The organism is Cyanobium sp. Maggiore-St4-Cus (assembly GCF_024345615.1).
GTDB classification, from domain to species: domain Bacteria; phylum Cyanobacteriota; class Cyanobacteriia; order PCC-6307; family Cyanobiaceae; genus Cyanobium_A; species Cyanobium_A usitatum.
In genome coordinates, this window is sequence record NZ_JAGQBL010000006.1 from 108,887 (window position 1) to 160,723 (window position 51,837).

General features: G+C 65.0%; 65 protein-coding genes, 1 tRNA gene and 1 pseudogene (2 of these 67 only partly in view). 29 read left to right on the forward strand and 38 right to left on the reverse strand.

All coding sequences use genetic code 11. The features are described 5' to 3' along the window. From KBY99_RS07440 to KBY99_RS07470, 7 genes are all read left to right on the forward strand, one after another. A protein-coding gene (locus tag KBY99_RS07440) for a BamA/TamA family outer membrane protein (RefSeq protein WP_254998309.1) crosses the window boundary here: on the forward strand, positions 1-587 show its 3' end. 1,573 nt of this gene lie to the left of the window's left edge; the window shows 587 of its 2,160 coding nt (coding positions 1,574-2,160); its start codon lies beyond the left edge, outside the window; its stop codon occupies positions 585-587. Beyond that, a complete protein-coding gene (gene lpxC / locus KBY99_RS07445; protein WP_254998310.1) occupies positions 587-1,459 on the forward strand; it encodes a UDP-3-O-acyl-N-acetylglucosamine deacetylase in 873 nt (290 codons plus the stop codon). Before KBY99_RS07440 ends, lpxC begins: the two co-directional genes overlap by 1 nt. Continuing rightward, positions 1,459-1,962 (forward strand): 3-hydroxyacyl-ACP dehydratase FabZ, encoded by a 504-nt coding sequence (gene fabZ / locus KBY99_RS07450; protein WP_396093869.1) that lies wholly within the window; start codon positions 1,459-1,461, stop codon positions 1,960-1,962. Before lpxC ends, fabZ begins: the two co-directional genes overlap by 1 nt. Continuing rightward, positions 1,962-2,768, forward strand: a complete 807-nt coding sequence (gene lpxA / locus KBY99_RS07455) for an acyl-ACP--UDP-N-acetylglucosamine O-acyltransferase (RefSeq protein WP_254998312.1) — start codon at positions 1,962-1,964, stop codon at positions 2,766-2,768. Before fabZ ends, lpxA begins: the two co-directional genes overlap by 1 nt. Then, entirely contained in the window at positions 2,768-3,961 is a 1,194-nt protein-coding gene (gene lpxB / locus KBY99_RS07460; protein ID WP_254998313.1) for a lipid-A-disaccharide synthase, read from the forward strand. The genes lpxA and lpxB overlap by 1 nt, the downstream gene beginning before the upstream one ends. Then, positions 3,958-4,632 carry a peptide-methionine (S)-S-oxide reductase MsrA gene (msrA, locus tag KBY99_RS07465; RefSeq protein ID WP_254998314.1) on the forward strand — a complete coding sequence of 225 codons (675 nt, stop codon included), beginning with the start codon at positions 3,958-3,960 and terminating at the stop codon, positions 4,630-4,632. Before lpxB ends, msrA begins: the two co-directional genes overlap by 4 nt. Before the next feature lie 174 nt (positions 4,633-4,806). Continuing rightward, positions 4,807-5,013 carry a hypothetical protein gene (locus KBY99_RS07470; protein WP_254998317.1) on the forward strand — a complete coding sequence of 69 codons (207 nt, stop codon included), beginning with the start codon at positions 4,807-4,809 and terminating at the stop codon, positions 5,011-5,013. A gap of 3 nt (positions 5,014-5,016) precedes the next feature. Here KBY99_RS07470 and KBY99_RS07475 read toward each other — a convergent pair whose 3' ends face one another. From KBY99_RS07475 to KBY99_RS07495, 5 genes are read right to left on the reverse strand one after another with little or no spacing between them, the layout of a single operon-like run. Beyond that, positions 5,017-5,271: a hypothetical protein gene (locus KBY99_RS07475; protein ID WP_254959793.1), complete on the reverse strand. Its 255-nt coding sequence runs from the start codon at positions 5,269-5,271 to the stop codon at positions 5,017-5,019. Between the two features lie 30 nt (positions 5,272-5,301). Next, complete coding sequence (locus KBY99_RS07480) at positions 5,302-6,819, reverse strand: leucyl aminopeptidase (RefSeq protein ID WP_254998318.1); 1,518 nt, start codon at positions 6,817-6,819, stop codon at positions 5,302-5,304. 52 nt (positions 6,820-6,871) lie between these two features. Beyond that, positions 6,872-7,471: a GIY-YIG nuclease family protein gene (locus KBY99_RS07485; protein ID WP_254998320.1), complete on the reverse strand. Its 600-nt coding sequence runs from the start codon at positions 7,469-7,471 to the stop codon at positions 6,872-6,874. 4 nt (positions 7,472-7,475) lie between these two features. Further along, positions 7,476-8,228 (reverse strand): hypothetical protein, encoded by a 753-nt coding sequence (locus KBY99_RS07490; RefSeq protein ID WP_254998321.1) that lies wholly within the window; start codon positions 8,226-8,228, stop codon positions 7,476-7,478. A gap of 46 nt (positions 8,229-8,274) precedes the next feature. Next, positions 8,275-8,976, reverse strand: coding sequence for a LuxR C-terminal-related transcriptional regulator (locus KBY99_RS07495; RefSeq protein WP_254998322.1), 702 nt, complete (start codon positions 8,974-8,976; stop codon positions 8,275-8,277). A 142-nt stretch (positions 8,977-9,118) separates the two neighbouring features. Between KBY99_RS07495 and KBY99_RS07500 the strand changes: the two genes are divergently transcribed. Next, a complete protein-coding gene (locus KBY99_RS07500; protein WP_106502272.1) occupies positions 9,119-9,442 on the forward strand; it encodes a DUF1825 family protein in 324 nt (107 codons plus the stop codon). Positions 9,443-9,593: 151 nt separating this feature from the next. Then, the gene (gene tyrS, locus KBY99_RS07505; protein ID WP_254998323.1) at positions 9,594-10,820 is read left to right on the forward strand and encodes a tyrosine--tRNA ligase; all 1,227 of its coding nucleotides are present in this window, start codon (positions 9,594-9,596) and stop codon (positions 10,818-10,820) included. 34 nt (positions 10,821-10,854) lie between these two features. Here the strand turns inward: tyrS and KBY99_RS07510 are convergent, their stop codons facing one another. Next, the gene (locus tag KBY99_RS07510) at positions 10,855-11,034 is read right to left on the reverse strand and encodes a hypothetical protein (RefSeq protein WP_254998324.1); all 180 of its coding nucleotides are present in this window, start codon (positions 11,032-11,034) and stop codon (positions 10,855-10,857) included. A 122-nt stretch (positions 11,035-11,156) separates the two neighbouring features. On the opposite strand from KBY99_RS07510, the gene pyrF reads away from it, so the two are divergent. Continuing rightward, on the forward strand, positions 11,157-11,882 hold the full coding sequence (gene pyrF, locus KBY99_RS07515) for an orotidine-5'-phosphate decarboxylase (RefSeq protein WP_254998325.1): 726 nt from the start codon (positions 11,157-11,159) through the stop codon (positions 11,880-11,882). Between the two features lie 14 nt (positions 11,883-11,896). On the opposite strand, the gene KBY99_RS07520 is transcribed toward pyrF, so the two are convergent. The 5 genes from KBY99_RS07520 to hpf are packed head-to-tail and all read right to left on the reverse strand — an operon-like array spanning position 11,897 to position 16,550. After that, positions 11,897-13,099, reverse strand: coding sequence for a glycosyltransferase family 4 protein (locus tag KBY99_RS07520; RefSeq protein ID WP_254998326.1), 1,203 nt, complete (start codon positions 13,097-13,099; stop codon positions 11,897-11,899). A 27-nt stretch (positions 13,100-13,126) separates the two neighbouring features. Further along, positions 13,127-14,467, reverse strand: a complete 1,341-nt coding sequence (locus KBY99_RS07525; RefSeq protein ID WP_254998327.1) for an MFS transporter — start codon at positions 14,465-14,467, stop codon at positions 13,127-13,129. Between the two features lie 25 nt (positions 14,468-14,492). Beyond that, positions 14,493-15,287 carry a DNA repair protein RecO gene (recO, locus tag KBY99_RS07530; RefSeq protein WP_254998328.1) on the reverse strand — a complete coding sequence of 265 codons (795 nt, stop codon included), beginning with the start codon at positions 15,285-15,287 and terminating at the stop codon, positions 14,493-14,495. A 7-nt stretch (positions 15,288-15,294) separates the two neighbouring features. Continuing rightward, positions 15,295-15,963 carry a deoxyribose-phosphate aldolase gene (deoC, locus tag KBY99_RS07535; protein WP_254998329.1) on the reverse strand — a complete coding sequence of 223 codons (669 nt, stop codon included), beginning with the start codon at positions 15,961-15,963 and terminating at the stop codon, positions 15,295-15,297. Beyond that, a complete protein-coding gene (hpf, locus tag KBY99_RS07540) occupies positions 15,960-16,550 on the reverse strand; it encodes a ribosome hibernation-promoting factor, HPF/YfiA family (protein WP_106502264.1) in 591 nt (196 codons plus the stop codon). Before hpf ends, deoC begins: the two co-directional genes overlap by 4 nt. Positions 16,551-16,601: 51 nt before the next feature. Here hpf and lipB point away from each other — a divergent pair, with 51 nt between their 5' ends. From lipB to queA, 7 genes are all read left to right on the forward strand, one after another. Then, positions 16,602-17,285: a lipoyl(octanoyl) transferase LipB gene (gene lipB, locus KBY99_RS07545; RefSeq protein ID WP_409996544.1), complete on the forward strand. Its 684-nt coding sequence runs from the start codon at positions 16,602-16,604 to the stop codon at positions 17,283-17,285. After that, positions 17,282-18,844 (forward strand): glycine betaine ABC transporter substrate-binding protein, encoded by a 1,563-nt coding sequence (locus tag KBY99_RS07550; RefSeq protein WP_254998330.1) that lies wholly within the window; start codon positions 17,282-17,284, stop codon positions 18,842-18,844. Before lipB ends, KBY99_RS07550 begins: the two co-directional genes overlap by 4 nt. A gap of 47 nt (positions 18,845-18,891) precedes the next feature. Further along, on the forward strand, positions 18,892-20,844 hold the full coding sequence (locus KBY99_RS07555; RefSeq protein ID WP_254998331.1) for an AMP-binding protein: 1,953 nt from the start codon (positions 18,892-18,894) through the stop codon (positions 20,842-20,844). 81 nt (positions 20,845-20,925) lie between these two features. Continuing rightward, the gene (locus tag KBY99_RS07560) at positions 20,926-21,366 is read left to right on the forward strand and encodes a YlqD family protein (protein WP_106502263.1); all 441 of its coding nucleotides are present in this window, start codon (positions 20,926-20,928) and stop codon (positions 21,364-21,366) included. Positions 21,367-21,417: 51 nt separating this feature from the next. Continuing rightward, positions 21,418-22,788, forward strand: coding sequence for a dihydrolipoamide acetyltransferase family protein (locus tag KBY99_RS07565; RefSeq protein ID WP_254998332.1), 1,371 nt, complete (start codon positions 21,418-21,420; stop codon positions 22,786-22,788). After that, a complete protein-coding gene (locus tag KBY99_RS07570) occupies positions 22,788-24,659 on the forward strand; it encodes an APC family permease (RefSeq protein WP_254998333.1) in 1,872 nt (623 codons plus the stop codon). The genes KBY99_RS07565 and KBY99_RS07570 overlap by 1 nt, the downstream gene beginning before the upstream one ends. Before the next feature lie 9 nt (positions 24,660-24,668). Then, positions 24,669-25,808, forward strand: coding sequence for a tRNA preQ1(34) S-adenosylmethionine ribosyltransferase-isomerase QueA (gene queA / locus KBY99_RS07575; RefSeq protein ID WP_254998334.1), 1,140 nt, complete (start codon positions 24,669-24,671; stop codon positions 25,806-25,808). On the opposite strand, the gene KBY99_RS07580 is transcribed toward queA, so the two are convergent. The 5 genes from KBY99_RS07580 to KBY99_RS07600 form a co-directional block, all read right to left on the reverse strand. Further along, positions 25,774-26,163, reverse strand: a complete 390-nt coding sequence (locus tag KBY99_RS07580) for a type II toxin-antitoxin system VapC family toxin (RefSeq protein WP_254998335.1) — start codon at positions 26,161-26,163, stop codon at positions 25,774-25,776. The two genes, queA and KBY99_RS07580, sit on opposite strands and share 35 nt — an antisense overlap. Further along, positions 26,160-26,390, reverse strand: a complete 231-nt coding sequence (locus KBY99_RS07585; protein WP_254998337.1) for a type II toxin-antitoxin system Phd/YefM family antitoxin — start codon at positions 26,388-26,390, stop codon at positions 26,160-26,162. The genes KBY99_RS07580 and KBY99_RS07585 overlap by 4 nt, the downstream gene beginning before the upstream one ends. Before the next feature lie 130 nt (positions 26,391-26,520). Then, positions 26,521-27,120 (reverse strand): superoxide dismutase, encoded by a 600-nt coding sequence (locus KBY99_RS07590; protein ID WP_254998338.1) that lies wholly within the window; start codon positions 27,118-27,120, stop codon positions 26,521-26,523. Positions 27,121-27,208: 88 nt separating this feature from the next. Beyond that, positions 27,209-27,847 carry an FKBP-type peptidyl-prolyl cis-trans isomerase gene (locus KBY99_RS07595; RefSeq protein WP_254941986.1) on the reverse strand — a complete coding sequence of 213 codons (639 nt, stop codon included), beginning with the start codon at positions 27,845-27,847 and terminating at the stop codon, positions 27,209-27,211. Between the two features lie 53 nt (positions 27,848-27,900). Next, positions 27,901-28,257 carry a phasin family protein gene (locus KBY99_RS07600; protein ID WP_106502258.1) on the reverse strand — a complete coding sequence of 119 codons (357 nt, stop codon included), beginning with the start codon at positions 28,255-28,257 and terminating at the stop codon, positions 27,901-27,903. A 48-nt stretch (positions 28,258-28,305) separates the two neighbouring features. Here KBY99_RS07600 and lnt point away from each other — a divergent pair, with 48 nt between their 5' ends. Then, a complete protein-coding gene (gene lnt / locus KBY99_RS07605; protein WP_254998340.1) occupies positions 28,306-29,760 on the forward strand; it encodes an apolipoprotein N-acyltransferase in 1,455 nt (484 codons plus the stop codon). 4 nt (positions 29,761-29,764) lie between these two features. Here the strand turns inward: lnt and KBY99_RS07610 are convergent, their stop codons facing one another. The 4 genes from KBY99_RS07610 to KBY99_RS07625 are packed head-to-tail and all read right to left on the reverse strand — an operon-like array spanning position 29,765 to position 31,420. Next, a complete protein-coding gene (locus KBY99_RS07610; protein WP_254998341.1) occupies positions 29,765-30,346 on the reverse strand; it encodes a cytochrome B in 582 nt (193 codons plus the stop codon). Beyond that, entirely contained in the window at positions 30,343-30,744 is a 402-nt protein-coding gene (locus KBY99_RS07615) for a fluoride efflux transporter FluC (protein WP_254998342.1), read from the reverse strand. The genes KBY99_RS07610 and KBY99_RS07615 overlap by 4 nt, the downstream gene beginning before the upstream one ends. Then, positions 30,741-31,130 (reverse strand): fluoride efflux transporter FluC, encoded by a 390-nt coding sequence (locus tag KBY99_RS07620; RefSeq protein ID WP_254998344.1) that lies wholly within the window; start codon positions 31,128-31,130, stop codon positions 30,741-30,743. The genes KBY99_RS07615 and KBY99_RS07620 overlap by 4 nt, the downstream gene beginning before the upstream one ends. A gap of 44 nt (positions 31,131-31,174) precedes the next feature. Continuing rightward, complete coding sequence (locus KBY99_RS07625; protein WP_254937496.1) at positions 31,175-31,420, reverse strand: DUF2811 domain-containing protein; 246 nt, start codon at positions 31,418-31,420, stop codon at positions 31,175-31,177. Between the two features lie 423 nt (positions 31,421-31,843). On the opposite strand from KBY99_RS07625, the gene KBY99_RS07630 reads away from it, so the two are divergent. Then, positions 31,844-31,987 carry a chlorophyll a/b-binding protein gene (locus tag KBY99_RS07630; protein ID WP_242036302.1) on the forward strand — a complete coding sequence of 48 codons (144 nt, stop codon included), beginning with the start codon at positions 31,844-31,846 and terminating at the stop codon, positions 31,985-31,987. Positions 31,988-32,092: 105 nt separating this feature from the next. Here KBY99_RS07630 and KBY99_RS07635 read toward each other — a convergent pair whose 3' ends face one another. After that, positions 32,093-32,755 (reverse strand): class I SAM-dependent methyltransferase, encoded by a 663-nt coding sequence (locus KBY99_RS07635; protein ID WP_254998346.1) that lies wholly within the window; start codon positions 32,753-32,755, stop codon positions 32,093-32,095. A 127-nt stretch (positions 32,756-32,882) separates the two neighbouring features. Between KBY99_RS07635 and KBY99_RS07640 the strand changes: the two genes are divergently transcribed. From KBY99_RS07640 to KBY99_RS07650, 3 genes are read left to right on the forward strand one after another with little or no spacing between them, the layout of a single operon-like run. Next, complete coding sequence (locus tag KBY99_RS07640; RefSeq protein ID WP_254998347.1) at positions 32,883-33,836, forward strand: orange carotenoid-binding protein; 954 nt, start codon at positions 32,883-32,885, stop codon at positions 33,834-33,836. Positions 33,837-33,880: 44 nt separating this feature from the next. Continuing rightward, positions 33,881-34,624: a fatty acid desaturase gene (locus tag KBY99_RS07645; protein WP_254998348.1), complete on the forward strand. Its 744-nt coding sequence runs from the start codon at positions 33,881-33,883 to the stop codon at positions 34,622-34,624. Beyond that, positions 34,624-34,950, forward strand: coding sequence for a hypothetical protein (locus tag KBY99_RS07650; protein WP_315857973.1), 327 nt, complete (start codon positions 34,624-34,626; stop codon positions 34,948-34,950). The genes KBY99_RS07645 and KBY99_RS07650 overlap by 1 nt, the downstream gene beginning before the upstream one ends. 3 nt (positions 34,951-34,953) lie before the next feature. Here the strand turns inward: KBY99_RS07650 and KBY99_RS07655 are convergent, their stop codons facing one another. After that, entirely contained in the window at positions 34,954-35,157 is a 204-nt protein-coding gene (locus tag KBY99_RS07655; protein ID WP_254998349.1) for a hypothetical protein, read from the reverse strand. Further along, complete coding sequence (locus KBY99_RS07660; protein ID WP_254998350.1) at positions 35,157-35,612, reverse strand: RrF2 family transcriptional regulator; 456 nt, start codon at positions 35,610-35,612, stop codon at positions 35,157-35,159. The genes KBY99_RS07655 and KBY99_RS07660 overlap by 1 nt, the downstream gene beginning before the upstream one ends. A 251-nt stretch (positions 35,613-35,863) precedes the next feature. On the opposite strand from KBY99_RS07660, the pseudogene KBY99_RS14915 reads away from it, so the two are divergent. After that, positions 35,864-35,935: pseudogene (locus tag KBY99_RS14915) on the forward strand (hypothetical protein); the annotation flags it as partial. Between the two features lie 212 nt (positions 35,936-36,147). On the opposite strand, the gene KBY99_RS07665 reads toward KBY99_RS14915, so the two are convergent. The 4 genes from KBY99_RS07665 to ftsH form a co-directional block, all read right to left on the reverse strand. After that, positions 36,148-36,220 (reverse strand) — tRNA-Ala (locus tag KBY99_RS07665). Between the two features lie 87 nt (positions 36,221-36,307). Then, entirely contained in the window at positions 36,308-36,946 is a 639-nt protein-coding gene (lexA, locus tag KBY99_RS07670) for a transcriptional repressor LexA (protein WP_396112096.1), read from the reverse strand. A 43-nt stretch (positions 36,947-36,989) separates the two neighbouring features. Further along, entirely contained in the window at positions 36,990-37,943 is a 954-nt protein-coding gene (argF, locus tag KBY99_RS07675; RefSeq protein ID WP_254998351.1) for an ornithine carbamoyltransferase, read from the reverse strand. Between the two features lie 10 nt (positions 37,944-37,953). Continuing rightward, the gene (gene ftsH / locus KBY99_RS07680) at positions 37,954-39,813 is read right to left on the reverse strand and encodes an ATP-dependent zinc metalloprotease FtsH (protein WP_254941974.1); all 1,860 of its coding nucleotides are present in this window, start codon (positions 39,811-39,813) and stop codon (positions 37,954-37,956) included. Positions 39,814-39,908: 95 nt separating this feature from the next. On the opposite strand from ftsH, the gene KBY99_RS07685 reads away from it, so the two are divergent. Genes KBY99_RS07685 through KBY99_RS07695 form a run of 3 tightly spaced genes read left to right on the forward strand, consistent with a single transcriptional unit; the run spans position 39,909 to position 41,277 of the window. After that, on the forward strand, positions 39,909-40,547 hold the full coding sequence (locus tag KBY99_RS07685) for an SOS response-associated peptidase (RefSeq protein ID WP_254998352.1): 639 nt from the start codon (positions 39,909-39,911) through the stop codon (positions 40,545-40,547). Then, entirely contained in the window at positions 40,544-40,789 is a 246-nt protein-coding gene (locus KBY99_RS07690) for a Nif11-like leader peptide family RiPP precursor (protein ID WP_106502241.1), read from the forward strand. Before KBY99_RS07685 ends, KBY99_RS07690 begins: the two co-directional genes overlap by 4 nt. Beyond that, positions 40,789-41,277 carry a DUF427 domain-containing protein gene (locus KBY99_RS07695; RefSeq protein WP_254998353.1) on the forward strand — a complete coding sequence of 163 codons (489 nt, stop codon included), beginning with the start codon at positions 40,789-40,791 and terminating at the stop codon, positions 41,275-41,277. The genes KBY99_RS07690 and KBY99_RS07695 overlap by 1 nt, the downstream gene beginning before the upstream one ends. Here the strand turns inward: KBY99_RS07695 and KBY99_RS07700 are convergent. From KBY99_RS07700 to KBY99_RS07725, 6 genes are all read right to left on the reverse strand, one after another. Then, complete coding sequence (locus KBY99_RS07700) at positions 41,243-42,262, reverse strand: mechanosensitive ion channel family protein (protein WP_254998354.1); 1,020 nt, start codon at positions 42,260-42,262, stop codon at positions 41,243-41,245. The two genes, KBY99_RS07695 and KBY99_RS07700, sit on opposite strands and share 35 nt — an antisense overlap. Next, a complete protein-coding gene (ribD, locus tag KBY99_RS07705) occupies positions 42,259-43,362 on the reverse strand; it encodes a bifunctional diaminohydroxyphosphoribosylaminopyrimidine deaminase/5-amino-6-(5-phosphoribosylamino)uracil reductase RibD (protein WP_254998355.1) in 1,104 nt (367 codons plus the stop codon). Before ribD ends, KBY99_RS07700 begins: the two co-directional genes overlap by 4 nt. Before the next feature lie 7 nt (positions 43,363-43,369). Beyond that, positions 43,370-43,864, reverse strand: a complete 495-nt coding sequence (locus KBY99_RS07710; protein WP_254998356.1) for a DUF3122 domain-containing protein — start codon at positions 43,862-43,864, stop codon at positions 43,370-43,372. Next, on the reverse strand, positions 43,861-46,362 hold the full coding sequence (locus KBY99_RS07715) for a GH116 family glycosyl hydrolase (RefSeq protein WP_254998358.1): 2,502 nt from the start codon (positions 46,360-46,362) through the stop codon (positions 43,861-43,863). Before KBY99_RS07715 ends, KBY99_RS07710 begins: the two co-directional genes overlap by 4 nt. Before the next feature lie 143 nt (positions 46,363-46,505). Further along, positions 46,506-46,910 (reverse strand): PIN domain nuclease, encoded by a 405-nt coding sequence (locus tag KBY99_RS07720; RefSeq protein ID WP_254998360.1) that lies wholly within the window; start codon positions 46,908-46,910, stop codon positions 46,506-46,508. Next, positions 46,907-47,137: a hypothetical protein gene (locus tag KBY99_RS07725; RefSeq protein ID WP_254998362.1), complete on the reverse strand. Its 231-nt coding sequence runs from the start codon at positions 47,135-47,137 to the stop codon at positions 46,907-46,909. Before KBY99_RS07725 ends, KBY99_RS07720 begins: the two co-directional genes overlap by 4 nt. A gap of 372 nt (positions 47,138-47,509) precedes the next feature. On the opposite strand from KBY99_RS07725, the gene KBY99_RS07730 reads away from it, so the two are divergent. Together KBY99_RS07730 and KBY99_RS07735 are read left to right on the forward strand one after the other, a co-directional pair. Beyond that, positions 47,510-47,935, forward strand: coding sequence for a nucleotidyltransferase substrate binding protein (locus KBY99_RS07730; RefSeq protein WP_254998363.1), 426 nt, complete (start codon positions 47,510-47,512; stop codon positions 47,933-47,935). Continuing rightward, the gene (locus KBY99_RS07735) at positions 47,932-48,282 is read left to right on the forward strand and encodes a nucleotidyltransferase family protein (protein WP_254998365.1); all 351 of its coding nucleotides are present in this window, start codon (positions 47,932-47,934) and stop codon (positions 48,280-48,282) included. Before KBY99_RS07730 ends, KBY99_RS07735 begins: the two co-directional genes overlap by 4 nt. Positions 48,283-48,319: 37 nt before the next feature. Here KBY99_RS07735 and KBY99_RS07740 read toward each other — a convergent pair whose 3' ends face one another. After that, positions 48,320-48,574 (reverse strand): hypothetical protein, encoded by a 255-nt coding sequence (locus KBY99_RS07740; RefSeq protein ID WP_254998366.1) that lies wholly within the window; start codon positions 48,572-48,574, stop codon positions 48,320-48,322. Positions 48,575-48,644: 70 nt separating this feature from the next. Between KBY99_RS07740 and cbiE the strand changes: the two genes are divergently transcribed. After that, positions 48,645-49,937, forward strand: coding sequence for a precorrin-6y C5,15-methyltransferase (decarboxylating) subunit CbiE (cbiE, locus tag KBY99_RS07745; protein WP_254998368.1), 1,293 nt, complete (start codon positions 48,645-48,647; stop codon positions 49,935-49,937). Here the strand turns inward: cbiE and KBY99_RS07750 are convergent. The 4 genes in view from KBY99_RS07750 to KBY99_RS07765 are tightly spaced (at most 58 nt apart) and all read right to left on the reverse strand, a layout consistent with a single transcriptional unit that may run on beyond the window. Further along, positions 49,888-50,616, reverse strand: coding sequence for a nucleotidyl transferase AbiEii/AbiGii toxin family protein (locus KBY99_RS07750; RefSeq protein WP_254998369.1), 729 nt, complete (start codon positions 50,614-50,616; stop codon positions 49,888-49,890). The two genes, cbiE and KBY99_RS07750, sit on opposite strands and share 50 nt — an antisense overlap. After that, positions 50,603-51,085: a helix-turn-helix domain-containing protein gene (locus KBY99_RS07755; RefSeq protein WP_254998370.1), complete on the reverse strand. Its 483-nt coding sequence runs from the start codon at positions 51,083-51,085 to the stop codon at positions 50,603-50,605. Before KBY99_RS07755 ends, KBY99_RS07750 begins: the two co-directional genes overlap by 14 nt. 58 nt (positions 51,086-51,143) lie before the next feature. Next, positions 51,144-51,617 carry a DUF192 domain-containing protein gene (locus KBY99_RS07760; RefSeq protein WP_254998371.1) on the reverse strand — a complete coding sequence of 158 codons (474 nt, stop codon included), beginning with the start codon at positions 51,615-51,617 and terminating at the stop codon, positions 51,144-51,146. Continuing rightward, on the reverse strand, positions 51,614-51,837 hold the 3' end of the coding sequence (locus tag KBY99_RS07765) for a winged-helix domain-containing protein (protein ID WP_254942835.1). 448 nt of this gene lie beyond the right edge of the window; 224 of the gene's 672 nt are visible here — the last part of the coding sequence; its start codon lies beyond the right edge, outside the window — the gene reads right to left on this strand; its stop codon occupies positions 51,614-51,616. The genes KBY99_RS07760 and KBY99_RS07765 overlap by 4 nt, the downstream gene beginning before the upstream one ends.

Sequence of the window (51,837 nt, forward strand, 5' to 3'; positions counted from 1 at the left end):
CTCTTAATGACCCACGTAATCCCACTAAGGGTAACTTTCTGAGTATCGGCACGGAGCAATTTATTTCGGTAGGCGAGAATTCACCCACCTTCAACCGCGTTCGCGGCAGTTTCACCCACTACATACCTGTGGAATGGTTGAAGATCTTCAAGGGCTGCCGGCCTAAGCCCGGTGAGACCAAAGACTGCAAGCAGGCACTGGCTTTCCAGGTTTCGGCTGGATCGTTGGTGGGCAGTGATATTCCGCCCTATGAGGCTTTCTGCCTGGGTGGCGGCAACTCCGTACGCGGTTATTACGATTGCGATTTGGGAGTTGGCAAAAGTTTTGCTGAAGCCACGATTGAATATCGCTTCCCCATTTTCAGCATCATTAGTGGTGAAATCTTTTTTGATGCTGGCACCACTTTCGGGAGCCAGGCAGACATCCCTGGTAACCCTGGTGGCCTGCTTGGTAAGAAAGGTGAGGGTTATTCGCCTGGAGTTGGTTTAATCGTGACAACGCCAGTGGGCCCACTGCGCCTTGAAGTTGCCACCCAGGATTTCTCCAGTGATTGGCGCTTCAACTTGGGTGTGGGCTGGAAGTTCTAGTGGCGCAATGGCCAAGTGACTATTCCGGTGCCTGGACTCTGAGCCAGTCGGTGCAACGGGAGGGTGTGGGCTTGCACAGCGGCCAGCAGGCCCAAGTGCGCTTACAACCATCACGGCGCCCGGGCTACTGGGTGGGATGGCTGGATGCACCGGAGCTCCCCTTGATTCGTTTGGCGCCTGATTACGTAAGCGAAACTCAGCTTTGTACGGCTTTGCGGCTAGACCAACGCCGTTTAGCCACGGTTGAGCATCTGCTGGCTGCCCTGGCTGGCACCGGTGTTACCCAAGCTGAAATCCTCGTGAGCGGTGAGGAGATCCCCTTACTGGATGGATCGGCCCTGCCCTGGATAGAGGCGCTAGTTGAGGCGGGGCTGGAAGCTCTGCCCTATGCATCGGCGCCTCTAGAGCTTGAGTTGCCGCTCACTGTTAGTAGTGGCGTCAGTTTTGCCACTGCCCTGCCCCACGCAGGCTTGCGGGTAGGTGCGGCAATTGAATTTGCCGATGCGGCTATTGGCCGCCAGCTGTTTTCACTTGATTTGTCACCGAGCACTTTTGTTGAGCAGATCGCCCCGGCACGCACCTTTGGATTGCGCTCTCAGGTGGACCAGCTGCTGGCAGCTGGCCTGATCCGGGGCGGCTGCCTTGAAAACGCCCTTGTTTGTGACGGCGACAGCTGGTTAAATCCGCCGCTGCGGTTTGTGGAGGAACCGGTGCGCCATAAAATCCTGGACTTGTTGGGAGACTTGGCGCTGATCGGATTGCCTCGAGCCCAGGTTTTCGCCTACCGCGGCTCCCACGGGCTCCACACCTCTTTGGCTGCAGCCTTGGCCGGCCTGGCCAAATCTTCTACCTCCAGTTCTTTCGCCAGTTGATGCCCTTGTCTGACGCCAGCCCACCGCTTTCTGATCCCGCCGCGCCGGCGTCTTTGGATCCCACAGCTGCGGTGATCCTCACCAGCGAGCAGATTCAGGGACTGCTGCCCCACCGCTATCCCTTCGCCCTGGTGGATCGGGTGATTGAGCATGAGCCGGGTAAACGCGCTGTGGCGATCAAGAACGTCACCCTCAATGAACCTCAGTTTCAGGGCCATTTCCCCGGTCGCCCCCTGATGCCGGGAGTGTTGATCGTTGAGGCCATGGCCCAGGTGGGCGGGTTGATCGTTACCCAGATGCCCGATCTGCCCAAGGGCTTATTTGTGTTTGCTGGCATCGATGGGGTGCGGTTTCGTCGTCCGGTGGTCCCTGGCGACCAGCTGGTAATCACCTGTGAGTTGCTGAGCCTCAAGCGCCGCCGTTTCGGCAAGGTCAAGGCAGAAGCCAGCGTGGATGGTCTGCTGGTTTGCTCCGGGGAACTGATGTTCTCGCTGGTGGACTGATGGCAACGACCATCCATTCCACGGCTGTTGTCGATCCCAAAGCTCAGCTGGCTGACGGTGTTGAAGTGGGGCCCTACGCCGTGATCGGCCCCCAGGTGGAGCTTGGTGCCGGCTGCCGCATCGGACCCCATGTGGTTCTCGATGGTCGGGTGCGCATGGGCCGCAATAACCGCATATTTCCCGGGGCCTGCATCGGCCTCGAACCCCAGGATCTGAAATACACGGGGGATCCCACCGAGGTGGTGCTTGGCGACGAGAACACCATCAGGGAGTGCGTCACTATCAACCGGGCCACCACTGGCCACCAGCAAACACGGCTTGGTAGCGGCAATTTGCTGATGGCCTATTGCCACCTGGGCCACAACTGCGAATTAGGCGACCGGATCGTGATCGCCAATGGGGTGGCGGTGGCCGGCCATGTGGTTGTCGGCGATCGGGCTGTGATCGGCGGTGTACTTGGTATTCATCAGTTCGTGCATATAGGAACCCTGGCCATGGTGGGGGGTATGAGCCGTATCGAGCGAGATGTACCGCCGTTCACCATGGTGGAGGGCCATCCCTCCCGTGTCAGGGCCCTCAACAAGATCGGCCTGCGGCGCAGCGGCCTATTCGATCAGGACGGCGGCCAACAATTCGAGCAACTCAAACAGGCCTGGACCTTGCTCTATCGCAGTGGCATCACCCTGGCTGAAGCCCTAAGCCAGTTGCGCTCCCAGCCCCTAGGAGGTGCTGCAGACCAGCTGTGCAGTTTCCTAGAGGCCTCCATTGGCCCCTCCCGCCGCGGGCCGATCCCGGGGACGCGCTGATGCTGCGGTTGCTGGTGAGCACCGGTGAGGTGTCTGGGGATTTGCAGGGATCGCTGTTGGTAAAGGCTTTGCACGAGGAGGCCCGGCGACGCCAGCTCGATCTCGAGATCGTGGCCCTTGGAGGCGAGCGCATGGAGCGCGCCGGGGCGGCACTGCTTGCTAACACCACCCGGATGGGTGCCATCGGCTTGCTGGAGGCGATTCCCTTTGTTTTGCCGACCCTGAGGTTGCAGCGGCGCTTGAAGCATTGGTTTCGCCGCGACCCTCCCGATGGCGTGGTGCTGATCGACTACATGGGCCCCAATGTGAGCTTGGGGCTGCGGCTCAAACGCAGATTTCCCAAGGTGCCCGTCACCTACTACATAGCCCCGCAAGAGTGGGCATTCAAATTCGGCAACGGCGGTCGCTCCAATCTGATCAGCTTCACAAATCAGATCCTGGCGATTTTTCAGGAGGAGGCCCGCTTCTATCGCTGTCGTGGCGCCAATGTCACCTATGTGGGCCATCCTCTGCTGGACACCATCGGTGAAGTGCCAAGCCAGCAGGAGGCCCGCCGTCAGCTTGGGCTGCGCGGTGATGCTCCAGTGCTGCTGCTGATGCCGGCATCGCGGCGCCAAGAGATCCGGTACATGCTGCCCCACATCGTGGCGGCGGCTGCCGAGCTGCAGCGCCAGCTGCCCGAGTTGCAGGTGGTGGTGCCGGCGGGATTGCCAGGTTTCGAGGCCCATCTGGCGCGGCAACTTGGCCAGGCAGGGGTGCGGGCGGAGATCATTGCTGCCGCTGATTCAGACCAGCTCAAGGCCTGCCTCTGCGCTGCTGCCGATTTGGCCCTGGCCAAATCGGGCACGGTGAATCTGGAGCTGGCCCTGCGGGGTGTGCCCCAGGTGGTGGTGTATCGGGTCAGCCGTGCGACAGCCTTTGTGGCCCGGCACATTCTGCGGTTCAGCGTGCCCCACATTTCCCCGGTAAACCTGGTGCTAGGAGAGCGGCTGGTGCCGGAGCTGCTGCAGGAGGACCTCACGGCTGCGGCAATCGTGCGCGAGGCCCTACCCCTGCTTGAGCTTGATGCCAGCTGTGGGGCACGCCAAACCATGCTGGATGGATACCGGCGGCTGCGATTGGAACTTGGGGAGCCGGGCGTCACCCAGCGGGCAGCATCCGCCATCTTTGACCAGGTACTGGAAGCTCGATGAATACCCGCCCCCCCTCTCTTGGGGCCCGCCCCCTGGCCTGGCTGCTGAGCCTGCTGTTTCTGCTTTGCCTAGCCCTGGCCCCAGCCCCTGCTAGAGCTGCAAATGCGCCTCAGGAAGCGGTGCTTGCGGGCGGCTGCTTTTGGTGTTTGGAACACGACCTTGAAAAGCTCCCAGGGGTTTTGGACGCTCAGAGTGGTTACAGCGGTGGCGCCGGAGCTAACCCCACCTACGGCCAGGTATCGGCTGGGGGCAGCGGCCACCAGGAGGTGGTGCGGGTGCGGTTCGATCCCGCTCGGATCAGCTACGGCGCCCTGCTGCGCTCCTACTGGCGCAACATTGATCCCTTAGATGGTGGCGGCCAGTTTTGCGATCGCGGCAGCTCCTATCGCCCGGTGATTTTCACCAGTGGCTCCGATCAACAAAATCAGGCCCAGGCAAGCCTGCGCTCGGCCGCCGCCGAGCTGAGCCGTCCGGTCGCAGCACTGAAGGTGCAGATCAAGCCGCTGAATCGCTTCTGGCCTGCGGAGGCCTATCACCAGAACTACGCGGAGCTCAACAGCGTCAAATACAACTACTACCGCTGGGCTTGCGGCCGGGATCGGCGGCTTGATTCGGTGTGGGGCAAGCGCGCTCGCAGCGGGGCGGCCTGGGCTTCTGGCAGCAAGTCCTGACTAGTGGTGACTCCCGTGGGAGCGTAAGCAGCTAGGAATTGCGGCAATTCCTAGGAAAATCTAAAGAAGCAGGGCTCCTAGCGGTCGTCTAATTGCTGTTATGGAGCGGCTTTCCGCCCTTTCAGAGCAAGCTAGGACTGTCTAACATTCTGTCAATTACGTGAGCAGTCTTGTATGTATCTGCTGACCATCCGAGATGGTTTGAATACCCGCCATGTTGGGCCCTACCTAAGTCCGAAGCAGGCTGCTGACGACCTTGATCGCCTCTTGCCCCTCTGCGGTGAGAGGGCCCGCTGGCTGATTCATGCCCTGGAATCGCCTGCGGAGTTGATGGCCAGCCTGGGTGCTGGAGCCGCGCGTACGGCAGTCGTGGCTGCTTGAGTTCTAACTGCGTCCGGGATAGCCGCGCAGTAGACCGCTCTCGATCATCAGCCCCACGCCGGCATTGATCAAAATCAGGCCAAACGTGCCATACCAAAACCAGGGGCCGGGGCTGGCCAGGGTTTCCAGTTTGCCTGCGGCGGCAAGCACCTGGATGCCTTTGCGGATCACCGCCTCGCCAAATAGGCAGAGCCCGGCGGGCAGGAGCAGCACGCCGAGTTGGGCCTTCACATACCAGCGGATTTTCTGAACGGCCATGTAGAGCTCAAAGGCGTCAGGGCTCCAAACTTAGGCCGATGCATCAAGTGGTGCCCCCGAACACACCCAATTCACCAGGGTGCGCACGCCGAAGCCAGTGGCGCCGGCGGGATCCTGGCCGCGGCCCTTGTCACTCCAGACGGTGCCGGCAATATCCAGGTGGGCCCAAGCCAGCTTTGGGGTGACGAAGTCCTGCAGAAACAGGGCGGCGGTGATTGAGCCCCCGGGCCGGGGGCCGGTGTTCTTGAGGTCGGCAAACTGGCTCTTGAGCCCGGCCTTGTAGGAGGCCCTCAGGGGCATGCGCCAGAGGGCTTCACCGCTGGCTTCGCTGGCGCCCAGCAGGGCATCGGCCAGGCCGTCGTTGTTCGACCAGAGGCCCGCCATCTCCTCCCCCAGGGCGATCACGCAGGCTCCGGTGAGGGTGGCCAGGTCGACCACCGCATCCGGTTCGAGCTTGCACGCGTACACCAGGGCATCGGCCAGGGTGAGGCGCCCCTCGGCATCGGTGTTGTTGATTTCGATCGTTTTGCCGTTGGAGGCGGTGACGATCGCGCCGGGGTGGATGGCCCCGCCACTAATCATGTTTTCGCAGGCCGCCACGATCATGTGCACCTCCACGCCGGCGGGCTTGATCTCGGCGATGGCACGCATGGCTCCCAGCACCGCCGCGCTGCCGCCCATGTCGTACTTCATCATCTCGATCTGGGAGCCGGCGGTCTTGAGGTTGTAGCCGCCGGAATCGAAGGTGAGGCCCTTGCCCACCAGCACCAGGCGCCGCTTAGCCCCACCCTCGGGGCGGTAGGTGAGGTGGATGAACTTGGGCGCCAGGTCTGAGCCCTGGGCCACCGCCAGGTAGGAGCCCATACCCAGGGCCTCGCAGTCGCTGCGCTCCAGCACCGTCAGCTCCAGGCCAAAGTCGCGGGAGAGGGCAGCGGCGGTGTCGGCCAGGTGCTGGGGCGTGGCCACGTTGGGCGGAGCGGCCACCAGCTCCCGGGCAAGCTCGACGCCGGCGCAGCTGGCTGCCACTGCCGCCAGGGCGGGAGCGGTGCTTGCTGCCACCCCGATCAGGCTGATCGTCTCCGGCAGGCTCCGGGGCTCGGGCTCCCCCTTGAAGCGCTGGTCGCTGAACAGGGCCAGGCGGCTGGCCTCCGCCATGGCCTGGGCTGCAGCACCTGCTGCCAAGGCCTCGATCGGCATGGCCAGAGCTAGATGGCTTGCTCCAGCGGCGGCAGCGGCTTGGCTGGCGGCGGCACAGGCCCGGCGCAGGCCGGCGAGGTTGAAGTCGGCCGGAGCCCCCAGGCCCACCAGGATCAGGGTCTGGGGGCTGGCATCTAGGCGATCGAGGCTGAGACATTCCCCGGGCTTGGCTTTGAAGCGCCGCTGCTCCAGGCGACTCGTCAGCGACTGACCCAGGGCGGCGCTGAGCTGCTCAAGCTGGGGGTGGTCGGGGCGATCTTCGGCAGCGGCGAACAGGCCTACGGCCAGGCAGTCACCATCGAAATCGCCCAGGGCCGCAGGTAGGACGTCGGGGATGCAGCGAAAATCCATGGAACGGCCGAGGTTGGGCGCGATCGTAGCCAGCGTGGTCAGTCCAACTCACCTAGGCAGGATCGGCTTGAAACGGAGTGGCCCAGCGGCTGCGGGTTTCCTTATTGAAGGGCGGCAGCCAGAGCTGAATCAGGGCCTGCTCTAAGGCGCGGCGCGGGCGGGTGGCGGCGGGCACATCTAACCAAAAGCGGATGCTGGTTTGGCAGCCCAGGCCCACTTTCAGCAGGGCTTCGCTGTAGGCGGCAAGGTAGGCCTTGCAGTCGTGTTCGCCTTTCCAGCGCCGATCTGCCTGGCCGGTTTCACCCACATAGAGCAGCAGGGGCTGGCCAAGACCGGCGGGCCGATCTGTCACCAGATAGAGGGCTGCACCCTGTTGGGGTGCGGCGGGCCAGCGCCAGAAGGAAAGGGCCTGGGGAGTGAGCTGCAGGGGGTTGAAGGCCTTGGCTATCTCTTCAGGTGTTCCGGGGCTACCGGCAAAAAGCGAAACTTGTATGGCACCACCAGCTTGGTTGCTCCACAGGGGCTGCTGGTGGGCGCCTAGGCGGGTCTGCCAGTTCAGCAGCTGCGAGGCTTGCAGGGGCAGATCAGGGGTATCGGCGCGGCCAGCGCTCCCCAGCTGGCTGGCCGTAAACAACTCGCCTTGACGCGCCATCGCTTCAGGCCCCGTTGCTGGTTTGGCCTAGGCGGGTATTGCCCTTGCCGCCTGGGGGCAGTGCTGGCCCGGGAGGGCCTTGCTTGAAGCTCACCTTGCCAATCCAGCTTTCCACCAGGTCGGCGGGAAATTGCAGTCGCTGTTGCAGGTCGGCCAGATCGCGAAAGGGGCTGCGACTTCGTTCTCGCAGCAGTCGGCTGAGCCTGGGCGGATCGAGCCCCAGACCTGCTATCTCCTGACTGGAAGCCTGGTTGAGATCCACCCGGGTGGCGGATTGCAAAGGCGCTGCTGGCTCGCCGTACCAGCGAAATTCCAGCAAAGGCAGCCAGCGGCGCACCAGCGCATCGGAGAGATCCAGCACCCGTTGCAGGTCGTCGGCGCCGCTGAGCTGGATGCCGCCCGCCTGCAGCCTTAGCAGCAGGTCCACCTGATCGGCAGCGATGCCGGGCAGCCGCAGCCAGTCGGCCGCGGTGGCGCGATTCACATCAAGCCGCCAGCCCAGGGCAGCGGCCCGGCCCACGGCCTCAGCATCTTCAAGCCTGAGGGCAGGGTTGTGTTGCAGCTTCAGGGCCAGGAGCTCCTGCTCCACCAGCTCTTGCTCCACCAGCTCCCTCTGGACTCGCTCCCGTTCCCGCTCCGCCGCTGCATCGGCAGGTGCAGCAGGGATCTGATCTGGTGGGATCTGTGCTGCTGGGATCTGGCCAGTGGCCCTCAGCAGCTGACGTGCCAGGGGATCCAACCAGTGCCGCTTGGCCATGGCGGAATGCCACCGCATCAAAAACGCTTTAAACCTAGCGGGGGCCTCACTCTGCAGGCCAATCGATTAAGCCCCAGCGCAGGCCGAGCACGGCGGCATGGGTGCGGTCGCGGGCCTGGAGTTTGCGGCAGAGGGAGCGCAGGTGAGTTTTGGCCGTGTCGGCGCTGATAAACAGCCGCTCGCCGATCTCGACGTTGGTGTCGCCTTGGGCCACCAGGCTGAGCACCTGGAGTTCGCGCCCAGTCAGCGGTTCTAGGGGCCCCCCCTCACCGGGTCCGCGGCGAAACAGCTCCGTCAGACTGCGGTCTACATAGACCCCGCCGCCGCTGATCGCATGCAGGGCGGCCATGGCACTGCCCAGCCCAATGCGGGACTCCACCAGCAAGCCATCGCAGCCGGCCTCGATCGCTGCTTGGATCTCGCTCTGGCGGTGCTCCTGGGTGATCAGCAACAAGGTGTGCAGGCCGGGCCAGCGTTGCTTGATTTGCAGCAGTAAGGAGATGCCCGACCCCTGCTCCAGGGTGTCGCTGAGAAACACCATCGAGGGCCGGTGCCGCTCCACCAGTTCCAGGCCGGCGGCCTCACAGGTGGCGGCACCCACCAGGTGCTCCTGGCCGATCAGGCCGCCCACAAAAAAGCTGAGCAGGGCCCGGTTGCCGAGGCAGGCCACCAGGCGGGCATCCCGCAGCAGGTTGTTGATCTGGCTGGTGTTGCGGCGGATCTGCTCAAGCTTGGGCGTGAAGTCCATCGGCGCTGAAGGCTGGGCTGGGGGCCTGCATTGGCGCCATCCTGGCCAGCTCCGCTCGATCCGCCAGGGGCAATACGCCTATCCGCACTCCCCAGGGGTGCCAGGCCTCACCAGAATCTGCAAACGCTGCGCTGCCAGGGTTATGGCGTTTTTTGAATCCGAAATCGTTCAGGACGAAGCCAAGCGGCTGTTTGGCGATTACCAGCAGCTGATGCAGCTGGGTAGTGAGTACGGCAAGTTTGATCGTGAGGGCAAGAAGCTCTACATCGAAAAGATGGAGGACATGATGGAGCGCTACCGGGTGTTCATGAAGCGTTTCGAGCTCTCTGAAGACTTCCAGGCAAAGCTCACCGTGGAGCAGCTACGCACCCAGCTGGGCCAGTTCGGCATGACACCCGAAACGATGTTCCAGCAGATGCACCAGACCCTGGAGCGCATGAAGTCTGAGCTGGAGGCCACGGCATAGCGGCTGCCTACGATCTCGCCACAGAGCAAGGCGGGTCGCAGTTCGAATGACAACAGCGCACCTTCCAGAAGAGCAGCCGCCAGCAGAACAGCCGCCAGCAGAGCATCCACCTACCGGGCTGCCTCCTCTGCCGGCCTGGCTTGAGCGGGGAATGGCGGATCTGTTCCCCGCCGGCAGCGGTGCCGGTGCCTGCAGCGACCCAGACCAGCAGCTAGCCGCTCGCCTGGAAGAGGCCGAGCGGGCTGGGCGGCCCTTGCGCATCAAGCTCGGCATCGACCCCACCGGCTCCGATATCCACCTGGGGCATTCGCTGCTATTCCGCAAGCTGCGGGCCTTCCAGGATGCTGGCCACATCGCCGTGCTGATCATCGGCGACTTCACCGCCCGCATCGGCGATCCCACCGGTAAGAGCGCCACCCGGGTGCAACTCAGCGCTGCTGCGGTGGAGGCCAATGCCGCCACCTACCTGCAGCAGCTGGGCCAGGGCCAGGACCCCGAGCGCGCCCTGCTTGATTTCGAGACTCCTGGCCGGCTGGAGGTGCGCCGCAACAGCGAGTGGCTCACCGGGCTTGACCTGCCCCAAGTGATTGAGCTGCTGGGCATCAGCACCGTGGGCCAGATGCTGGCCAAGGAGGACTTTTCCAATCGCTACGGCTCGGGCGCCCCCATCTCCCTGCACGAGTTTCTTTATCCGCTGCTGCAGGGCTACGACTCGGTGCAGGTGCAGGCGGATCTGGAGCTGGGCGGCACTGATCAAAAGTTCAACGTGGCCATGGGCCGCGACCTGCAGCGTCACTTCGGTCAGCGCCCCCAATTCGGCATGCTGCTGCCAATCCTGCCGGGCCTCGATGGCGTGCAGAAGATGAGCAAAAGCCTGGGCAACACCGTGGGCCTCGCCGAAGACCCACTTTCGATGTACTCGAAGCTTGAAAAGGTTCCCGATGCGGTGGTCGACGACTACCTAACCCTGCTGACTGATCTGGATTTGGCGGATCTGCCGCAGAACCCAAGGGAGCGTCAGAAACTGATGGCTCTGGAGATCACCCAGGCGCGCCATGGCGAGCCGGCGGCGGCGGCGGCCCAGGTGGATGCAGCCAAGCTTGTAGCCGGTGCCGCGGGTAGCGGTGCCGCCGCTGCCGAGGTGCCGGAGGCCTCCCTGGCGGTGGTGAACTTCCCGGCCAAGGCCTTCTACCTACTCAGTGCTGTGGGTCTCTGCGCTAGCAGCAGCGAAGCCCGCCGCCAGATCCAGGGGGGCGGCGTCAAGCTAGATGGCGAAAAGCTTGTTGATCCCAACCAGGAGTTTGCCGGCCCGGAGGTCCTCGCCGGCAAGGTGCTGCAGCTGGGCAAGAAGACCTTTCGGAGGCTGGTGGCGGGCTGAGCGCTACTACCGACAGCTCATACCTGGTGCCCTCCTACCTGGTGCCCAGCAGTTCGTCCCAGCTCGGGCCCTGGGCTGCAGCTGCATCACTGGAACTGCCGCAGGGAATGGTGATGCCCGCATCGCCCCAGGGGTGCCAGACAGGTAGGGGGCAGCTGGCGCCCAGCTCAAGGCTGAGGGTCACCGGCAGGGGAGTGGAATCGGAGAAGGCCATGGCCACGGCTCGCACTTCCCAAGCCTGGGCGCTGGCATAGGGCCCTCAATGCAGCGCTGATGCCATCGCCATGTCGTCTGGAAGACGCCCTCCCTAACCTGCAAGCAAGCTGCCAGCGGCCCTTGCTTGAGCCCAGTGATCAAATCATCGTGGCACTCGATGGCCTGGCGCCAGAGCAGGCCATGGCCTTTGCGTCTGCCGTGCCTGAGCTGCGCTGGGTGAAGGTGGGCCTGGAGCTGTTCGTGGCTGGCGGACCGGCTGTGGTCCAGCAGCTGCGCGACCAGGGCATGAGGGTTTTCCTCGATCTCAAGTTCCACGACATCCCGGCCACCATGGCCGGCGCCTGCCGCAGCGCCGCCCGCCTCGGTGCAGAGCTGATCACGGTGCATGCCAGCGCTGGCAGCGTGGCCCTTGGCGCGGCCCAGGCGGCGGCGCTGGAGTCGGCTGCGGCGGTAGGCCTACCTGCCCCCACCCTGCTGGCTGTGACGGTGCTTACCAGCTGGGAGCAGGCCCGTTTTGCATCCGAGCTGGCCATTGAGGAACCGTTGTCCGCCTACGTGCCACGGCTGGCCCAGCTGGCGGCGGCGGCTGGCATCGGCGGCTGCGTCTGCTCCCCGCTGGAGGTGGCCGCCCTGCGTGCTGCCCACCAGGAGCCCTTTGCCCTGGTGACCCCCGGCATCCGCCCGGCTGGAGCGGTCCTGGGGGATCAGCAGCGGGTGCTGACGCCCGCCCAGGCCGTCGCTGCCGGTGCCAGCCAGCTGGTGATCGGCCGGCCGATCACGGCGGCGCCAGATCCGGTTGCGGCGTTTGCAGCCTGCTGTCGGGAGCTGGAGCTGGGCGGGTTTTAGTTCACCAGTTAGTTTCAGGCCACCAGTGAGCCTCGGGGCGCCAGTTCGGCGTAGAGCGCCTCTAGGGCGTCGATGTTGCCTTCAAGTGTGTAGCGCTCCAGGGCCCGCTCCCTGGCCCGGCGGCCCAGCTCGGCGGTAAGCACCGGCTGATCGCGCAGCACCGGGATCAAGGTGCGCAGCTGGGTGGTGACGCCCTGGGTACTGATCACGATGCCGGCGCCCCCCTCCAGTACCTCGCCGTCGGCGCCGGCGTCGGTGGCGATGCAGGCGGTGCCGCTGGCCATGGCCTCCAGTAGGGCCAGGCTCAGTCCCTCCACCAGGGAGGGAAGCAGGAAAACCTCGGCTAGCTGCTGGAAGGCCACGCGTCGCTCCAGGCTGGGCTCATAGCCCCACCACACCAGATCTGGTTCATCTCCAGGGGCCTGCAGCGCACTGCGCAGGGGGCCATCGCCCACGATCACCAGCACGCAGCCGGCGGGTCGCACTAGGCGCCAGGCCTTGATCAGGGCCTCGACGTTTTTCTCAGTGGCCACCCGGCCCATGTACAGGAAGACGCGCCGGCCCGCAAAGCGCTGGCGCAGCTCCTGCAGGTCTGGGCTGGCAGCGGAGGCCAGCGATGCCGGCTGCCACATGGTGGTGTCGACGCCGTTGGGGATCACGGCCAGCCGCTCGGCCCGCACCCCCAGGCGCAGCAGCATCTCCGCCTGCAGCTCCGAAAACACGATCACCCGATCAAATTTGGCCAGGGTGGGCCCATAGAGCTGGTAAGTGAGCTGCTGGGTGCCGGCGGTGAGGTTGCGCAAGCTGGCATCGAAGGCCGGATGAAAGGTGGCCACCACCGGCAGCCCCAGCTGCTGGCAGAGATCGGGTAGGCGGAAATCGAGGGGGGACAGGGTGAGGCTGGCGTGTACCAGGTCGGGCTTGAGTCGCTCCAGGGATTCGCGCAATTCCCTCTGGGCCCCCAGCGATGGAATCGTGTACACCTGAGACTTCACCAGGTAGGGCAGGGCCACTTCCGGGCCGCCGCCATTGCTGTCGCCCTGGTTGTCAGCGTCCGGCAGGGCATCGCTGGAGCGAGCCAGGCTGCCGGGGGGTGTGTCGAAGTGGATAAAGCTGATGCCATGGCCGCGGCTGCGCAGCGCGTGGGTCGTGCTCAGTCCGTAGGTGACGTTGCCGCAGAACGGTGTTTTCTTGCCCAGCCAGGCAATGTGGGCCACCAGGGCTCGCGCGTCCGGAGGCCCACGCTACCAGCGCTTCCAGGGACGCTCCAATAAGGCCGCCACCAAGGCAATGGCTGCCAGGCCCCAAAGCACAGGTAGCAGGCCGTATCTGCTCACCACCGCCCCGGCCAGCACCAAAGGCAGGCTCAGGGCCACGTTGATCAGGTTGTTTTGCAGGCCAAACACCTTGCCGCGCAGCTCTTCGGGTGTTTCTTCCTGGATTGTGGTTTGGGCGGGAATCGCCAGCAGGGCTGAGCCCACCCCCAGCACGCCGCAGAGCAGCAAGGTGAACACCAAATTGCCGCGCAACTGACCCAGCAGCACCAGGCTCCAGCCGATCGTGCCCAGGCCTGTGGCAGCCAGGTGGCGGCGGTTGAGCCCCTGGCCCAGCTGGGCCACGGCCAGGGCCCCAATGGCCAGGCCCAGGCCGCTCATCGCCAGCAGGGTTCCAAACTGGGTGGGGCCAAGCCCGGGGATAGCTGCCGCCAGGCTGATCGCCAGCACGTAAAGGGCGGCAAGCAGGCTGTAGAGCAACACCAGCTGCACCATGGCGCTGAAAACCCGCGGCCGCTCCCGCAGCACCTGAAGCCCCTCGCCGATCTCTTGCCACACGGTTGTGCGGCTCGGCGCCCGAGGCGGCTCCTGCCAGCGGATTCGGCTGATGGCTACGGCCGCCAGGCCATAGCAAAGCGGCAGCAGCAAAAATTCACCGCCGCTGATGCCGATTCGTTGCAGGCCCAGGTTTAGGAGCCGCAGGATCGGATCACCCAGGGCAAAGCCCACGATCGTGGCGGCCATGCTGGTGGCCTGATAAAGCGAGTTTGCTGCGAGCAGCTGGTCGCTTGGCACCAGCTGGGGTAGGGCTGCTTGTTCGGCCGGCGCAAAAAACTGGGTGAGCACCGACTCAAAAAAGGTCATCAGCACCAGCCCCCAGTAACCCCAGCTCAGCCCCAGCCACTCGGGGCCCTCCACCAGGCATAGGGGAGCTAGCAAGACCAGCAACGCCCGCAGGCCGTTGGAGGCCACCATCACGCCCCGCTTGGGCCAGCGGTCGGCCCAGACCCCGGCGACAGTGCCCAGCAGCATGGCTGGAATCGTGTTGGCCACGTAGATCCCCGTGGCCAGCAGGGTGATCATCTGGGCCCGGGTCTCGGGCAGGTCCAGCCGGATTGCCGAGGCGGCTTCCGCCAGGGCTGGGTTGGCCTCAGGCGTTCCCTTCACCCAGGTCTGGGCGATCAGGAACACCATCAGCACGATGTAAAACTTGTCTGCCAGCTGGGAAAAGATCTGGCCAAGCCAGAGCCAGCGGAAATCCGGCAGCGCCAGAACGCCCTGCAATCCGGTGGCGTTGGAACTGCCGCTCAAGCTGGCTCGGATTGCTGCTGACTTGTCATGATGGCGCAGTCCCGGCTGCCAAGCCGGTGCGCAGCAGCCGAAAGGCCCGGGGTTTGCGGCTGAGATGCTCCTGGCACCAGTGCTCCACCAGCTCCAGCAGGTGCAGCCACACCGGCAGGGGGCCCATCAGTTCGCCATCGCGCCGGCGGGGCAGGTTGGGCCGCAGAAGCCGTTGCAGCAGGGCCAGTTCGGATGCATTGAGCACCACCCGTGCCCCCGGCACGCCACCGATCACCAACCCCTCGCTCGGCACCAGGCTGCAGCGCCAATCCCAATCGCCCACGGGTGGATCCAGGGGGTCGCCACTGCGGCTGCAGCAGCCCAGGGGTAAGGCGTAGCCGCCGAGGGCCAGCAGGTGGACGCTGCCCTGCACCGCGATTGCCAAGGCTTCTAGGTCGCAGCCCCGCTCCCGCACCAGGGCGTCGAGGCGGCCCAGCTGCATCAGTAGGTCTCCCAAGATGCCGGCTGAGGGTGCGTCGCTTGGCACCAGGGCCAAACAGAGCTCCATCAGGGCCTGGGCGGCGGCGAGGGCCTCCAGCTGCTGGGCCAGGCCGCTGTAGCTGCGCAGCACCTTCAGTTGACGCACCCGCCTCAGGCCGCTGCGACCGCCCACCTGCAGGCGTAGATGGCTCAGGGGCACGGCGGCGGCCAGGCTGCTGCGGGGTCTGCGCGCCCCCGGTACGGCCAGCCGCACCACCCCCTCCTCGTCGCTGAGCAGGGTGAGCAGCCTGTCGTTTTCGCCCAGGGGACGGCAGCTCAGCGCCAACCCTTCGAGGCTTTGCTCCGGCACGGTTGCTTCAGCCCCGCATCGCCTGGGCCAGGGCCACGCCGCGGCTGGTGCCGAGCCTGGTGGCGCCAGCCTCCACCAGGGCGAGGGCCTGCTCCAGGTTGGCGATGCCACCGGAGGCCTTGATTGCTGCCCGACCCCGGGCCAGCTGGCGCAACTGTTCGATGTGGTCCACTGTTACCGCTGGTCCGAAGCCGCTGCCGCTTTTAAGGAAGCGGGCGCCGGCATCGATGCTGATTTCCACCAGCAGGGCCAGGGCGTCGGGATCGAGCCTGCCCACCTCCAGGATCACCTTCACCGGCAGGCCCAGCTCGCAGATGGCGGCCAGTTCGTCGTGGATAGGCGTGCTCTGCCGGTCCGCCAGGGCGCCGAAATCGGGCACTACATCCAGTTCGTCGGCGCCGGCCTCAGCAGCTGCCACCGCTTCGGCCAGCTTCACCGCCGCCGGCACGGCGCCGAAGGGGAAGCCCACCACGGCGATCAACTGGGGGCTGGCGCCCTTGCCCTCAAGGGGCAGCTGCTCCCTGGCGCTGGCCACCCAGCGGGAGGCCACGCACACCCCGGCAAAGCCGAAATGGCGGGCTTCCTCGCAGCACTGGCGCACGGCGCTGCTGCCGTGGTGGGGATCCAGCAGGGCGTGGTCGATCAGGGGGGCTAGGTCGGGCCGGTCGGCGCTCACGCGTCTTTGGCCTGGATCACCCCGAAGCCGCCATGGTTGCGGTGATACACCACTTGGATCTGGCCACTTTCGGCGTCGCGGAAGACGTAGAAGTCGTGGTCGATCAGCTCCAGCTGGTGCAGGGCATCGTCGATGCTCATCGAGGGCATGTCGTAGTACTTGCGCCGTACGCCCCGGCTGGGCAGTTCGGGCTCCTTGCCGTCCACCAAACTGCTACCAGGTGCCGGCAGATTGGCGGCGGCGCCGGCCTCCTCATCGCGGGCGGAGCGATGCACCGGCCCCTGGGCCTGCTCCTGGATGCGGTCCTTGTAGCGGAGCAGCTGGCGGCTGAGCTTGCTGGCCACCAGGTCGATGCTGGCGTAGAGGTTGTCGCTGCGCTCCTGGGCGCGGATCACGGTGCCATTGGCAAACATCGTGACTTCAACCGTTTGCTGCGGCACCCGGGGGTTACGGGCCACCGACAGGTGCACATCGGCCTCTTTAACAAGGCCCTCAAAGTGGTGAATGGCGCGGGTCAGCTTGGTTTCGGTGTACTCCCGAATGGCGGGAGTCACGTCAAGATTGCGGCCATGGATCAGCAGTTTCATCAGATGGCAACCGCCTCCGGTCTTCTGGTGCACCAACGCTAAGAACGGCTTGTGATATCCCCCAACCTCGATGTAATCCTTTTTGAAGCGACGGTCCCGGTGCCGTTTGAACGGGCCTGGGTGGTCCAGCGCCAGCTGCAGCAGCGGCTGCTGGACTATCCCGAGGGCCCTGACACCGTGGTCCTGCTTGAGCATGAGCCCTGCTACACCCTGGGCCGCGGCGCATCGGAGGCCTTTCTGCGCTTCGATCCCGCCGCACCGCCCCTGCCCCTGCACCGCATTGACCGCGGCGGCGAGGTGACCCACCACGCCCCGGGCCAGCTGGTGCTCTACCCGGTGCTGAATTTGCAGCGCCACGGCGCTGACCTGCACCTGTATCTGCGCCAACTCGAGCAGGTGGTGATCGATGTGATGGCGGGTCTGGATCTGCAGGGCGAGCGGATCGATGGGCTCACCGGGGTGTGGCTGGAGGGCCGCAAGCTGGCGGCGATCGGTGTGGGGGCCAGGCGCTGGATCAGCCAGCACGGCCTGGCCCTGAATGTGGATTGCGACCTGGCTGGCTTTGCGGCAGTGGTGCCCTGCGGACTCGGTGATCGGCCCGTGGGGCGCCTGGTGGATTGGCGGCCGCAGCTCAACGCCCAGCAGCTGCGCCGGCCATTGCTGGATGCTTTTGCCAGCAGTTTTGGCCTGGTGCTGCGGCCATCCAATCCCCAGGATGGAGTGTTCAAGCTGTGACGGCTGACCTGGCCAGGGAAATTATTTTCCGCAGCGGGGAACATCTCGTCCTGGTTGTTTCCAGTGTGGCGTTGGCCCTGCTGATCGCCCTGCCCTTGGGTCTGGCGATTCAGTCGCACCCCCGCTGGCGCCGCCTGGTGCTGGGGCTGGCCAATGCTGTGCAGACCATCCCCAGCCTGGCGATTTTCGGGTTGCTGCTTACCGTGCCCCTGCTCGGTGGCATTGGCCCCACGCCTGCGGTGGTGGCGCTGACCCTCTACGCCTTACTGCCCCTGCTGCGCGGTCTGCTCACCGGGCTCCAACAGGTTCCGCCCGGGCTGAAGCAAGCTGGACAGGCATTGGGGCTCAGTGGCGGCCAGGTGCTGCGCTACGTGGAGCTGCCGCTGGCCCTGCCCAGCCTGATGGCGGGCCTTCGCGTGGCTGCCGTGATCGCCGTGGGGGTGGCCACGATCGGCGCGGCGATTGGTGCCGGCGGGTTGGGGGTATTCATCTTCCGGGGCATCGCCACGGTGAACAACACCCTGCTGCTGGCCGGGGCCCTGCCGGCGGCGGCCATTGCCCTGGCTGCCGATGCTTGTCTAGGTGCCCTCGAGAATCACCTAATCCAGGGGACGCGGCGGCCACTCCAGAGGTCATGGCTATGGAAAGAGATCCGGCAGCGGTGGGCCCTGGCGGCGGCCCTGATCGGTTCGGCCCTGCTTGCCGTCGTCCTCGGCTGGCATCACCTTGCCAGTCCAGGCCTTGCTGGCTCAGTGGTGATTGGGGCCAAGGGATTTACCGAACAGCAGTTGCTCGGGGAACTGCTGGCCCAGGAGATTGAAGAACACACTTCGCTGCAGGTGAAGCGCGAATTCAGCCTCGGCAGCACCTTTCTTTGCCATGAGGCAGTGCGCCAGGGCCGGGTCGATGGCTACGTCGAATACACCGGCACGGCCTGGTCGGCGATTCTCAAGCAGCCTTCGGGCCCCGGCGCCAGCGACCGCGCCAGCCTCTGGAACCGCGCTCGCCGGCTTTACGCCGAGCGCTACGGGCTGAGGATGTTCCCCTCGCTTGGCTTCGAGAACACCTTTGCGATCTTGATCCGGCAAGCCGAGGGGCAGCAACTCGGGCTCCGGACCATCAGCCAGGCGGTGCAGCCCGCTCGCGGTTGGCGGGCCGCCTTCGGCTACGAGTTTCTCAACCGGGGCGATGGCTACCCGGGGCTGGCGAGCCGCTATGGCCTGCGTTTCGCCGCACCTCCCACGGCCATGGATCTGGGCCTCACATACCGGGCCCTGGCCGACGGTCGGGTGGATCTGATTGCAGGAGATAGCACCAGCGGCCTGATTCCCGCCCTGAAGCTGCAGGTGCTGCTGGACGACCGCCACTACTTCCCCTCCTATGACGCGGTGCCCGTGTTCAACGCCGCAAGCCTGGAGCGCCATCCGGAGCTGGTGCCTGTGCTGGAGAACCTGGCTGGCCGCCTCTCGGCCGCCACCATGCAACAGCTCAATGCTGCAGTGGATCTGGACCACCAGAGCCCCGAACTGGTGGTGCGCCGCTGGCGGCAGGAGCAATAAACAGGTCCCTTCCTGACGCCGTTAGGTCGCGGGCGCCGGTCCAAAGGGTGTTAACACTGCTGGCAAGCCCTACCGCTTCCACCGCCGTGGCCCGCGCCGCCTCCCCCGCTGAAATCCACTGGAGCGGCAGTCGCCGCGACCGCCAGGCCCTGGCCCAGCGTGCCGACTGGAGCGGCCTCACCGGCCTGGAGCAGCTCTGGCCAGTGCTCGCGGCGCGCCACGGCGATGCCCTGGCCCTGGAGGCTCCCCATGCGGCCACGCCCGAGCAGCTTAGCTACCGCCAGCTGCAGCAGCGCATCGAGCAGGCCGCGGCGGCCTTTGCCGGCCTGGGTGTGGGCGCTGGCGAGGTGGTGGCCCTATTTGCTGAAAACGGTCCCCGCTGGCTGCAGGCCGACCAGGGACTGATGCGGGCCGGAGCCGCTGATGCGGTGCGAGGCAGCGCCGCTCCTGTGGAGGAGCTGGCGTACATCCTTGAAGATTCCAGCGCTTGCGGCTTGGTGGTGGAGTCGGCCGCCCTGCTGGCCAAGCTGAACCTCTCCACTGAGGCAAGGGCGCGCTTGCGCTTTGTGGTGCTGTTGGAGGGGGAAAGGGATGCGGGTTCGGCGCCAGGGGCCTGTTTCAGTTGGGGCGAACTGCTCGAGCGCGGGGCGGCGGCGTTGGCCTGCGGCACTCCGGCCCCGCCACCACCGGCTGATGGGGCCCGCCTCGCCACGATTTTGTACACCTCTGGCACCACGGGCCAGCCCAAGGGTGTGCCCCTGAGCCACTCAAACTTGCTGCACCAGCTGCGCCACCTGGGGGTGGCCGTGGCACCCCAGCCCGGCGACCGGGTGGTGAGCGTGCTGCCGATCTGGCACTCCTACGAGCGCAGCGCTGAGTATTTCCTGCTGGCCTGCGGCTGCCGCCAGACCTACACAACCCTCAAGCAGCTGCGCGCCGACCTGCAGCGGGTAAAACCCCACTATTTGATAAGTGTGCCGAGGCTGTGGGAGGCACTGCTCTCTGGCTTTGACGATGCCCTGGCGGCCATGCCGGCCTCGCGCCAGCGGCTACTAGGCGCGGCCCTGGCCAACAGCCGCGCCTACGGCCGCTGTCGCCGCCAGGCCCTCGATCTCACCCTTGCGCCGGAGGCCTGGCCGGCTCGGCTCAGCGCCGCGGGGCTTGCCTTGCTGCGCTGGCCCCTGCACCGGCTGGCGGCGGCCTTGCTCTGGCCGAAGCTGCGCCAGCAGCTGGTGGGCGGCCGGCTGCGCACGGCGATCAGTGGTGGCGGTGCTCTGGCCATGCACGTGGATGGCTTCTTCGAGGCCATCGGCATCGAGCTGCTGGTGGGCTACGGCCTCACCGAAACCAGTCCCGTGCTCACCTGCCGGCGCCGTTGGGCCAACCGCCGCGGCAGCGCCGGCCAGCCCCTGGCGGGCACCAGCCTGCGGATCGTTGATCCCGAATCCGGCGAGCTGCTGGCCCTGGGGCAGCGGGGCCGGGTGCTGGCCCGCGGCCCCCAGGTGATGGCGGGCTACTGGGGCAAGCCGGAGGCCAGCGCAGCCGTGCTTGACGGCGAAGGCTGGTTTGATACCGGCGATCTGGGCCACCTGCTGCCCGATGGCTCCCTGGTGCTCACCGGCCGGGCCAAGGACACGATCGTGCTCAGCAGCGGCGAAAACATCGAGCCCGGCCCCCTCGAGGAGGCCCTGGTGGCCAGCCCCTTGATCGAGCAGGTGCTGGTGGTGGGCCAGGACCGCAAGCAGCTCGGCGCCCTGGTGGTGCCCAAGGAGGTTGCGGAGTCAAGCGATCTGGCCCTGTTGCGGGCTCTGACACGGGAGTGCAACCAGCTGCTGGCCGCCCGCCCCGGCTCCCGCCCCGACGAACGCCTTAGCGGTGTGGCCTTGGTGGAGCCATTCACGCTCGATAACGGTCTGCTCACCCAGACCCTCAAGCAGCGCCGCGACCGGATTACGGCCCGCGACGCTGCAGCGATTGAGTCGATCTACGCACCCCGCTGAGCCTTGTGGGTGCGGTGCGGCGAACCGGCGGTTGACCCCGGTGCGCCCTGCTGACAGCCTGAGCGCTGATTTACTCCCCCCATGGCTGACGGCTCCCTCACGATCAAACGCACCATCACCGTGCGTGCCGTGGTTACCCCCCGTTGGAAGGAGGACGCCGAGCGAGAGCTAAGCAATGCCATCGCCAATGTCGACGCCCAGCTGTCCCAGCTAGAGCAGGAGGGTCAGCAGCTGGTAGACGAGATCCGCCGCCAGAGCGCCAACCCCCTCGACCCCCGGGTGCAGGAGCAGGTGGCTTCAGTGCAGCAGCAGGTGGCGGCAAAGCGCGCCGAGCTGGAGGAGCAGAAGCGCCAGATGCTGGAGCAGCAGCGCCAGGTGCGTGAACTGGAAATGGAGCAAATCGTGGAGCAAGGCCAGATCGAGAGCGTCTGCGATGTGCAGGTGGGCGACAACCTGGTTGAGAAACTGCAGGCAGCAGTGCTGGTGCGCGATGGCGTGATCGAGGCCATCGAGGCCGGCTGATCCCCCTGGCGGGAGCCGCGTAAAATCAGCCCATTACACGGCAGACCTCCGTTGGCCACCCACGAAATCTTCATGCCGGCCCTCTCCTCCACCATGACGGAGGGCAAGATCGTGGAGTGGCTGAAGCAGCCAGGCGACAAGGTTGAGCGCGGGGAGTCCGTGCTGGTCGTCGAGTCGGATAAGGCCGACATGGACGTGGAGTCTTTCAACGAGGGCTACCTGGCGGCTGTGTTGATGCCTGCTGGCGGCACGGCGCCGGTGGGCGAAACAATTGGCCTGATTGTCGAAACCGAGGCTGAGATTGCCGAGGTGGCAGCCAAGGCCCCAGCGGCCCCTGCACCCGCTGCACCAGCTGCTGCCCCTGCACCCTCTGCACCCGTAACCCCACCTCCTGCCCCGGCAACAGCCACTGCCCCGGCAAAAGCCCCTGCCCCGGCAAAAGCCCCTGCCCCGGCTATTGCTGTGGCGGCTCCGGTGGTGGCTCCCGCGTCGACGGCCAGCGGCCGGGTGGTGGCCTCGCCGCGGGCCAAGAAGCTTGCCTCCCAATTGGGTGTCGATCTGGGTGCCCTGCGCGGCAGCGGTCCCCACGGCCGCATCCAGGCGGAAGACGTGATGGCTGCCACCGGTCAGCCGATCACGGTGCCGCGGGTTGCCGAGGGTTCAGGCCCCGCCTCCGCACCTGCAGCTGGCAATGGTGCAGCCGCGCCTGCCCCAGCTCCCGCCGGCGATGCCTTCGGCCGGCCCGGCGAGAACGTGGGCTTCAACACGCTGCAAAACGCGGTCAACCGCAACATGGTCGCCAGCCTGGCGGTGCCCTGTTTCCGCGTGGGATACACAATCACCACCACAAAGCTCGACGCTTTTTACAAGCAGGTGAAGCCCAAGGGCGTCACGATGACCGCCCTGCTTGCCAAGGCCGTGGGCGTGGTGCTGGCGCGCCATCCCCAGGTAAATGCAGCCACCAGTGCCGATGGCACTGCCATGGCTTTCCCCGCCTCAGTGAATGTGGCCGTGGCCGTAGCCATGGAAGACGGAGGCCTGATCACTCCGGTGCTGGCCAACGCCGACAAGACCGATATCTATGCCATGGCCCGCAACTGGGCCGACCTGGTGGCGCGGGCCCGCAGCAAGCAGCTCCAGCCTGAGGAATACAGCACCGGCACCTTCACCCTCTCCAATCTGGGCATGTTTGGTGTGGATCGCTTCGACGCGATCCTGCCCCCAGGCACCGGCGCCATCCTGGCGGTGGCCGCCTCCCGGCCCGCAGTGGTGGCAGGTAAAGACGGCTCGATTCGGGTGGCCAATCAAATGCAGGTGAATCTCACCTGCGACCACCGCACGATTTATGGCGCCCAGGCGGCTGCCTTCCTCAAGGATCTGGCTCAGCTGATCGAGACCAACCCAGAAAGCTTGGCCTTCTAATGGTTGCTGCCAGTTCAGCCAAGGATCGCCTGAAACGGCGACTGTTTGGCAATCCCCTGCCCCGGGACCAGGAGGAGGCCAGGACCGTTCCCAGCTTTCAGGCGCTCCCGATCCTGTCCTCGGATGCGTTGTCGTCGGTGGCCTATGCCACAGATGCGGCCCTTGGGGTGTTGATTTTGGCCGGCAGCGGCGCCCTCTCTTTTTCGCTGCCAATCACGATCACGATCGTCGCCTTGATCGCGATTGTGGTGTTCTCCTACCGCCAGACCATCACGGCCTATCCCCAGGGGGGAGGGGCCTATGTGGTGGGTCGAGCCAACCTGGGCACCCTGGCCAGCCTGGTGGCGGCGGCGAGTTTGTTGATCGACTACGTGCTCACTGCGGCGGTGAGCTTGATGGCGGGTACCCAGGCCCTCTCCTCGCTGTGGCCCTGGCTGTTGAACTGGCAGGTGCTGATTGCCCTGGTGTTGTTGGTGCTGGTGGGCTGGGCCAACCTGCGGGGTGTCCGCGAGGCTGGGCGCCTGTTTGCGCTGCCCACCTACGCGTTTGTGGTGATGGTGATGGTGTTGGCGGTGGCGGGCCTTCAGAACCTGATCTTCAGCCATGGGTTTTCTCCCGATCCGCCCCCCCTGGTGAAGGCGGTGGAACCTTTGGGCTTGTTTTTGATCCTGCGAGCCTTCAGCTCCGGCTGTTCAGCGATGACAGGCATCGAGGCGATAGCCAACGGGGTCCAGTTGTTTCGCTCTCCCTCGGCTCAGCGGGCGCGTAACACCCTGCTGGTGATGGGGCTGCTGCTGGCCAGCATGTTCTTGGCCGTGAGCGGCCTGGGTTTCATGTATGGCGTTGCCCCCAATCCCGATGTCACGGTGATGGCCCAATTGGGCATGCGGGTGTTTGGGCCCAACACTCCGCTGCTGTGGGTGTTGCAGATCACCACGTTGCTAATCCTGATGCTTGCGGCTAACACGGCCTTTGCTGATTTCCCCCGTCTTTCGGCGTTGTTGGCCAGGGATAATTTTCTGCCGCGCCAGATGGCTTGGGTCGGGGATCGGCTGGTGTTCCAGAACGGGATCAAGCTTTTGCTGGTGGCTACAGCAGGGATCATCTTGATCTGCCAGGGCAACACCACTGTGGCGGTGAACCTCTATGCGGTGGGGGTGTTCCTGGCATTCACCCTCTCCCAAGCGGGCATGGTGGTGCACTGGTGTCGCGAGCGCGGCGTGGGCTGGCTAACCCATGCCCTGATGAATGGCATCGGTTCAACCAGTACCTGCTTGGTGCTGGTAGTGATTGTGATCAGCAAGTTTGCTGAGGGTGCCTGGAGTGTGGTGATCGCTATCCCCTTGTTGGTGTTGTTGTTGGCGCGGACCCGAATGCGTTACCGGCAGGTCTATGCCGAGCTTGATCTGAAGCCTGGCGAATCCTCCTTGGTCCAAGTCCACCAGCGGAGCGAGCCGATTGGCAACATCAGCATCGTTTGGATTCCCGCCTGGAACCGACCCACCATTGACGCTTTGCGCTACGCCGCCACGGTTTCCGATCGGGTAATTGGGGTGTGGGTGCGCCCGGAAGATGGAGATCCCGAGCTGATCCGGCGTGAATGGCAACACAGCGTCGGAGACGACCCCAACCTCGAACTACAGATTTTGGAGAGTCCGTTTTCCTCTTTGATAAATCCCTTTGCCGACTTTGTGGACGCCATTGAGGAGCGGGATCCGGCTCAAACCCTGACGATCGTGATGCCGATGGCGATCCCCCGCTATCGCGCGGACAGCCTGTTGCTCAACCAGCGCGCCATCAATATGCGTGCGGCCTTGGATCAACGCCAAAACAGGGTGTTCACGATGGTGCGTTACTACCTGCCCGCATGATCTGCCCGAATGACTAGCTCCGATGTGGCTGATCAGTGGCTCTCGAGCTACGACTTTCATCTGCCAGAGGAGCGTATCGCCCAGCGTCCCGTGGAGCCGCGCCATGTGGCGAGGCTGCTGGTGGTGGAGCCAGGCGGGGCTAGTCCTGCGCCCCAGGCTCGTCATTTGAACGTCTGGGACCTGCAGCAGGAGCTGCGGCCCGGCGACCTACTGGTGGTGAACAACACAAGGGTGCTTCGGGCTCGGTTAGAGGCGCGCCGGCCCAGTGGCGGGGTGGTGGAGCTGCTGGTGCTGGAGCCTTGGCATGGCGGGCCGGGCCAGTGGCTTTGCCTGGCGAAACCCGCCAAGAAGCTCAAGCCTGGTGATTGGATCGAGGTGGTGGCCGAAGGCCAGCCGCCGCTGCCCTTGCAGGTACTTGGCAGCGACCCCGATACGGGCGGGCGGATTTTGCAGTTTCCGGGGGAGTGCGCCGATGCGGCGGCATTGGAGCCGCTGCTGGTGCAGTACGGCGCCATCCCCCTGCCGCCCTATATCCACGAGCACGACGAAAGCGACAACGAGCGCTATCAGACCCGCTATGCCGCCAAGCCTGGGGCTGTTGCTGCGCCAACAGCGGGGCTGCACCTCAGCGACGAACTGCTGGCGGCGATCCGCGGCCGTGGTGTGGAGCTGGCCACCACCACCCTGCACGTGGGCTTGGGCACCTTTCGCCCCGTGGAAACGGAAGACCTAAGTCAACTCCAGCTGCACAGTGAGTGGGTGGAGGTGACCCCAGAGCTGGTGGCGGCGGTGGCCGCCTGCCGCGCCCGTGGCGGCCGGGTAATAGCCATCGGCACCACCTCAGTGCGCAGCCTCGAGGCGGTGGCCCAGCTGCATGGCGGCGAGCTGCGGCCCCACACGGGGCCGGTGAATTTGGTAATTCAGCCGGGGTACAGGTTTGCCGTGGTGCAGGGGCTGCTAACCAACTTCCACCTGCCCAAGAGCTCCTTGCTGCTACTGGTGAGTGCCCTGCTAGGCCGCGAGCGCCTTTTGGCTCTTTATGCCGAGGCGATCGAGCGCCAGTACCGCTTCTTCTCCTACGGCGATGCCATGTGGATTGCGCCGGAAGTGGTGCTCAGCTCAGCAGCTCCAATCCAGCAAACAACCTGAAGGCAGGGTCATTGCTGGCGAGCAGCAATCCATCTGCAATCGCCTGGGCGGCCAGAAGGCGGTCAAAGGGATCGCGGTGCTCAACATCCAGGAGTCCGGCCTGACGCGCCACCGCCCCGGTTATGGGCAGTTCGATGGCGGCCAACCCGTTAAGGGCCTGGGGGTAGTTGTGCACTATGGCTTGTGCCTGATTGAGCTTGCCAATGCGCCATTTAGTGGCGATTTCCCAGGCGGTCGCAGCGCTCACTAACAATTGGTTGTTGCTGTCTTCTAGGGCGTCGCGCAGGACTGGTGAGAGTTTTTGCGGTTCAAGCACTGCCCAAATCAGGATGTGGGTGTCGAGCAGCAGCCTCATAGGCCCCAGCCCTCAAGTTCATCGTTGGCCAGGGGCTCAAAGAATTCATTACCCAGGCTTCCTGACATGAAGCCCAGCTGGCGCCGGGGTTTGGGATCGAGGGGCACGAGCTGGGCGATCGGTTTGCCATTGCGGGCTAGCAAGATGTGTTCGCCGGCTGCCACCCGTGCAAGCAGGGACGAAAGATGGGTCTTGGCGTCCTGGACGTTCACAGTCTTGATATCCATGCTTGGTTGACCAGGCTTGTCTGGTCAGACTAGTCAAGTCACGGCTGAGTATTTCAGAGCCATAAAAAAGCCCCCGGTGAACCCGGGGGCTTGGCCTCAATGACGTTGCAACGCCTGGAGGGGTTTCGCCTCAGGCGGCAGCCAGGTTGGCGGCTACGAAGTCCCAGTTCACCAGCTTCTCGAGGTAGGTGGTCATGTAGTCGGGACGGCGGTTCTGGTAGTCGAGGTAGTAGGCGTGCTCCCACACATCCATGGTGAGCAGGGCCTTCTGGCCGTGGGCTAGGGGCAGGTCGGCATTGGCGGTCTTGGTGACTTTCAGGGTGCCGCCATCGAGCACCAGCCAGGCCCAGCCGCTGCCGAACTGGGTGGCACCGGCGGTTTTGAACTGCTCGACGAAGGCCTCGTAGCTGCCGAAATCAGCATTGATCTTGTCGGCCAGGGCGCCGGTGGGCTGGCCACCACCACCAGGCTTCATGCATTGCCAATAGAAGCTGTGGTTCCACACCTGGGCTGCGTTATTGAAAACGCCGGCCTTGCCAGCATCACCAGCCACTGCGGTGATGGTGTCTTCCAGGCTCTTGGCCTCCAGGTCGGTGCCAGCCACGAGGTTGTTGAGGTTGGTCACGTAGGCAGCGTGGTGCTTGCCGTGGTGAAACTCCAGGGTAGAACGGGAGATGTTGGGCTCGAGCGCATCGAGGCCGTAGGGCAGCGCGGGCAGCGTGTGAGCCATGGAGAGGAAAAAGACAAAGGGGTGGGCAGGAGGGGCGGCGCGCCAGCATCCAGCCAGAGCGCCCATCCTAACGATGCCCGTCCGCAGCTCAGCCGCCGATGCGCAGCAGCTCCACTTCGAAAGTGAGGGTGGCATTGGGGGGGATAACGCCGCCGGCGCCACGATCGCCGTAGGCCAGATCGGGTGGAATCACCAGCTTGCGCTTACCACCCACCTTCATGCCAGCCACACCCTCATCCCAGCCCTGGATCACCCGGCCGCCGCCGAGGGGAAAGGAGAAGGGACCGCGGCCGTAGCTGCTGTCGAATTCGGTGCCGTTGGCCAGGGTGCCCCGGTAGTTCACGGCCACGGTCTGGCCGGCGATGGCTTCGGCGCCGTCGCCAACTACCAGGTCGGTGATGCGCAGGCCGCTGGGGGTGGTGCGCTCTTTAGGAGCGTTGAGTTCACCGCCGAGGCCGCTGGCCTGGGCGATCTCAGCGCCGTTGGTTTGATCGTTTTCGCTGGCCATCACAAAAAGAGTGGGGTTGGGGTCGTCGGGGTCGAGCTCGAAGCTGCTGCTCACGGCTGGCCGCGCTTGGGCTGAAAACAGGGAGGCCATGGCTTGGCCACCGGCGCTGGCCGCATCAACTCTGGCCGCGTCAACCACGGTGGGATTGACCAGCTGGCTCACCAGAGCCAGCAGCAGACAGGCCACGCAGACAGCGGAGCTGATCAGGATGTCGCGCATGGGACTCCAATTACTGGACTGATTCTGACGGGCAGACGGATAGCCAGGGCTGATCAGTCGGGAATTTCGATCTCGCCAGGCATTTCATTGCCTGGGCGCTGACGCAGGCTGCGTTCAAGCCGGTCGAGTCGGCCCCGCAGCTCATCAAGTTCGCGCTGACGGGCCAGGCCTAGGTCTTGCAGGAGCTGGTCTTTATTGCGCTCCAGCTGGCGCTCGGCCTGCTGCTCTAGCTCGGGGGTTTCGCCCCGCAGGGCTTTGAGTACGTCGTCGACCAGGGCTGGAGCCTGGCTGGGATCGAGCTTGCCGCTGCGCACCCAGGCCTGGGTCACGCTGCGTAGCCGCTCTGACACCAGGGAGGTGGTGCCGAGGCCGCGCAGCAGCAGTTGTTGGAGGGGGTTGTTCGGATCCATGGCGGCTTGATTCCCCAGACACCCTGGCGCTTCCTACTCTTGCTTGCCATGGGCAATGACCGGCTGGGGAGGTGGTGGCTGGTGCTGGCTTCGGGGCTGCTGGCCGGGCTGGCACTGCCGCCTCTGGGCATGCCTCCCCTGCTTTGGCTGGCCCTGGTGCCCCTGTGGGCCCTGGCTGGCTCAGCCCTGGGCGCTTGGGGTGGGGCCCTCTGGGGCGCTGCCGCCGTGCTGGTGAGTCACCGCTGGTTGCTAGGTCTCCATCCCCTCGATTGGATCGGCGTACCGGGCCCCTTGAGCCTGCCCCTGGCCCTGTTGTTGCTATTGCTGTGTGCCCTGGCGGGAGCACTGCTGGTGGCCCTCTGGGTGCTGCTGGCGCGGCGCCTGGACCCACGCCGCTTCAGCAGCGCCCTGCTGTTAGCCGTTGGCTGGGGGCTGGTTGAGGTGCTGCTGGCCAAAGGGCCCCTGTTTTGGCTGGGGCTGGGGGCTGCTGCCCTACCCGGCGATCGCCCCTTGGCGGGTTTGGCTGCCCTTGGTGGCGGTGGCCTGCTGGCGGCGGTGCAGTTGCTGCTGGGTTGGTGCCTCTGGCGCTGCTGCACCGCCCCCCAGCGCCGCCGCTGGCTTGTGGTTACAACCGCTGCCGTGCTGCTCAGCCACGGCGCCGGTGCTGCTGCCCTAGCGGCCATGCCCCTGCGGGGGGAGGGCGACAGCGAGCGAGTGCTGGTGCTGCAGCCGGCGATTCCCACCCGCCGCAAGTTTCAGTGGGACCAGCAGCAGCGGCTGCAGCAGCGCCTGGCGGCCGCCTTGGCGGAGGCGGCCCAGCGCTCGGTGGATGTGGTTGTGCTGCCGGAGGGGGCCCTCGGTCTTGAGCCCCAGCTGGCGCAGCCGGTGCCGGTGGAGCTGATCAGCGGCGGCTTCCGCTTGCAGGAGGTGGCGGGGGAGCCCGAGCAGCGCAGCGCCCTGTTGCGCCTGGCGCCAGGGGAAAGTCGGGCGAGTAGCTGGCTCGATAAGCATCGGCTGGTGCCCCTGGGGGAATGGGTGCCCCTGGCAAACCTGGCTCGCTGGAGCGGCCTTTCGGCCGTGGGGGGTCTGCAGCCAGGGGCGCCATCTCGGCTGCTACTCCGGCCAGCTGGCGCCATCGGCGGGGCAATTTGCTACGAGCTATCCGATGGTGCCTCCCTGGCTGCCGCCGCCCGCGATGGAGCCGGCTGGCTGCTGGCCAGCGCCAACCTCGATCCCTACCCGCTACTACTCCAACACCAGTTTCAGGCCCTGGCCCAGCTGCGGGCCATAGAAACGGGCCGCTGGCTGGTGAGTGCCGCCAACACGGGGCCCAGCCTGCTGGTGAATAGCCGCGGCCTGCCTGTGGCTTCGCTGCCTTCCGGGCGGGCCGCCACCGGTGTGTTCACTGTGCCCCGGCTGCAGGCCCCAAGCCCCTACGACCGTTGGGGAGAGCTTCCCTTGCTACTGGTGCTGGTGGGGGCGGCTTGGCGCAGATGGGGCTGAGAGATCACCTGCTTCGGCGTAGCTGCCGGAGCCAGTCGCTGGGTTGATCGCCGCTGCGGGCGGTGGTGTTCAGCATCGACTGGGCTAGGGGCCAGCCCCCTAGCCGCAGAACTCCCCAGAGATGGGCCGCCACTGCCACGCCTACCAACATCCAGGCAACCAGGTGTAGGTGATAAGCGAGATGGTGCAGTTGGCCGCTGCGCAACCAGTCTTCTTGCATCAACTTGCCGCTGCCTATCGCCAGACCTAGGGCCAGCAGGGGGAGGGAGTTGCTGGGGCGTAGCAGCCGGCGCCGCCCCAGGGTGCAGGCGTAGACAGCCAGCAGCACCGCAAACGGCAACAGCACCACGCCCAAGCTGCCGTGGATGTCAATCCAGTCGCCTGGCAGCTGCAGTGGTAGCCGCCCCCAGCGTCCGTCATAACGGCTGTAAACCACCAGGCCCGTTAGCCAGCAACCCAGCAAGGCCAGGGCGCTGCAGCCATGCAGGGCGCGCAGCAGGGAGGGTTGATACGGGCCCTTTTTTGGAGAACCGTGTTTACCGGAGCCTTCTTTTGAGGGGCTGGGCCTCACAGGAGCGCTGCTCATTGTTTTTTTGGGATTGCCCCCCTATCCCGCAGATGGGGGCTAAAAAACATCCCAATGGTGTGGCCAAGGGCGACCAAGGCAACCCCACCGACGAGGCTCGCCAGCAGCAACAGGGCGCTTTCCCCTGGTTTGCCGGCCTGCAGGGCCCTTGCCAGGTCCAACATCCAGGTGCTGAAGGTGGTGAGGGCCCCGCAGAAGCCGATGCCTGCCCATAGCATCAGTCTTTTGCGCTGGCTGGCTTGGGCCAAAACCACCCCGAGCAGTAGGCAGCCCAGCATGTTGGCGACCACATGTGTCTCTAGCTGCCAGCGCAATAGGGCGCCGGGGATGGCGCCGCCGGCCACCAGGGCAAGCTCGCGCAAATCGCCCTGCAGGCTGCGGCTTGGCATGGTGCTCATGGCTGAGCGCCCAGGCTGAGGCCCGCCAGCATCGCCAGCAGACCTCCGGCTACCGATCCTCCAGCGAGCACGGCAGCCTCGCGCCAATGCCGCTTGCCCAGCTCGCTCCAGAGCTCGGCGCTGAAGCTGGAGAAGGTGCTGAAACTACCCAGAAAGCCGGTGCCCATAAGAAGCAATGCTCTGCGGGAAGCTTCGCCGCAGCTCTGCTCTAGGCCCACAATCAGCCCAAGGGCAAAGCAGGCGATCACATTGACCCCAAAGGTGCCCCAGTGCCGGCTGGGCAGCACGGGCTCCAGGTGATCCACCACCCGGAAGCGAAGCCAGGCTCCGGGAACGGCGCCGATCGCCACCAGGAGGGCATCGGCCTCTGATGCTCCTGGGGCCATTGCTGTCCAACAACGTCCTGCCACTCTGCCCCCGGCAAGGGAGCTCAGGGCCTGGTTGCGGAGGGATCGGGTTCTTGGCGGCGGAATAGTCCGTCGAGGTAATGGCGAGCCACGGCCCGGTCTGGGCAGCCGTGCTGGAAGAGGAAGCCGGCCAGTGCTGCCTGCATTAGGCGGTATTGATCCCACTGCGGGTGAACCCGGACAAATTCCCGCATGGCGTCGTACAGCTCCTCAGGGAACTGGTTTTCGACCGAAACAAAGGCGGGGGCGTGGTCCGGGATCTGGAGCATGGCGGCATCGGCCTGGGTCCCCCATCACCCCACGCCAGGCGCTCATCCGTCAAAGGCTGCCGCGGGAGGCGAGTCCGGCAAGACGCACGGCCACCAGCACCGGCCCATGGGCGCTTTCGGGGTTTGGGAGCTGCGGCTTCAGGCTCGGAAGTGTTGCTTGGAGACGCGTCAAGGGGAGGGCCGTTTTCCCCATCCAGAACCAAAAGGATCAGGGCGAGCGGCTGATATTGAGCCGACGTTCTGTGGAAAAACCTACGCAAAGCTGGGGATAAGGGCGCTTGGCTGGGGAAAAGCTCACTGCTCAGCAGTGGTGATCAATCCCGGGCGGGCCTGCAGGAACCCCTATGGCTGGCCCCGATCGAGCGCAACCATGGCTTCAAAATCTGTTACGATCACTTCAAGTTTCGTAACTAACGAACATTCATGGCTGAATCCACCACCCGCTTCGGTTTTGTCGCTTTCGCTGAAACCTGGAATGGTCGTCTCGCCATGCTCGGTTTCGTGATCGGACTCGGTACCGAGCTCCTCACCGGTCAAGGAATCCTGGGCCAACTGGGTTTGGGCTGAATCCACTCGGGCTGAGTGCAACAGCCTTCGGATCTTTTGCCCGGGCAGTGAAAACTGCCCGGTTTTTTTGTGTTCTTGCAGCCAGGCCCTGCTGCTGACGGTTGCCTAGCTGGCAATCTGCTTGGCGGCAATCACCGCCAAGAAAGGATCCCCTTTTTGGCCAAGCCAGCCGAGAGCTCCTGGAGCTGCGGTCTCTTCCGCCACCAGTTCCGGCCTGCCCCAACCTTGAGCCATCAATACTTGGGCCACGTAGGCCAGGTGATCACGGTCGCCGCCGTCGGTCCAGATCTGGGGCGCTTTTTGAAAGAACATCCGGTTGCTGAACGCCACGATCACTTCACCCCTGGGCCGGACCACCCGCAGCAGCTCAGCAGCTACAGCTTCCGGTTGTTGAAGGTATTGCCAGCCGGCCACGATCAGAGCCACATCAACGCTGTCGTTGGCTAGCGGCAGCTGTTGATCAACGTTGAGGTTTTGCACCCAATGGCGATCAAGGCGCGGATTGGCTTTGAGCTCTTCAGTATTGAGGCCATGGCCGATCACCTCCTGATAGGCGATGCCCTCAGGTAGATGGCTCACCCAGCTGCTCATCAGATCCAGCACCACGGCGCAAGGGGGGATGCGCTCTCCATACAGAGAGGTCAGCCGGGCCCGGAAGCTGGCATCGAGGTGCTGTACGAAGCGGGGCTCTGCGTAAAAAAGAGCGTCGTCTGAGCGATCGAGCTTGTAACGGTCGGCTTCGTTAAGCACCGGTACGGGCGCAACCATGGTCACGGAGTGGGGTGTTTAGAGCAGAATTGGATCATGGCGGAGCTGCAAAGCGGCTGCGACTTATCAGATCTGGCTCCTTGGCGCTAGACTCTGCAAATCTCCTTAACAATTGGATCGTCGCCGCATGTTCACGCTTGAGAAGGCAACCCAGATCTTTCCCGATACAGCTTCAGCTGACGTCGTGCCTGCGATCACGGCCCGCTTTCGCTTGCTGAGCGCGGAGGACCAACTGGCTCTGATCTGGTACGCCTATCTCGAAATGGGCAACACGATCACCGTTGCCGCCCCTGGCGCAGCGCGGATGCAGTTTGCCGAGCCTGTGCTCAACCAAATCAAGGCGATGAACTTCGCTGAGCAAAGCCAGGTGATGTGCGAGCTTGCCAATCGCGCCGACACCCAAATCGGTCGCACCTACGCCTGCTGGTCGGTGAACATCAAGCTGGGCTTCTGGTACCAGTTGGGCGAATGGATGGCCGCCGGTTTGGTTGCTCCGATCCCCGAGGGCTATCAGCTGTCGCCCAACGCTTCTGCGGTGCTCAGCTCAGTTAAAGCTGTCGATCAGGGTCAGCAGATCACCCTGCTGCGCAACTTTGTGGTGGATATGGGCTACGACCCCGCCAAAGGCGAGGGACAGCGGGTCATGGAGCCCATCTCCGCTCCCACTCCCCAGGAGCAGCGCAAGCGGGTGTTCATCGAGGGCGTTATCAACCCAACGGTGAACAGCTATATGGACCTGCTGAACGCCAACGACTTCGACAACCTGATCGAGCTGTTTCTGACGGATGGTGCACTCCAAGCCCCTTTCCAGAAGCCAATCGTGGGACGTGACGCGATCCTGCGCTTCTTCCGTGAAGACTGCCAGAACTTGCAGCTTCTTCCTGAGCGCGGTTTCGCTGAACCCACAGAAGGCAACTTCACCCAAATCAAGGTGACTGGCAAGGTCCAGACCCCCTGGTTTGGAGCCGGCGTTGGTATGAACGTTGCTTGGCGTTTCCTGCTCAACCCTGACGGCAAGATCTACTTCGTGGCCATCGATCTGTTGGCTTCCCCTGCAGATTTGCTGAAATTCGGCCGTTGAGCGCAGTCAGCCGCAAGGGGCTTCTGCTTGCCGCATTGATAACGATGGGTTGGCTGGTCAGCCTTGCTGGCCTGCTGAGCTGGGATTTAAACGCCACGCAGCTGGCCAGACCATCGGTCTGGCTGGCCATCTTTTTTGGAGTGGTTGGCCGCACCCTGCTGCAAACAGGCCTATTCATCGTTGGTCATGACGCCATGCATGGGGTGTTGTGGCCCCATTGGCGCTATGGCAATGCCTTGCTGGGCAGGATCGCCCTGGGCCTGTATGCGGCGCTTCCTTATCAAGCCTGCTGCCGCAACCATCAACACCACCATCTATTCACTGCTAGCGCCGCTGACCCTGATTTCCACGGGGATCCAGCCGCAGGGGCCATTGGTTGGTATGCCCGTTTCATGGCTGGCTATCTCACCTGGGGGCAGATGGGCCGGTTACTTACCGGCTGGACCGTCTTGGCCTTGATCGCCTGTCGCTTGGCTCCATTCGGCTGGCTGAATGTGCTGCTGTTTTGCACCTTGCCCCTGCTGCTCAGCTCGCTGCAGTTGTTTGTTTTCGGCACCTACTTGCCCCATCGAGGCCAGCGTTTGCCCCAGCGTCGCCCCCACGCCGATAGCCTCGAACTGGCTCCATGGCTTTCTTTACTGGCCTGTTTCCACTTCGGTTATCACCGGGAGCACCATGACGCCCCGACGCTTGCCTGGTTTGAACTTCCGGCCCAGCGGCGTAGGTCTCGCAGCAGGCTGACTCCCCGACTAGCCTCGCTGCTAAGGGAGAGGGCCCAATTCACATGATGGACACTATGCTTGAGGGTTGGACAGATACGGAGCAGTCAGTTGCCCGCGAAGCCTTCGACCGTGCCTACACCAGGGCAGTGCAGCAGCTAGTGGCTCAGGTGCGTGCCAGGGCCGACGAACTTGAAGATGCTGAAACCGTATGGCAGCTGCACGATTACCTGAGTATCGAGCGCCACACGATCGAAGGTCGCTTTGATTTCCGCCTCGACGGCATCCTGTTCGTGTTTGCCAGCTTGGTAAAAGACAGCCTGTTGCAGCTCGACGAACTGAATGGTCTAGAAGCCGAGAAGCTGGCCAAGATCGTGGCCATGTCCCGCTTCTAGCCCTCAAGTGATTGAGCGGTTGCGCTGATCGGGCATTTGCCTTGGGCTGGGCGGCTCAAAGGCAGGTAAGAGGCTGTTAATCCCCAGCATCACGAAGCCAAGGGCCCCAAGCAGGGCTAGCAGTCTTAGCAGCCAGGGACGCCCCTGGTCGATGGGCCAATCGTCTTGATCCTCCATTGATGGAGGCAAGGGTTTGCGGTTGCGCATCAGATATAGAACATTGGCAATGGCTGCTTGAAGGCATCTTGCTCGCGCAGCAGTTGGGCCAGGGTGGTGGCCCTGAGAAGGGCTTCCTTTGTGGCTTCCAGTTTTTGCTCTAGAGCTGCAAGCACCAGGAAGGCCGGATCATCTGGTTCTCTTTGCGGATCCGTGCTGCTGCTGCCTTCAAGCGCAGCCACTACATCGGCCACGGTGATGTTGTCTGGATTGAGGGCGAGTTGAAAGCCACCCTTCGGTCCGCGGATGCTGTTTAGCAGTCCGGCCTTGCGCAGGCCGGTGAGCATTTGCTCGAGATAGCGTTCGGGAATGGCATGGCGCTTGCAGATCTCGCCGGTTTGAACCAAGTCTCCAGTGGCGTAAGCCCCGGCGAGGTCTATGAGGGCGACCAATCCATATTGGGTTTTGGCGCTGAAGCCCATGGGCTTGCAATCGTCAACTGCCATTCTGCCAGCTAAACAACGCTGGGTGGGTAGGAAATCCCTAAGGGCATTCAAATGGTTGCGGCAAAAGCCCCCAAACCAAGAGGAGGCTGGTTGGAGCGGAGATCTGGGTAGGCCATCTCCCCTATTCCCTTAAGGCTGCAAGCCCTTTGCCCAGATAGGCTTTAGGGGTTGGGGGAGAAAAGGTAGTGACGAAGCAGGAAGATCTAATTCAACGGGCGTTGCAGGAGTCGGAGCAGCGCTAACGGCGTCTTTTTGAGTCTGCCCAAGATGGCATTCTGATAATTGATGCGTTGACTGGCTTAATTCTGGAGGTCAATCCCTAACTCTGCGATCTACTTGGTTGTCCCTCTGCTGAATTTGTGGGTTTGAAGTTGTGGGAGATTGGCGCTGTTTCGGGAAAGGGACTACTCCTTCCCCCAATCTTTTACCCGCCACGCCCAGCCCTAGCTGAACTTCTTAATTGAGCTAGTGGGTTGCCCCCAGGTACATCATCGACTAACCATCAAAAAACCCAGGGCTAGCCTGGGTTTCGATATGGAGCCAAGCGGATTCGAACCGCTGACCCCCTGCATGCCATGCAGGTGCTCTACCAGCTGAGCTATGGCCCCGATAGGACGCCATGGCAACGGAATGCTGGTCATTCCGCTTGGCTTGTGGCCTTGCCTTGCGCTAACTGAGCTTACAACGCCATCCGTTTAGACCTGGCGCCAGACGGCCACTAGCTTGCCCTGCACCGTTACCTGGTCGGCGGGGAGCACGATTGGGGCATAGGCGGGGTTGGCTGCTTCCAGGGTCACCGTGGCTCCGCTGCGGTGGAAGTGCTTCAAGGTGGTGCCACTGCCTGGCACCAGGGCGCTGACAATCGTGCCTGCTTTGAGCCGGCTCGGGTCGCTGACAGGTTCAAGCAGCACCACGTCCCCGTCGGCGATGTGGGCGTCCACCATTGAATCGCCATTCACGGTGAGGGCAAAAAGGCCGCGGGTATCGAGCACGGGGGCCAGGTCGAGGCGCTCCTGGATGTCGTCGAAGGTTTCAACCAAGCCGCCGGCGGCCACGGCGCCGAGCACCGGGATGCCGCTGGCCATTCCGCCCAGCAGCTGAAGGGTGCGGGCTTGGCCCTCTTGCCAGGTGATCCAGCCCTTCTGCTGCAGGTGGCGCAGGCGGCTCTGGATCGGCGCCGGAGAGCGCAGCCCCATCGCTTCCATCATTTGGCGGATCGAGGGGCTGTGGCGGTTGCTGCCGATGTAGTCGCTAAGCCAGTCGTATAGCTCTTGCTGGGCAGAGGAGAGCTCCTGCTGGACTTGGTTGTTGCTGGGATGGGGCACGGACGCCACGTCGCTGATACAGATGTACCGCCTCGCGGCCTGTTTGTCCAGCTCAGGTGCCGCCGAGTAGGGCTGCCAGTAGGGCTTGTTGGGCGTGGAGGCGGTTTTCGGCCTGGTCAAATATGCGGCTGGAGCTGCCCTCCATGGCGCCGGCGCTGATTTCGAGGCCGCGATAGGCCGGCAGGCAGTGCAGCACGATTGCGCTTGGATCTGCTTCTGCCACCAGCTCTTCGTTGAGGCACCAGCCGGCGAAGGCCCTTTGCCGCTCTGCCTTTTCCTCCTCCTGCCCCATGGAGGCCCACACATCTGTGTAGAGGGCGTGGGCGCCGCGCACGGCAGCCACCGGCTCGTGCAGCACCACCACCTCGGATCCGCGAGCCGCCGCTAGGAGGCGTGATTGCTCAAGCACGGCTGCATCGGGCTCAAATCCCACCGGGCAGCCGATGCGCACATTCACCCCGAGCAGGGCACCGCAGAGCATCAACGAGTGGGCCACGTTGTTGCCGTCGCCCACGTAGCTGAGGGTCAGGCCCTTCACTGCTCCGAAGACCTCCTGCAGCGTCAGGTAGTCGGCGAGGGCCTGGCAGGGGTGCTCCCGGTCGGTGAGGGCATTGATCACAGGGATCGTGGCCCAGTGGGCGTACTCCTCGAGTTCGTCCTGGGCGAAGGTGCGGATCGCCAGGGCATCCACATACCGGCTCAGCACCCGTGCCGTGTCTGCCACCGGCTCACCGCGGCCTACCTGGCTCACCTGGGGATTGAGATCGATGGTTTGGCCACCAAGCCTGGCCATGGCCACCGAGAAGCTCACCCGGGTGCGGGTGGAGGCCTTACTGAAGATCAGTCCGAGGGTTTTGCCCCCTAAATCGATACTGCTGCGGCCGGCTTTTAGGTCGGCCGCCAGCTGCAGCAGGGCCTGGGTTTGCTCGCCGTTGAGATCGGCCGAGGAGAGCAGGTCTCGCTCGCGCAGCTCTTCTAGGGGTGGATAGGCACTGATGGCGGCCATGGCTCAACTCCTAGGGCATGACGCTGCTGGCCAGCAGCTCCTTGAGATCGTCGCCTTCGATCACCTCCTTCTCGAGGATCTTTTCGGAGATCGATTCGAGCAGCTCGCGGTTGTGGTTCAGGATCGCCAGCGCTTTGTTATGGGCGTTGTCGACAAGGGAGCGAACCTCCTTATCGATCGCTTGGGCCGTGGCGTCACTCACTACCCGGCGGGGGTTGTTGTTGCCACCTAGGAAGCGACTGCCGCCCTGCTTGTCGTAGGCCAGGGGGCCGAGGGTTTCGCTCATGCCGAAGGTGCCCACCATCTGCTCGGCGATGTCGGTGGCGCGTTGCAGGTCGTTGGCGGCGCCGGTTGTGACCTCACCAAACACCACCTCTTCAGCGCTGCGGCCGCCCAGCAAGGTGGCAATTTGACCTTCGAGGTCTTCCTTGGAATTGAGGAAGCGCTCTTCGGTGGGCAGCTGCAGGGTGTAGCCCAGGGCGCTCATGCCGCGGGGCACGATCGAGATCTTGGCCACCTTGCTGCCGCCGGGCATCAGGTGCCCCACGATCGCGTGGCCGACTTCGTGATACGCCACCACTTTTTTCTCATCGGGTTGCAGCACCCGGCTCTTCTTCTCCAGACCAGCCACCACGCGCTCAATCGCCTCGTTGAGGTCGCCTTGCTCCACCTCGGTGCGATAGGAGCGGGCTGCGAGCAGGGCAGCTTCGTTCACGAGGTTGGCCAGGTCGGCGCCGGCAAAGCCGCTGGTGGCCTGGGCAATTTTGTCGAGGTCGACGGCGCTGGAGAGCTTCACCTTCTTGGCGTAGATCTCCAGAATCAGCTTGCGACCAGACAGGTCGGGGCGATCCACCAGCACCTGGCGGTCGAAACGGCCTGGCCGCAGCAGCGCAGCATCAAGGGTTTCGGGCTGGTTGGTGGCTGCCAGCACAATCACCGGCTTGTCCTGGCCGGCAAAGCCATCCATCTCCGTGAGTAGCTGGTTGAGGGTCTGCTCGCGTTCGTCGTTGCCGCCGACCACACCCATCGAGCCCGAACGGCTCTTACCAATGGCATCGAGCTCGTCGATAAAGATGATGCAAGGCGCTTTTTTCTTGGCTTCTTCAAATAGGTCGCGCACTCGCGCAGCGCCAGCACCCACGAACAGCTCCACGAATTCGGAGCCGGAAATGATGAAGAAGGCCACGCCTGCTTCACCTGCAACGGCCTTGGAGAGCAGGGTTTTGCCCGTGCCGGGAGGGCCCACCAGCAGCACACCTTTGGGAATGCGGGCGCCGATGGCGGCGTAGCGCTCAGGTTTTTTGAGGAAGTCGACGATCTCTGCCAGCTCGGCCTTGGCCTCATCCACGCCGGCAACATCGGCAAAGGTGACCCGCGATTCCTCATCGGGCACGTACACCTTGGCTTTGCTCTTGGTGAAGCTCAAAGCTCCCTGGGCGCCACCGCCCATCTGGCGGCGGGCGAAGAATTGCAGCACCAGGATGAAGATCAGCGGCGGCACCACCCAGCTCAAGGCGGTGGTGAGGAAGCTGGGCTTTTGGGGCGGCGCGGCGGCGAACTCAACCCCGTGCGACTCGAGCCGCTGGGGCAGATCCATGTCGAAGATCGGCGTGGTGGAGAGCACGGTGGGGGCCCCCTCCTCCTCGGGCTCCTTGAGCTCGTAGCGGATCTGGTCTGAAGTGATGTAGGCCCGTTTGACGTTGCTGCCGTTCACCTGGTCGATGAACAGGGAGTAGGGCACCCGCGGCACCTGGGCGGCTGGATTGGGCAGGAAGTTGCTAAAGAGCAGCAGCACACCAAAACCGATCAACACCAGGTTGATGATTCCGAAGCGGCGGTTAGGGCGGTTGTCGTCCTGGCGGATCGCCATGGTGCGGCAGCCAAAGGTGCTCCCAAACTAGGGCTGTGGTCCCCTGGCCGTTTCGGCGGCGGGTCGGGAGAACCGTACGAGGACCCAATCCAGCTATGTGTGGTCGCTATTCCCTCTGCGCCGACTTCGATCGCCTGCAGCCCCGCTTGCAGGGCCCCCTGCCGCCCGGTCTGGCGGCCCACTACGCGCCGCGCTCGCAGGTGCTTCCCGGCGAACCCCTGCTGATCCAGCGCCAGGAAAATGGCCAGCTGCAGGTGGGGCTAGCCCTTTGGGGGCTGCTGCCCGACTGGGTCAAGGATCCCGCCACCGCCCACCGCTGCCTGCATGCCCGCGCTGAGACGGTGGCCTTCAAGCCCAGCTTTCGCGCCGCCTGGCGCCATCGCCGCTGCCTGATTCCTGCTGATGCTTTTTGGGAGCAGGGCCAGTGGCTGCGGCGCCGCGATGGCGATCTGTTTTGGCTTGCCGGCCTCTGGGAGCGCTGGATCGGCCCCGATGGCAGCGAGCTCGATAGCTGCTGCGTGCTCACCACCGCCCCCAATGCCCTGGTGGCGCCTATCCACCGGCGCATGCCGGTGGTGATTCCCAATGGCCTTGAGCAGGCCTGGCTCGAGCCCACCGATGGCCATGGCCTGCGGGCCCTCGAACCGCTGCTGTTGCCCTGGGATGGGGGCGATTGGCAGGCCGATGGGGCAGCGATGGCGCTAGACCAACCGCAGTTGGAACTAGACCTGTGAGCCTCGAGCGCCTCGATGCCTTTTTGGCGCATGCCCGCCAATCGCCCCAGCTGGCGACACAGCTGGCGGAGCCCTTGGAGCTGCAGGATTTTCTGGAGCTGGCCCGCGGCGCTGGCTATGCCCTTGAGGAGGCTGATGTGATCGCCGCGCAGCAGCGGCAGGAGTCCAGCCTCAGCGATGCGGAGCTGCAGGAGCGGGCTGGCGCTGAAGGCCGGCGGTTGCGCAATTTCATTTATTCCTGATGGCAGCCCCTGAGCAGGTAGGCGCCTACCCCCGCCCACCGGCCCTGGTTGAGAGCAGCCAGCTGGTGCGGGTTGAGGCCCTGGGCCAGCTTCTGGCCGAGAGCCGGCGCAGTTTGCGGGTGCTGGAAACCTTTCACCCACCCACCTACTACCTGCCGCCTGAGGCGGTGCGCCAGGAGCTGCTTTTGCCCAGCAGCGGAGCCAGTTTTTGCGAGTGGAAGGGGGTGGCGCGCTACTTCGATGTGGTGCTTGATGGAGGTGGCCCGGCCGAGCGCCGGTTGCGGCGGGCGGCGTGGACCTACCCCGAACCCACCCAGGCCTTTGCTGCTTTGGCCGGTTGGTTTGCGGTTTACCCGGCCTTGATGGACGGTTGCTGGCTTGATGGTGAACCCGTGCGGCCCCAGCCTGGCGGCTTCTACGGTGGCTGGATCACATCCCAGGTGCAGGGGCCGTTTAAGGGTGATCCCTTGCATCCGGAGCTCGTATGAGCAGCCTGGTGGGGTAGGGCATCGAGCCACCGGCCTGGTCCACCACCTCGCCGATCAACAGCAGGGCTTGCTGCCGCAGGGCCCAGGCAGCGTGGATGTCGCTGCTGGCGGCGTAGCAGAGCAGGCGCAGCTGGAGGCTGGACTCGCCGTAGCCCACGAAGTGGGCTAGCTGATCCTTGGCCGGGTCTACGCCGGGCAAGTTTGAGAGGCGCTGCTCCAGCTTTTGGGTGATCGTGGCGACGCGCTCCCGGTCGGCGTAGCTGAGGCCGAATTCGATCCAGATGCGGCGGTTGTCGATCTGGGCCAGATTCAGGATTGCTTGGCTGGTGAACACCCCATTCGGCACATAAATGCGCTGGCGTTCCGGATCGCGCAGCTCGGTGTAAAACCAGCCCACCTGCTCCACCGTGCCAAGCAAATTCAGGCCGGGCAGGTTGATGGTGTCGCCGAGCACGAAGGGGCGGTTTACGTAGAGGCTCAAGCCACTGAGGCCGTTTTCCACAATGGTGCGGGCGCCGAAGCCCAGGGCCGCTGCTCCAAAGCCCCCTGCGGTGATCAGCACTCCCGCCGATACACCCAGCAGATCTAGGGCCATGACCAGCACCACCAGCAGAGCTGCTGTGGTCAGCAGCTTGTCGAGCACGTCGAATAGGAACAACTGGTCCTTGCTGGAGAGGTGTGGCAGCAACTGGGCGGCGTAGTGCTCAGCGCGCTGTTTGAGTTCGCCGCGCCAGCGCAGCAGGGTCCAAATCACGCCGATGGTGAGCAGCAGATTGCGCACCTCCAGGCCAGCCAGCCACCAGCCCGCACTGCTGAGCAACACCGTGCCCGCCAGGCTGACTCGCCCGCTGATTAGCAGGGCTTGCCCAAGGGAGCCGCTGCGGCAGCGCCTGCCGAGCCGGCCCAGCAGCAGCCAGGTGCCTAGGGCCAGCAACACTCCCGCCAGGGGAATCTGCAGATCGAAGGGCAGGTTGGCGGCGATCATGGCTCCAGGCCTGCAGGTGAGCTGAGTTGCCAGAGCAGATCGCTGCCCAGGCGCTGGGGCGCTTGAGCCTGCCAGCTCCGCACCTGGGCCATAGATGTGAAACCCAGCTCACCAAAGGGGGTGCGGGCCGGCTGGCCGCCCATCAGCTTCGGGGCGATCACGGCGGCCAGCTCCTGCACGCAGCCCTCGGCAAAAGCGACGGCTGCCAGTTCAGGGCCGCATTCCCAGAGCACCTGGTTGCAGCCCCGCAGCGCCAAGGCCTCCAGTAGCAGCAGCGGGCTGCAGCCCTCTAGCTCCAGTCGGGGCACGCCGCGTTTATCCAGGGAGGCTGCGGCCGCGGCTGGAGCCTCTGGCCCATGCACCACCAGGGTGGCGGCGGCGCTCTGATCCCAGAGCTTGGCCTCTGCGGGGAGCTCCAGGCTGCGGCTGAGCACCACCCGCAGCGGCTCGGGCTGGCGTTGGCCGCGGCTGGTGAGCAGGGGGTCGTCGGCGCGCACGGTGCCGCCGCCGACGATCACCGCATCGCACCGGCAGCGCATCTGGTGCACCCAAGCGCGGGCCTCGGGGCCACTGATCCACTGGCTGGCGCCATTGCTCAGGGCGGTGCGGCCATCGATTCCCATGGCCCACTTGAGGATGCCCAAGGGGCGGCCGCTGCTGATGCGGTGAATGAAGGCCCGGTTGAGGCAGCGGGCCTCGGCCTCGGCTACTCCGGTGATCACCTCGATGCCCGCGGCCCTCAGCTGGTCTAGGCCGCCCCCCGCCACCTGGGGGTTGGGATCGGCCATGGCCACCACCACCCGGGCGATGCCGGCGGCGATCACCGCCTGGCTGCAGGGAGGGGTTCGGCCGTGGTGGCAGCAGGGCTCCAGGGTCACCACCAGGGTGCCGCCGCGGGCCCGCTCGCCCGCCTGGGCCAGGGCGCCCACCTCGGCGTGGGGCTCGCCGGCTCGGGCGTGATAGCCCTCCCCCACCAGCGAGCCGCCGGCATCGAGTACCACCGCTCCCACCAGGGGGTTGGGGCTGGTGCGGCCTGCGCCTAGCTCAGCTAGCTGCAGGGCCCGTTGCATCCAGGGAAGCCAGGGCGCCGTGGAGTGCATCACTGGCTCATCCAGCAGCGCTGGGCAGGCTGCGCCATTCCGCCACCACAAATGGCGGCACCGGCAGCTCCACAAACACCCCCGGCAGCACCAGGCGCAGCGGCCGGTCTTGGTGCAGGTCGGCCAGCAGGGGGGCCAGATCAAACTCGGCGGCGGCGGCGCGGCCATCACCCGCCAGCTGGGGATTGGCCAGGGTCACATCGGCCAGCTCCCAGCTGAAGTGGCCGCTGCGCACCTGCAGGGAGGTGGGGTGATCTAGCCGCACCTTGCCGGGATAGCCCACGATGCGCAGCTTCAGGGGGCCGCCTGGGGGGCCTTCGCGATAAGCCACCACCTGCCAGCTCTGGTAGTCGAGGTCCCGCAGGCTCTCGAGGCTGCGCACCACCGGGGTGCCGTTCTCATCGTTGTGGGCGTGCACTAGGGCCTGGGCCGGTGTGGGGAGGCCCAGCCAGAGCCCTAGCGCCAGCAAGGAGGCCAGCAGCAGGGAAAGGAGGAGTTTCATGGCTGGCGCTCGGCGCCTGGAATCGCTTGCCAGTTGGTGTGGGTGGCCCACAGGGCCCAGATCGCCATGGCGCGCAGGTAGTGGCAGGCGCGGAAGGTGTTCACGCCAGTGATCGCCTCGGGGGTGCGGAACTGCAGGCCGCCGCTGTACACCTGCTCCACCACGGCGCCGGTGATGGCAAAGGCCGTGCTGGTTTCTCCCATCAGGCGGTAGTAGGCCGCCAGGCCGAAGTTGATGCCGGTCCACACCTCAAGGGGATGGGTGCCGTTGGGATCGAGCGGGGTGCCATCGCGGCGCAGGCCATTGGCCACGCCGAGCCGCCCGCCCTGGAAACCCTCAAAGCACGACTCTTTAATTGCTTTGAGCGCACTGTTGGCGCGCTCATCAGCCACCACGGCGGGCAGTCCCAGCAGGCGGGCGTAGAAGTCGCCACAGAGCTGGTCTGCCATCACCACCGGCGTGCCGCTCTCGGCATCGATTTTGTAAAACTCGCCGTTCCAGAGCAGCAGGTCGAAGTTGGCGCGCGACTGCTCCAGCCAGCCCCCCAGTTGGCGCTGTTCGCCACTGGTGTCTAGCCCTAGCTCCAGTTGCAGCTGCTGGGCGATCGCTAGACCCGCCTCCAGGGCAGCGATCCAGAGGGCGCCGCAGTAGGCACTGACGCCCTTGAGCGGCCAGTCGTCGAAGGTCTGGTCGGGGGCTCCGCCGTTGTCGGGCAGGCCGTCGTTGTTGACGTCGAAAGTTTTGAGGTAGGTGAGGGCCTGGATAGCTGCCGGCCAGCACTCGGCCAGGAAGCCAAGGTCTGGGCCGTTGGGGGCGAGCTTGTAGGTGCGCCACACCTGCAGCACATAGTCGCTGGCCAGGTCTTTCCAGAGATTGCAGTCTTGATAGGCGGTGTAATTGGTGGCCTCAAACGGCCGCTCGTTGGGGGCACCCAGATCGTGGGGGGTGGCACCGGCCAGTTTGCGGGCGGCCTCCACCCGGCCCTTGCCCTGGGTGAAATACCAGCCGATCGGCCGCAGCGTGGCGTCGGCAGCGGGGATGGCGCGGGCGAAACTGCGCAGCACGGCCTTGTCGAGCTCGGGCCAGAGCTGCAGCAGGGCAAAGGAGCCATAAAGCCGCACGTCCAGGCTTTCGTACCAGGCGTAGTCGAGGCACTCGAGCACGCCAAATTGACCCACCGGATCGCCTGCAGCAGCGGCGGTCCAGAGGCTGCCGCCACTGGCTAGGTCGTAGAGCTCGTTGAACAGGGCCATCCGCAGCGGTTCGGGCAGATCGCTGCGCTCCAGCACAGGCTTTTGCCAGGCCTCGATCTGGGCGCGCCAGTCGCGCCAGTCGCGCAGAGCCTCGGCGGCGATGGCGGCGGCGCTGGTGCCGCTATCGCCGCCGGCCTCTCCGCCAAAAAAATCGCTGTAGCGGCGCAGGGCGCGGCTGCCGGTGGCGAAGGCCGTAACCGGCAGGTCCCAGCTGATAACCAGAGGGATTTCGATGCTGGCTCCCGGCTCCAGACAGCACTTCACCGCCAGGGCGGCGCTGGCAGGGTCGCTATCGCCACTGCGGCGGTCGTTGTTGCTATCAGGAATCGAGCCGTCGCGGGCGAAGGGTTCCCACAACTCAGCGCCACTGCCGCTGGGATCCCAACGGCTGCAGCGCTGCACTTCCAGGTGGTCGGCGGTGGCTATGCACCACTGGCCCTGGCCCTCGGCGAGGGGGGTGGCGCGCTCACCATCAAGCAGCACCCCCTTGAGCCCCGGTTGCTCCACCCAGGTGTTGCGGTGGCCCTTGCTGCGGCCGATCGCGGGCACGTAGTTGTGCTCCGGGCTGCCGTCATCTCGAAACGTGACTGCTGCTGTGGGATCTGTGTTGGTGAACCAGCCCGTGGTGTTGCGCCAGCTCAGCAGCAGGGAGAGGTCGAGGGGCCGGTTGGTGGGGTTGGTGAGGGTCCAGACGAACACCGCCACCGGGTAGCTGGTGCGCTGGTAGTCGCCCGGCAGGATCGGACTGAAGGCTTCGCAGCTCACCTCGGCTTGGAACACACCCGTGTACTGGGTGCTGCTGATCGGGTAGCGGGCGGCGTAGGTGCCGGTGCGCTCCTTGTCGCTACTGGCGGGATACCAGCTCCAGGCGCTCAGGGGTTCGCCGGCTGCGGGCCTGGAGGCATCCACCTCTGGCTTCACCGCCAGGGCATGGGCGCGGCTCCGGTCGCCGTCGCTTTCAAACAGGGCGAACTGGCAGTCGGGCAAGTTGCCAAACCAATGCTCGCCGCCATCGAGGTGCCAGAGGTTGAAGGAGCCATCGGGGGCGCGGCCGATGCAGCCCGCGCCGAAGCCCCCCAGGGGCATGCCGTGGTTCGGGCCGTCGTCGAGGTTGCTGGCATAACGCACCGTGTAGGGCTGCTCCCAACCCAGGCCAAAGGCCCGGCTCCAGCTACTGCTGCCAGCGGTGGGAGCCCCGTTGCCCTTCAGCAGCGATGTGAGGGCTGAAAGGCCGAAGCGCGCCATGGGGCCAAAAAAGGTTCGTCCAGCTTGTCAGAGGTCGCTGGCGGCTTGGACTGGTCTTCCTGCAGGGGCTCTAACGGAAGTGGTGTGAGCAGAAGATGGCAGGAAGATGCGATGGCTAGATGAATGTAAAGGCCTCGAATGGGTCAGGCAGGGCGTTCAAGGCGCTGCAGGCGCAGCTCACTCACCGAGGCGATGGCTTCGAAATCGGCATCGAAACTCACTAACACCGCGTTGTGGTGCAGAGCCACGGCGGCCACCAGGAGGTCGAGGCTGAGAACCGTCTGACCGATCTGGCGGCAGGCCTGGCCCAGGTCGATCGCCCGCTGCCACAGATCTGCAGGAGTGGAGAGCGTGGGCAGGGTGGCGAACTGGGCTGTCAGTTGGCGGGTTTCGTCTGGACGGGCTGAACGCAGCATCTCAAAACGCACCGGTTCCGCCAGGTGGGCCTCAGGGTCGAGCACGAAGGGCGCAATGAACTGTTTGAGGGTGGCCGGGCTCCGGGAACGGGTGAAGTCGATCCACAGGCTGGTGTCGAGCAGCAGGGTCATGGAGCGAACTCCTGGTTCCGTTGGCGCTCGCGCTCCTGGTCGGCCTCGTAGCTCTCCAGCTGCACGCCCCATTCGCCGCTGAGAAATCGCTGAGCGATCTGGGCGCGACGGTGCTGCTGCAGGGCCTCCTCCATCAGGCGGCGGATGGCGGGCCCCTTCTTGCGCTCGCCGGTGAGCTCCAGGATTTCGGTCATCTCAGTATCCGAAAGTTCAACAGTCACTTTCATGACTTGGGCTTTCATAAGTCAGATTCTGAGGTCAGTATGCGCGGATTTTGGCGTCGAGGCTGATCACAGCACGATTTGCTTACACCGTTGCTTTCCCGGTTGGTAGGTTTGCTGGACTTGTCTGGTCTGGTCTGATCTGAGTTGTGATTGATCTTGCGTTCTGGGCGAGATTGCAACTCCTGCGGCCGCGGGCGGCGGTGGTCAGTTGCCCCTCCACTACCGCGATCCGGTTGACCGTCAGCATGTGGCCCAGTCGATCAAACGGATCGCTACTGCAGGATGCCCGCCGCTGAAGGAGAACTTGCGCAGCTGCTAAGTAGCCGCTATCCCAATGGGGATGGCCCTGGTGGCGGTTCTTCCTAACCTGACCCCATGGCTGAGCCTGACATTCGCTGGATCCAACGGTTTGAAAACTTCCAGCGCGCCCTGATGGTGCTGGAGCGCGGCGTGCAGCTGGCCCTGGAGCGGGATCTGAGCGAGCTGGAGCAGCAGGGTTTGATTCAGGGCTTCGAATTCACCCATGAGCTGGCCTGGAACCTTCTCAAGGATTATCTGCAATATCAGGGGATTGAGGCCATCACTGGTTCCCGGGATGCAACCAGGATTGCGTTTCGCAATGGCCTGATCAGTAACGGCGATACCTGGATGGAGATGATCAAGGCTCGTAATCAGTCGTCGCACACCTACAACCTTGAGCAGGCCCAGGTGATTGCTCACGCCGTGATCCACCGCTTCAAACCAGCGTTCTGCAGCCTTCGCGATCGCTTCGCTGCTCTGCACGACGAGAGCAGGCCATGAGCCCAGAAGCTCTCACCGCAAAGCCGCAGCTCTTCGGCCTCACTGAGACGGCCCTGACGGCCATTCAAGAGGTACTGGCTGCCTATCCCGAGGTGGAGGAAGCCATTCTTTATGGCTCAAGGGCTCTGGGTCGCCATCGGCCTGCATCCGACATCGATCTCACCCTGGTGGGCCCCGCACTCAGCTCCGGGACCCTGGCCCGCATCGATGCCGATCTGGATGATTTGCTCCTCCCCTGGATCGTCGATCTCTCCTGCCTGAGTTCGATCAACCATCCAGCGCTGCTGGACCACATTGCGCGGGTGGGGCAAGTGCTCTATCGCCGCAGCCGTGCTCACCAGGGTTGACGAGCCACTGCAGCGGCCCCAAGGCTGAGCAGAGTCTTCAGGGCTCCTGGTGGGCTGGGGCCGCTTGCGCCTGGAAACCCCCATTCACCTCCTGGTCCACTAGGGCGTCGAGGGTCACGGCCGAGCGCACCAGGGCTTGGTAGCGCTGCACCACGCGGCGGTTGCGTTCGATCCAATTGCCGGGATCGCCGCTGGGCAGGCCCGTGCCGTCGCCGGCCAGCAGTTCCAGGTCTTTTTGCTGGGCCAGCAGGGCCAGCACTAGGTCGTGGATGCGCTGGCGGCGGTCGCTCATGGCTGGGTCCGGTGGCACAGGCCGGCCATCATGGCTGCAGTGACCGTGGGGCGCCCTGGCTCAGCAGGCCGTGTTGGAGGTGGTCGGCACCGATGCCGGGGGGGTGGCTGCGCTGCCGGCCCCCAGCCTCGCCTTGGTGCGAGCTGCCCAGCTGCTGCTTGCCCCCCAGCGCTTGCTGGCGGAGCTTGGCCCCTGGTGGCGGGAGGAACAGGGGGCCGGCCGCATCCCGGCGGGGAACCCCTGCCCCCAGCTCCTGGCCAGTGATCGGCCCGAGCAGATTTTCGGCCCGCTGGAGCAGGCCCTGGCAGCCGGCCGGCCGGCGGTGCTGCTCGCTAGTGGCGACCCGCTTTGGTTTGGCATCGGCCGCCTGCTGCTGCAGCGCTTTCCGGCCGCCCAGCTGCGCTTTCATCCCGCCCCCTGCTCGCTGCAGCTGGCCTTTGCCCGCCTCGGTCGCCCCTGGCAGGACGCCAGCTGGATCAGCCTGCACGGCCGCGACCCCGAACCCCTGGCCGCCGCCTTGCAGAAGCGACCACCTGCCTTGGCGGTGCTCACCGACCCGGGCCGCGGCGGCGCCGAGGAGGTGCGGCGGATCCTGGCGGCCTCTGGCCTGGAGGCGGCCTACTCCTTCTGGCTGTGCGAGCGCCTGGGCCATCCGGCGGAGCGGCTGCAGCGGCTGGTCCCCGGGGCACCGCTGCCGATCGACTTCGATCCGCTGCACCTAGTGCTGCTGATCGCTGAGCCGCCGGCGCCCCCGGCTGATCCCGCCGCCCTACCCCTGTTTGGCCTTGAAGACGGCCTGTTCCTCCAGCACGACGACCGCCCCGGCTTGATGACCAAGCGGGAGGTGCGCATTCAGCTGCTGGCCGATCTGGAGCTGCCCGAGTGCGGCGTGTTCTGGGATATCGGCGCCGGCGTGGGTTCGGTGGGGCTAGAGGCGCTGCGGCTGCGGCCTGGCCTGGCGCTCTGGGCCTTGGAGGCGCGGGGTGGCTCAGCGGCGCTGATCTCCGAAAATGCCCAGCGGCTGGGGGTGCGGCCGGAGGGGATTCACGAGGGCCGGGCCCCCGAGGCCCTGGCGGAGCTACCCGATCCGGATCGGGTGCTGATCGGCGGAGGTGGCCGCGAGCGCGCGGCGGTGCTGGCTGCGGTGCTGCAGCGGCTGCGGCCTGGCGGGGTGGTGGTGATCCCCCTGGCCACGCTGGAAGCTTTGGCGGAGTTGCGGCCGCTGCTGGAGCAGGCGGGCTGCCAGGTGGCGCTGGCCCAGCACCAGGCCTGGCGCGGTGCCCCCCTCGCCGATGGCACCCGCTTGGCGCCGCTTAATCCCGTGCTGGTACTGAAGGGGCGGCTGCCAGCCGCTGCAGGTTGAGCAAGCGCTGCCACAGCGCGGCCCGTGGGGCCTGGATAGCCAGCACCTGACGGCAGCGCTCCAGCCAGCCTTCACGCTGCTGCAGCCGCTCTAGGGCCTTGCCCAGATCGGTGCGGACTGCATCGCCATAAGCCTCTTCCGCCTTGGCCAGCGCCCGCTGCCAGATGGTTTGGGTCAGGGGTATGTGGACCAGATCGATCAGATCACGGTTGAAGACTCCGTCGTCGTTCCAGCGGTCGGAATTGGCCAGCAGCTTGCTGCAGATGAGGTCGTTCAGCGTGAGGGAGGAAATGCCGCAGATCGCGTTTTCTTCGCTGGGCATCTCCAGGCTGACTCGGCCCTCCAGCACGATTTCCAGCTTGATGGCCACCCCCGCCACCACCACGCCTGCCCGGATGCCGTATTGGTCTGTGAGCGGTTCGCGGCTCTCCTCGAGGGGGTTTTGGGGATCCTTCCAAAGTGCCCTCAGGCTGTTGTCCCGCCGGATCAGCTGCCGCAATTCCCGGTAGCCCTGCCGGTCTGAGACGAGCAGATCCACATATACCGACTGGCGGAACTCCCCGTAGCGCAGGGCAATGGCCGTGCCGCCGCCGAACAGGCAGTGGTGCTGCTGCAGGAGCTCCGCATTGAGCTGGTCCAGCAGGCTGGCGATCCGCCGGTGGTGCTCAAGCCGGAACATCAGCTTCCGGGATGGTGAGATTCAGCGCGGCGATCAGCTGGCGCTCGTTTGGCTGCAGCGGCTCCAGATCCAGTCGCCTGCGCTGGCGTGCATAGAGAGAGGCTGCTTCCGATGCGTTCAGACTGCCGCTGCCTTGGACATGCCAGGCCAGTTGCTGCAGCAGGGGATAGGCAGCTAGCTCGATCGTCTCCGCTCTGGTTGCGGTTGGTGCTCCAGCTTCGGCATCCTCCGGACCCTCCAACTGGCCCAGGGACAGATCGAGGGCATCGAGCACATTCATCAGGGCCCCCACCGTCACCGACGTTGCGCCCGTCTCGATGCGGTGCAGCGTCACCCTGGAGATCCCGCCTGCTGCCGCGGTGGCCATCGCACTGATACCAAGCGCCTTCCGTCGCCGCCGGATGCGCTCGCCGATGGCCCGCAGGCGCTCTGGGCAACGGCCCTGGGGCTGTGGTGCGGTGGCGGGCATGGGATCCCCGGCTTGGATGTTTCCCATTCTGGTCATCAGGATGGCTACCGGCTGTAGCTCAGGGTGCCGCCTGGCCTCCTAGCGCCTCTAGCCGCACCGCCGTGCCCACCTGGATGACATGGGCTGCGGCCTGGCCGGCGGCAAGCTCCAGCACGCCGTCCACCTCCTGATCAGGGCCGTAGCTGCGGCAGGGCAGGTGCAGGCAGGGTTTGGTGTGGGCTTCGATCGCCACCACCCGGCCGCCCTGCACAAACAACATGTCGAGGGGTTCGGGGGTGCGGTGCATCCAGAAGCGCGCCAGCGACGGCGGGTTGTAGGGGAACCACATGCCCCGCAATGGCGCTAGCGCCGGCCGCAGCTGCAGGCCCTTGCTCTGCTTTTCGGGGGTGTCGGCCACCTCCAGGGCGATACAGCGATCAGGCGCCAGGCACCAGCGGGCCGTGATCGGCAGCCATTGGGGCGGCGGCGTGAAGCCGCACAGCAGGGCAGCCACCCCAGGTAGGGCTAGCCCCCAGCCGCGTCTGGCGCTCATTCGCGGGCCTCCAGCTGGGGCAGCCGCTCGCTCAGGCAATAGCCCTGACCGCGGATCGTGTGGATCAGCCGTCGTTCGCCGCCCTCCTCCAGCTTCTGGCGCAGGTAGCGCACATAGACCTCAATCACGTTGCTGCTGCTGTTGCTGGCCTGCTCGTCGTTCCATACCTGGCGCAGGATCAACTCCCGGCTCACCACAGTGCCCTTGCGCTCCAGCAGCA

Bases quoted from the DNA above. Each gene is read 5' to 3' on its own strand.
- fabZ (WP_396093869.1), top strand. From the start codon at position 1,459: ATGCCCTTGTCTGACGCCAGCCCACCGCTTTCTGATCCCGCCGCGCCG.
- lpxA (WP_254998312.1), top strand. From the start codon at position 1,962: ATGGCAACGACCATCCATTCCACGGCTGTTGTCGATCCCAAAGCTCAG.
- lpxB (WP_254998313.1), top strand. From the start codon at position 2,768: ATGCTGCGGTTGCTGGTGAGCACCGGTGAGGTGTCTGGGGATTTGCAG.
- msrA (WP_254998314.1), top strand. From the start codon at position 3,958: ATGAATACCCGCCCCCCCTCTCTTGGGGCCCGCCCCCTGGCCTGGCTG.
- KBY99_RS07470 (WP_254998317.1), top strand. From the start codon at position 4,807: ATGTATCTGCTGACCATCCGAGATGGTTTGAATACCCGCCATGTTGGG.
- KBY99_RS07475 (WP_254959793.1), bottom strand. From the start codon at position 5,271: ATGGCCGTTCAGAAAATCCGCTGGTATGTGAAGGCCCAACTCGGCGTG.
- KBY99_RS07480 (WP_254998318.1), bottom strand. From the start codon at position 6,819: ATGGATTTTCGCTGCATCCCCGACGTCCTACCTGCGGCCCTGGGCGAT.
- KBY99_RS07485 (WP_254998320.1), bottom strand. From the start codon at position 7,471: ATGGCGCGTCAAGGCGAGTTGTTTACGGCCAGCCAGCTGGGGAGCGCT.
- KBY99_RS07490 (WP_254998321.1), bottom strand. From the start codon at position 8,228: ATGGCCAAGCGGCACTGGTTGGATCCCCTGGCACGTCAGCTGCTGAGG.
- KBY99_RS07495 (WP_254998322.1), bottom strand. From the start codon at position 8,976: ATGGACTTCACGCCCAAGCTTGAGCAGATCCGCCGCAACACCAGCCAG.
- KBY99_RS07500 (WP_106502272.1), top strand. From the start codon at position 9,119: ATGGCGTTTTTTGAATCCGAAATCGTTCAGGACGAAGCCAAGCGGCTG.
- tyrS (WP_254998323.1), top strand. From the start codon at position 9,594: ATGGCGGATCTGTTCCCCGCCGGCAGCGGTGCCGGTGCCTGCAGCGAC.
- KBY99_RS07510 (WP_254998324.1), bottom strand. From the start codon at position 11,034: ATGGCCTTCTCCGATTCCACTCCCCTGCCGGTGACCCTCAGCCTTGAG.
- hpf (WP_106502264.1), bottom strand. From the start codon at position 16,550: ATGAAACTGCTGATCCATGGCCGCAATCTTGACGTGACTCCCGCCATT.
- KBY99_RS07560 (WP_106502263.1), top strand. From the start codon at position 20,926: ATGGCTGACGGCTCCCTCACGATCAAACGCACCATCACCGTGCGTGCC.
- KBY99_RS07570 (WP_254998333.1), top strand. From the start codon at position 22,788: ATGGTTGCTGCCAGTTCAGCCAAGGATCGCCTGAAACGGCGACTGTTT.
- queA (WP_254998334.1), top strand. From the start codon at position 24,669: ATGACTAGCTCCGATGTGGCTGATCAGTGGCTCTCGAGCTACGACTTT.
- KBY99_RS07580 (WP_254998335.1), bottom strand. From the start codon at position 26,163: ATGAGGCTGCTGCTCGACACCCACATCCTGATTTGGGCAGTGCTTGAA.
- KBY99_RS07585 (WP_254998337.1), bottom strand. From the start codon at position 26,390: ATGGATATCAAGACTGTGAACGTCCAGGACGCCAAGACCCATCTTTCG.
- KBY99_RS07590 (WP_254998338.1), bottom strand. From the start codon at position 27,120: ATGGCTCACACGCTGCCCGCGCTGCCCTACGGCCTCGATGCGCTCGAG.
- KBY99_RS07595 (WP_254941986.1), bottom strand. From the start codon at position 27,847: ATGCGCGACATCCTGATCAGCTCCGCTGTCTGCGTGGCCTGTCTGCTG.
- KBY99_RS07600 (WP_106502258.1), bottom strand. From the start codon at position 28,257: ATGGATCCGAACAACCCCCTCCAACAACTGCTGCTGCGCGGCCTCGGC.
- lnt (WP_254998340.1), top strand. From the start codon at position 28,306: ATGGGCAATGACCGGCTGGGGAGGTGGTGGCTGGTGCTGGCTTCGGGG.
- KBY99_RS07610 (WP_254998341.1), bottom strand. From the start codon at position 30,346: ATGAGCAGCGCTCCTGTGAGGCCCAGCCCCTCAAAAGAAGGCTCCGGT.
- KBY99_RS07615 (WP_254998342.1), bottom strand. From the start codon at position 30,744: ATGAGCACCATGCCAAGCCGCAGCCTGCAGGGCGATTTGCGCGAGCTT.
- KBY99_RS07620 (WP_254998344.1), bottom strand. From the start codon at position 31,130: ATGGCCCCAGGAGCATCAGAGGCCGATGCCCTCCTGGTGGCGATCGGC.
- KBY99_RS07625 (WP_254937496.1), bottom strand. From the start codon at position 31,420: ATGCTCCAGATCCCGGACCACGCCCCCGCCTTTGTTTCGGTCGAAAAC.
- KBY99_RS07630 (WP_242036302.1), top strand. From the start codon at position 31,844: ATGGCTGAATCCACCACCCGCTTCGGTTTTGTCGCTTTCGCTGAAACC.
- KBY99_RS07635 (WP_254998346.1), bottom strand. From the start codon at position 32,755: ATGGTTGCGCCCGTACCGGTGCTTAACGAAGCCGACCGTTACAAGCTC.
- KBY99_RS07640 (WP_254998347.1), top strand. From the start codon at position 32,883: ATGTTCACGCTTGAGAAGGCAACCCAGATCTTTCCCGATACAGCTTCA.
- KBY99_RS07645 (WP_254998348.1), top strand. From the start codon at position 33,881: ATGGGTTGGCTGGTCAGCCTTGCTGGCCTGCTGAGCTGGGATTTAAAC.
- KBY99_RS07650 (WP_315857973.1), top strand. From the start codon at position 34,624: ATGGACACTATGCTTGAGGGTTGGACAGATACGGAGCAGTCAGTTGCC.
- KBY99_RS07655 (WP_254998349.1), bottom strand. From the start codon at position 35,157: ATGCGCAACCGCAAACCCTTGCCTCCATCAATGGAGGATCAAGACGAT.
- KBY99_RS07660 (WP_254998350.1), bottom strand. From the start codon at position 35,612: ATGGCAGTTGACGATTGCAAGCCCATGGGCTTCAGCGCCAAAACCCAA.
- argF (WP_254998351.1), bottom strand. From the start codon at position 37,943: ATGGCCGCCATCAGTGCCTATCCACCCCTAGAAGAGCTGCGCGAGCGA.
- ftsH (WP_254941974.1), bottom strand. From the start codon at position 39,813: ATGGCGATCCGCCAGGACGACAACCGCCCTAACCGCCGCTTCGGAATC.
- KBY99_RS07685 (WP_254998352.1), top strand. From the start codon at position 39,909: ATGTGTGGTCGCTATTCCCTCTGCGCCGACTTCGATCGCCTGCAGCCC.
- KBY99_RS07695 (WP_254998353.1), top strand. From the start codon at position 40,789: ATGGCAGCCCCTGAGCAGGTAGGCGCCTACCCCCGCCCACCGGCCCTG.
- KBY99_RS07700 (WP_254998354.1), bottom strand. From the start codon at position 42,262: ATGATCGCCGCCAACCTGCCCTTCGATCTGCAGATTCCCCTGGCGGGA.
- ribD (WP_254998355.1), bottom strand. From the start codon at position 43,362: ATGCACTCCACGGCGCCCTGGCTTCCCTGGATGCAACGGGCCCTGCAG.
- KBY99_RS07710 (WP_254998356.1), bottom strand. From the start codon at position 43,864: ATGAAACTCCTCCTTTCCCTGCTGCTGGCCTCCTTGCTGGCGCTAGGG.
- KBY99_RS07715 (WP_254998358.1), bottom strand. From the start codon at position 46,362: ATGGCGCGCTTCGGCCTTTCAGCCCTCACATCGCTGCTGAAGGGCAAC.
- KBY99_RS07720 (WP_254998360.1), bottom strand. From the start codon at position 46,910: ATGACCCTGCTGCTCGACACCAGCCTGTGGATCGACTTCACCCGTTCC.
- KBY99_RS07725 (WP_254998362.1), bottom strand. From the start codon at position 47,137: ATGAAAGTGACTGTTGAACTTTCGGATACTGAGATGACCGAAATCCTG.
- KBY99_RS07730 (WP_254998363.1), top strand. From the start codon at position 47,510: ATGGCTGAGCCTGACATTCGCTGGATCCAACGGTTTGAAAACTTCCAG.
- KBY99_RS07735 (WP_254998365.1), top strand. From the start codon at position 47,932: ATGAGCCCAGAAGCTCTCACCGCAAAGCCGCAGCTCTTCGGCCTCACT.
- KBY99_RS07740 (WP_254998366.1), bottom strand. From the start codon at position 48,574: ATGAGCGACCGCCGCCAGCGCATCCACGACCTAGTGCTGGCCCTGCTG.
- KBY99_RS07750 (WP_254998369.1), bottom strand. From the start codon at position 50,616: ATGTTCCGGCTTGAGCACCACCGGCGGATCGCCAGCCTGCTGGACCAG.
- KBY99_RS07755 (WP_254998370.1), bottom strand. From the start codon at position 51,085: ATGCCCGCCACCGCACCACAGCCCCAGGGCCGTTGCCCAGAGCGCCTG.
- KBY99_RS07760 (WP_254998371.1), bottom strand. From the start codon at position 51,617: ATGAGCGCCAGACGCGGCTGGGGGCTAGCCCTACCTGGGGTGGCTGCC.